Consider the following 57450-nt stretch of genomic DNA (forward strand, 5'->3'; position numbering starts at 1 on the left):
AATGCGAATCATATTGCCGTCGCTCGTTGGCGTTAAGCCTAAATCCGCTTTTAAAATTGCTTTTTCGATATCACCGATTGCTGACTTGTCGTATGGTGTTATGACCAGCATACGAGCTTCAGGCACGTTAATAGAAGACAGCTGATTTAAAGGTGTCTGCGCTCCGTAATATTCAACTGTTACTTTATCTAATAAAGATGGGTTCGCACGGCCTGCGCGTACAGTAGCCAATTCACGCTGATAAGCAGCAATTGCTTTTTCCATTTTTTCCTTCGTTTGTGTTAATACTTCTTTTGACACGTTATTTCCCCCTCACGATCGTTCCGATTGATTCGCCTGTCACGGCGCGTTTAATATTTCCTTCTTCCATAATAGAAAAGACGATTAGCGGAATGTCATTATCCATGCATAAAGATGATGCTGTTGAATCCATCACTTCCAAGCCGTCTTTTAGAACGTCAAGGTAAGAAAGCGATTCATATTTTACAGCTGATTCATCTTTTCTAGGATCAGCATTATACACGCCGTCAACATTGTTTTTAGCCATTAAAATAACGTCTGCTTCAATTTCAGCAGCGCGCAGTGCAGCTGTCGTATCAGTTGAAAAATATGGGTTTCCTGTACCCGCAGCAAAAATAACGACACGTTTTTTCTCTAAGTGGCGTATCGCTTTTCTTCTGATATACGGTTCAGCAACTTGTCTCATTTCAATGGATGTTTGCACTCTGGACTGGATTCCGAGTGTTTCCAAGCTGTCTTGAAGAGCAAGCGAGTTCATCACTGTCGCCAGCATCCCCATATAGTCTGCAGTTGCGCGGTCCATGCCCAGGTCACTTCCTGTTTTTCCGCGCCATAAGTTGCCGCCGCCTACTACAACAGCCACTTCGACTTCAAGCTCAGCGATTTCTTTCACTTGCTTTGCAATGGATTGAATGACAGTAGGGTTAATTCCGTTACCCTGTTCCCCTGCCAATGCTTCCCCGCTAAGCTTTAATACGATACGTTTGTATTTTGGTTTTTCCATAATAACCTCCAAGTGTAAACATTGCCGTTTTCTATTATGCAAGAGAAAAAAAGGTTTGTAAATATAGTTTTAAAAATAGGGAACACAAAGTGTGTCCCCTATACTGCCTGAAAAGACGCGACTTGATCGCGACATCTTTTCACCATTATTTTTTCACTTGGTTCATTACTTCTTCAGCAAAGTTTTCTTGACGTTTTTCGATACCTTCGCCAACTTCATAGCGAACGAAAGTTTCAACAGTTGCGTTTTTCGCTGCAACAACTTGTTTCACTTTTTCATCTGGGTTTTTAACGAATGCTTGGTCTAAAAGACAAATTTCTTCGAAGAATTTGTTCAGACGGCCTTCAACCATTTTCGCTACGATGTTTTCAGGTTTTCCTTCTTGAAGAGCTTGCTGAGTTAAGATTTGACGCTCATGGTCTGTTTCTTCTTCTGATACTTGGTCACGAGAAATGTAACGAGGGTTAACCGCAGCAACATGCATTGCGATATCTTTCGCAGTTTCTTCGTCAGTTGTACCGTTAAGAACAGTTAATACGCCGATGCGTCCGCCCATGTGAAGGTAAGCACCGAATGCAGAGCTGTCATCTTTTGTAAGAACAGCAAAGCGGCGCAGCGTGATTTTCTCACCGATTTTAGCAACTGCACTTGTAATGTACTCTTCTACAGTAGAGCCGTTGTCCATTTTTTGGCCCATTGCTTCTTCAACATCTGCAGGAGTGTTTGCAAGAAGGTGGTCAGCTAATGTGTTAAGAAGCTCTACGAAGCCTTCGTTTTTCGCAACGAAATCAGTTTCAGAGTTTACTTCTAAAATAACACCTTTGTTGCCGTCAGTTTTAATAAGAGTTGAACCTTCTGCTGCGATACGGTCAGCTTTTTTCGCTGCTTTTGCAATTCCTTTTTCTCTAAGAAGGTCAATTGCTTTGTCCATATCTCCATCAGTTTCAGTTAACGCTTTCTTACAATCCATCATACCCGCGCCAGTTTTTTGACGCAGTTCTTTTACTTGCTGTGCAGTAATAGCCATTTGTATTCCTCCTTATATGTTTAAACAAGATATGTATCATGACATTTTTCTTGAAAAAAGGTGATAAAAGGCAGTCCCTCTTATCACCTTTTGAATAGGTTACGCAGTTGTTGTTTCAGTTTCTGGTGCAGTTTCTTCAGCAACTTCCGCTTCTTCTTCGCCTTGCTTCGCTTCTAAGATTGCATCTGCCATTTTAGAAGTTAGAAGTTTAACAGCGCGGATAGCGTCATCGTTCGCAGGAATAACAACATCGATTTCATCAGGATCACAGTTAGTATCTACAATTCCGATGATAGGGATGTTTAATTTGCGAGCTTCCGCAACAGCGATGCGTTCTTTGCGAGGATCGATGATGAACAATGCATCAGGAAGATCCTTCATTTCTTTAATTCCGCCTAGGAATTTTTCAAGACGCTCTAATTCTTTTTTCAATTGAACGACTTCTTTTTTAGGAAGTACTTCAAACGTACCGTTTTCTTGCATTTTTTCAATGTCTTTAAGACGTTTAATACGTTTTTGGATTGTTTCAAAGTTTGTTAATGTACCGCCCAACCAGCGTTGGTTGACATAGTACATGCCAGAGCGTTGAGCTTCTTCTTTAACAGAATCTTGAGCTTGTTTTTTTGTGCCGACGAAAAGGATTCTTCCGCCTTCAGCAGCAAGATTTTTAGTGAAGTTGTAAGCTTCCTCTACTTTTTTGACTGTTTTTTGAAGGTCAATGATGTAGATTCCGTTACGCTCCGTGAAAATGTAACGCTTCATTTTTGGGTTCCAACGGCGTGTTTGGTGACCGAAGTGAACACCAGCTTCAAGCAATTGCTTCATAGAAATGACTGACATGTTATTTCCTCCTAATATAATGGTTTTTTTCCTCCGCTTAGGTCATTTTTGTGCAGAACTGCCGCCTGCAGCACCCTCTGCATAAATCGTTAAGCGTGTGTATTTAACACCAAGAAATAATATAACACAGCTTTATGCGACAATCAAGAATGCTTTACAGCTTTGGAGCGAAATTTTAGAAATAGCTCGATTTCTGTCTTTCCGCTCTTCAATTTCTGAGCAATTTCACCAGCTGAATATCCCTGTTCATATAATGCCATAACTTCATCTTCAAATGAACGGGCATCGCTGTTTACGTTCTCTTCCGCCCTCTCAACCTCGTTGATCAGACCTTCGATATGCTCGGGAAGAGCGTTGTTTTCTTCCTGAACAGCACCTCGCTCTGAATGTTGTTCAGCCTGCTGATGCTCTTCCTTCTGTTTTTCTTCAGTTTGAACAGAAGGTACATCCAAGTTGTCTATCAACTTCTCATTTTCTTCTTTTAGTTCAAGAAGAAATGCCGCAAGTGTGTTCTCCGTCTCTTCCAGCAGCTTCTTTTGCTGTTTTTCTGTTTCTTTCACAGCTGCGAGCCTCATATACAGGATAATGACAGCGTACAGAAGAACGCCGTGAAGCGTGAAGCTTAAAAGCCATAATAGTGTTGACATGTTTTTCACTCGCTAATCATGAGAATTCTTTATTGAATTACTTTTTCAAGCAGATTCTTTAATTTAAATAGTGCCTTTGAATGTATTTGTGATATACGGGACGTAGAAAGATTCAATACCTGTCCGATTTCTGTCAATGTCAATTCCTCTTTATAGAACAAACTGACCACAAGCTGTTCTTTTTCAGAGAGTTCGTGAATTTTGTCCGCAAGCTGCGCAATCAGCTCATCTTTCATGATCTTTTCTTCCGGCGGGACATTTTTGTCATCTCTGATCATGACCTGGATGTTTTCCCCGTCATCCTGATCATGAAGCTTTTCGTCAATTGACAGCAGATTTGCAAAAAAAACCTTCATTCATTGTTGACACTACATCCTGTTCCGTCATTCCGAGTTCCTCTGCAATTTCTGCGGGCGATACATTCCGAAGATAGCGCTGTTCAAGCTTTTCAATCGCCGCTTCAACCTTCTTTGTTTTTTCACGCGAGGTTCTGGGCAGCCAATCCTCTTTACGAAGCCCGTCAATAATTGCACCGCGAATTCTAAACGAGGCGTAGGTATCAAATTTTAAGTCCCGGCTGGGGTCAAATTTTTCAAGGGCATCGTATAAACCAAGCATACCAAGGCTCATAAGATCGTCTTTATGCACTGATTTTGGCAGTCCGACAGAAATTCTGCCTACATGATATGTGACAAGCGGCATGTAACGGCGCATTAAATCATCACCGGCCTTAGGATCTTTCCACTCTTTCCAGCGCGACCAAAGCACCTGATCTTCATAATTCAAGGATTGCATTGTTATCCCCCTAATACCTTAATTAAATCGTTTTTTCACCTTGTTTAACAGTTCGAATATGCAGCATACAGGACTTCGGTTCAAATTCTATCGTCCGGCCGCTTGAGCCTCCCGTATCTTCACTGATAATCGGAATATTATATAATGACAGCTGTTCCTTTATCGCTAAGACATTTCTCGGTCCGATCTTCATCAAATCATTCGTCATTTTAAATTTAAACATCTCTGATCCGCCGGCAAGCTTTGCTTTTAACGCAAACTTTCGGCAGCCCGCTTCTACCAGCATATCAATCGTAGCTTTTACAGCGGTATCGGCATATTTTGCCCGATTGAGTTCAGCTGTTTTTGATAACGTCGAATCCGGCAGCATGACATGGACAAGCCCCGCCGTTTGCTTTTCTTTATCGTAAAGCACCAGCCCTACACACGACCCTAAACCAGACGTCCGGATTGAATCCGGGAAGCGGGCGATCTTCACGTCCGCAATTCCAACCTTTACAACAGCAGCCTCAGTTGTACTCATAATGAAGCACCCAAGGCGACAAAGAGCTTTTCAAATGAATCATAGTCCGGCAGCATAAACATATGCGCTTTTAGCTCCTGCTGATGGCTTTGGTCAAAAATTGACGTATCAACAACAATTGCATGTTCCCCAACCTGACTGAGCTCCATCAGACCTTCACTGATGACAGCACCGAACATGTCCAGTGAAACTTCTGGAACACTCGGGTAAAGCTGGAGTTTCGTCAAATCAGCCAATGCCGTTAAATATGATCCTGCTAAAATATTGCCCAGTTCATGCAAAGCGGAAGAACTCATATGATCTTCACCCAGGTTTTCTATATCAAAATCCGGGTTGCCGATCAGCTCTCTGATAAACTGCTCCGCCTGATAAAAAGGCATTATAAAGAACATTGAGCCCGTCAAATCGCCTTCCATTCTTAAAAAGATGCTGGCGACCGGCATTTCTGCTCCGCCGAAAAAGTCTACAAGTTCATCAAACGATAGTAACTTTGCAAACGGGACTTCCATATCAATCTTTCTATTTAACAGCTGGGCCATTGCAGAAGCAGAGTGGCCGGCTCCGATATTGCCGACTTCCCGCAAAATGTCCATCTGCTCTTCTTTGATTCCATTAAAAATACTCATGTCATAACCCCTTTAAGATTAAGCTTGATCGGGCACAGCGGACTGAGATGATTCTTTATCCAAAACCGCATTTGCATCAATAATATTTAAGAGCCTGTTCTCTTGTTTTACAATCTGTTTGATCGACACATACGTGTCTTTTTGAACACTTTCCGGAGCGGATTCTATTTCACTTTCATGTACTGTTATGACATCATTTGCTTCATCCACAATCCAGCCCACTTCAATATCACGATAAGCAATAATGATAATTCGTGTTTCATCGGTAATTTCATACTCAGGCAAGCTGAGACGCTTTCTTAAATCAATAACCGGAGTCACCACGCCGCGCAAATTGATCACTCCGCAAATATAAGGTTCAACGCCTGGCACTCTCGTTGGCTTTTGCCATTTCTCAATTGATTTCACCTGAGTGACAGAAATGGCATATTCTTTGCCATTTACCATAAAGACAATCATTTTTTCGCCTGTTTTAATTTCTGCAGTCATGTGAGACACCTCCTCGTATGGTTAAATAATCAGTGCATTACAATCGATAATGAGCGCTACTTCTCCGTCTCCTAAAATAGTAGCTCCGGAAATTGCAAAGACGTTTGTTAAATAATCTCCGAGTGATTTCAGCACAACTTCCTGCTGGCCAATAAAGGAGTCCACCACAAATGCAGTAGGTTTGTCGCCTTTTTTCACGACAATGATATGGAGCTGTTCCGCATCTTGTCTTGTATCTTCTATTTTAAACTCTTCTTTTAAATAAACGACAGGGACAATATGCCCTCTAAAATCGATTACTTCACGGTCATGCGTTTGCAGAATATCTTTTCTGTCTATAACTGCCGTTTCAATTATAGAAGAAATCGGAATCGCAAATGTCTCTTCTTCCAATTTGATCAGCAGAACTGAAATAATGGACAGTGTAAGCGGAAGCTGAATGCTGAATAGTGATCCTTGTCCTTCTGCAGATTTCACACTGACTGAACCGCCGAGTGACTCGAGTTTATTTTTCACAACATCAAGCCCGACACCCCGCCCGGAAATATCCGAAATTTGATCAGCAGTAGAGAACCCCGGAGCAAATATCAATTCATAAATTTCATTGTCTTCTAAGGTTTCAGCTTCTCTTTCTGTAATGACACCGCGCTCAAGCGCTTTTTCAAGGATTTTTTTTGCGATTAAGGCCTGCCCCGTCATCCTCTACTTCAATAAAGACGTGATTTCCGCTGTGATAAGCTTTCAGCACAACTTTTCCAGACTCAGGTTTTCCTTTTTGCAAACGTGTTTCCGGAGACTCAATTCCATGGTCAATACTGTTTCTGATTAAGTGAACGAGCGGATCTCCAATTTCATCAATTACTGTTCGATCGAGTTCTGTTTCCGCACCGATGATGGAGAGTTCGATTTTTTTATTCAGCTCTTTTTGAAGCTGGCGAATCATTCTTGGGAAACGGTTAAAAACAGTTTCAACCGGAACCATTCTCATATTGAGAATAATAGACTGCAAATCGCCGGAAATTCTCGTCATTCGCTCGACTGTTTCAGTCAATTCATTGTGCTCAAGCTCTTTTGCAATCTGCTCAAGACGCCCGCGGTCAATGACAAGCTCTTCAAATAAGTTCATTAAAGAATCAAGCCTGTCGATATTGACACGAATTGTTTTAGACCCGCCTGATGTATGCTTCGACTGTTCATCGTTTTTAGCAGGCTGCTTTGGTTTGTCCTGCTTAACAGGTGCAGCAGCTGGTGTATCCGCCTGAGGCTCTTCCGGTTTTTCAGCTGGTTGTAAAGGCGAGCCCTGAATAATTTCAACATGCTCGACCTCTGAAACTCCGTTGATGATCTGTTCAACGTCTTCAGCCGTTTGATTCGTTAAGAAGCAAACCTGGAAGTCAGTGCCGAAATCTTCCGTCTCAAGCACTTCCGCACTCGGTATTGTTTTGGCTACTTCTCCGATCTCATTGAGCTTCTCAAAAACCATATATACACGAACCGCTTTTAACATACAGTCTTCTTTCAGAGAAATTGTGATTTCATACCGTTTGAAACCTTGCTCCTCCGCTTCTTCTATCACTGTTCGTTCAAACTCATCATATCCCCAATCAGATGCTGAACCCTTCGCTTCAGCAGGTTCCGCTGAAGCAGCAGTCTCAGCATGCGCACCGTTCACGTCAAGCTTTGCGCTCACTTCAGAGATATCTCTTTTACCATCCCCGCCGTCAATAATAGACTGAACCATTGCTTCCAGATGATCCAGCGCTTCAAACAAGATATCCATCCAGTCTGATGTAACTGCCATATCTCCGTTTCGAAAAGCATCCAATACGTTTTCAAGCAGATGGGTTAAATGGGCTAAATCCGTATACCCCATCGTTGCGCTCATACCTTTTAGTGTATGAGCAGCCCTGAATATATCGTGGACGAGCTGAAGATCTGTCGGGTCTTTCTCTAAAAGGAGAAGCTTTTCATTACATGTTTGTAAATGTTCTTTACTTTCATCAATAAAGACATCTAAATATTGATTCATATCCATTTGAATCACACCCTCTCTTTTTTCACACAGCTTGTGATGGATGCTGCGATATCTTCCACATGTTTAATTTCATGAATAAGGCCCGCCTTAACGGCTGCTTTCGGCATCCCAAATACAACACAAGATTCTTCAGACTCTGCGAGGGTTTTCACATTGCCGGACGCAAGCATGTCCTTAAGACCGGCAGTACCGTCACTGCCCATTCCGGTCATAATGACCGCTACTTTTTCATAGTCTGCAAGTTTGCCGACAGAACGGAACAAGTAGTCTGCTGATGGTTTATGACGGCTTGGCGTATCGTGATTATCAAGAACGATTTTAAGGCCGCCGCTGTTTTTGATAACGGATATGTTTTTTCCCCCCGGAGCTATGTACACACAGCCGTTAAGAGCTGCTTCGCCATCTTTTGCTTCCTTTACACGAATGTCAGACAGATGGTTCAGCCGATCAGCCAGAGAAGCAGTAAAGCCTTCAGGCATGTGCTGTACAACGACTACAGGCGCGTTTAAATCCTTAGGAAGCTTTGGTATCACCTTTTGAAGCGCCCTTGGTCCGCCTGTTGACGTGCCGATACAAACAATATGTCTGCCTGTTCCAGATTTTGACTGACTCAATGCAGGCTTAGCGATGCGTTTAGGCTCAGGCCGATTGACCGCCGGAGCCGCAGCTTTTTGCTGACCGGAAAGTCCGGCCGCGATGACCCGCTCAACTAATTGTTCTTTAATTTTGTATAAATCTAAAGATATAGAACCAGATGGCTTTGTGATAAAATCAAAGGCGCCTATCTCTAAACAGTTAATCGTACACTCTTTTCCTTGCTGGGTCTGGCTTGAAACCATAATGACCGGCAGCTGATAAAGCTCAATAATTTTCCGCAGTGTGTCTGTTCCATTCATCACCGGCATTTCGATATCAAGTGTGATAACATCCGGTTTCAGCAATTCTATCTTTTTAAGTGCCTCTTCTCCGTTTCTCGCAGTTCCGATTACTTCTATCTGCTTTTCCTCGGTTAGAAAATCACTTATCATTTTTCTCATAAAAGCCGAATCATCAACTACAAGCACACGAATCAAATTAAGCCCTCCTCATTAAAAAAGAAGATAATTTCTCAATAAATGTCTGTTTTTCTTCTTTGTGTCTAGTTTCTTCTCTTTCAAACAAGGCGTCCGCTAGGAGACGGACTGACCGGCTGGCTTTTGCCTGAGGACTTTTTAATAAAAAAGGAACCTGTTCGACAACTGCTTTGCTCACGATCCCGTCGTCAGGGACTGAACCGGCAAACTGAACCGCTTCGCCTAAAAACATGTGAATGGTCCGGGAAAGGCGGGTAAAAGCGTCAAGCCCTTCCTTTTGATCACGGCACCGATTGACAGCTACTTTCATTGAAAGCTGATTTCCTGTCAAAGCTAAATGTTTGACAGCGCTGTATGCATCCATAATGGCTGTAGGCTCCGGGGTTGTTATGATCAAAATGTCTTCTGCTGATAAAATAAAAGGCAGCTGGTCTTTTGATAGGCCCGCCCCCATGTCAAACAGTACATAATCAAACTGACTTAACGCATGAGAAAGCTCATTAGCAAAAAAGGTCCATTTTTTCTGGTCCAGCTGAAACATCACATCCAGCCCAGTTCCGCCAGATATATACCGAAGACCCTTTGGCCCAGTAGATATGGATTGCATAAAAGGCTTGCGCTCAGTTAGAACGTCAATAATAGTCGCGGAAGACGAGTTTCCCATTAATATATCAATGTTCCCCATTCCGATATCAAGATCAATAAGCAGTACCTTCTTGCCTTTATCCTGCAGCGCAAGAGCCATATTTAAAGTGATGTTGGATTTTCCGACACCGCCCTTGCCGCTGATGACTGCAAGTGTTTTAGCTTTCTGTGCAAAAACAATCGGCAGATCGCGCTCACGCTTCTTCATTTTCGCCCGTAAAGTTGCTGCTTGGTCAAATCTGTTCATCTGCACAGCATCCCTACAAACTCCCGCGGCGAGACTGTCTGTATATCCTCCGGCACATTCTGGCCGTTTGTGATAAACCCGGCGCCTATCTTTGATTCTGCCAGTATACTGAATACAGAGCCTAAGGAAGCAGTCTCATCTATTTTCGTAAAAATAAACTGATTGACAGGAACAGATGAAAAACGTCTGACAATTTGTTTCATATCTTCATATTTTGCAGTCGCTGACAAAACGAGAAATGACTGAATGCTGCTTTCAAAAGGAATCGTCTCTTTCAGTTCATCGATATATTGCTGTTCTCTGAAGTTTCTTCCTGCTGTATCGATAAATACATGATCATATTCAGCAAATAATTCTTTCGCCCGCTGAAATTCCTCTTTTGTATAACAGACTTCCAGAGGAGCCTGCAGCAGCTCGGCATATGTTTTCAACTGTTCAACTGCTGCAATCCGGTAAGTATCTGTTGTAATAAAAGCAATTTTTTTCTGTTTTTCAAGCAGAGAAGACGCTGCTAGTTTTGCAAGCGTTGTTGTTTTACCCGCGCCCGTCGTACCAAACAGCACGATATACTTCGAACGAATAGGCTCCTGCCACTTGTCTGCTGGAGGTAGTGCCGCGCACAGTATATCCTGAAGTTTACCGACCACGTTTTCTTCCGTAAGTCCGCCCGATTCAACAGAGAATCGCAGTATTTTTTTCATAGTACGGGTCTTAATTGATTCATTAACGCCGGTTTCTCCCAAAAGCTGTTCGGCTATTCTGAGCGGTTCAGGAAGTACGGATTGATATGCTGAAAAATCACCTGGCTCAGATTGAGCCGGAATTTGAGGGATTATCCTCTCCTCTATTTTCGGACTGCTGACAGGAGGTTTTGACGTTTGTTTCGGCTCTGCTGCCTTTTCAGCTGTTTTTTTCTCAAGAAAATCTTGATCCAATACGGCAATCACTTCAACAGCCGGTTTTTTTAAAAGTCCGAACCATTTACGCTTATTGATTTTTTTGGAATTCAGTATAACCGCTTCATTGCCTAGTTCTTTTCTGATAAGCTGTGCCGCTTCTTGCATTGAAGCAGCAGTAAATTTTTTGATTTTCATTAAATATCCACCACTCCAATGCTTTGAACTTCGACATTAGCCTCAAGCTCGTTATAAGAAAGAACAGGAAGATCCGGAAAATATCGTTCCAGAAGCTGTTTCACATACATCCTTACAGGAGGCGAGCAAAGAAGAATCGCAGTCTCTTGCCGTATTGAGAGCTGTTCGGCTTCTTTTGCAACAGAGCGCACAATGCTTTCCGACACATCTGGTTCAAGCGACAAATAGTTCCCATGTTCTGTCTGCTGTACACCGTCAGCAATTGCCTTTTCTACACGGCCGGAACAAGTGATCACTTTTAACACTTCATTTTCTTTGGCAAACTGGGCAGTAATTTGCTTAGCAAGTGCCTGTCTTGTGTACTCTGTTAAAAGATCAGAGTCCGTTGTCAGTTTTCCATAATCGGCAAGTGTTTCAAAAATGGTTACCAAATTGCGGATTGAAACTTTTTCTTTTAACAGTTTAGCCAGCACTTTCTGAATATCTCCGACAGATAATGGATTTGGCGTAACCTCTTCCACCAGGACCGGATACGTTTCTTTCAAATGATCAATAAGCTGTTTCGTCTCCTGTCTGCCGATTAATTCATGAGCATGCTGCTTAATTTTCTCTGTAATATGTGTTGAGACAACTGAAGCCGGATCTACAACTGTATAGCCCAGCATGTCAGCTTCATCCTTCACCGATTCGCCAATCCATTTGGCTGGAAGCCCAAACGACGGTTCTACTGTTTCGATCCCTTCAATCAGGTCGTCTTCAGGCGTAGGCGACATTGCTAGATAATGATCTAGTAATAGCTCGCCTTTTGCTACTTCATTTCCTTTAATTTTCAATCGGTATTCATTAGGCTGCAAAGCGATATTGTCTCTGATACGCACGACAGGAATGACAAGCCCAAGTTCCAGCGCCAGCTGACGGCGAATCATCACAATTCGGTCTAATAAATCCCCGCCCTGATTAGCATCCGCCAGCGGAATCAGACCATAGCCAAACTCGAATTCTATCGGATCTATATGCAGAAGCTGCACAACACTTTCGGGGCTTTTGAGCTCGTCAACTTCAGCCTCTTCCTCAAGAATCTCTTCCACTTCTTCTTTTTCCTTACCTGTTTTAGATAGCGTATAACCGCCAAAAGCAAGCAGCCCTGCAAGCGGCCCTGTTAGGAGAATACCAATTGGAGTAAACAAGCCAAGAAGCAGAATAGTTGCTGCTGTAACATATAAGAGCTTTGGATAAGCGAACAGCTGGCCTGTGATGTCATGACCTAAGTTTCCTTCGGAGGCTGCTCTTGTCACGACAATACCTGTAGCTGTAGAAATTAACAGCGCCGGAATTTGCGATACAATTCCATCTCCTACAGTCAGCATCGTAAAATGAGAGGCTGCCTCTTGTATCGCCATGCCTTGCTGCAGCATACCGATAATGATTCCGAAAATGATATTGATCATCACAATAATAATTCCAGCAATTGCATCACCTTTCACAAATTTGCTGGCACCGTCCATCGCACCGTAAAAGTCTGCTTCTCGAGCTACTTTTTCACGGCGGTGTTTCGCTTCCTGTTCGTTAATCATGCCTGCATTTAAATCAGCATCAATACTCATCTGCTTCCCTGGCATTGCATCAAGCGTAAATCTTGCCGCAACCTCGGAAACACGTTCCGCGCCCTTTGTGATGACGATAAACTGAATAATAATTAAGATAATAAATACAACAAGTCCGACTAAAACATTTCCGCCGACAACGAAGTTACCGAAGGTCTCAACAACCTTCCCTCCTTCGCCGTGCGAAAGGATCGAACGCGTCGTTGACACATTCAAGCCCAGACGAAATAAGGTCAAAAGCAGCAGCAGTGACGGAAAAATCGAAAACTGCAGCGGTTCTTGCATATTCATTGTGGTGAGAAGCACGATCAACGCAAGAGAAATATTAATAATGATCAAAATACTTAACAGCCATGGAGGAAATGGTATCACCAGCATTGCCACAATGAGGACAACACTTATTAAAACGGATAAATCTCTTGTTGACATGCTGTTTTTTCTCTCCTTTTGAATCGTAAAATTCAATTTACTTTTTGTTTCGTTTTAAATACGTAAGCCAGGATTTCTGCCAAGACTTTAAAAAACTCTTCCGGCACTGCCTGGTCAATTTCAACCTGATCATATAACGCACGGGCAAGCGGCCTGTTTTCTACCATCATGACATCATGCTCTTTAGCAATCTTCCTAATTTTTAATGCAAGGTGGTCAACACCTTTTGCAACAATGTATGGTGCATCCATTTTTTCTTCGTCATATTTAAGTGCGATCGCATAGTGGGTCGGGTTTGTGATGATGACATCAGCTTTCGGCACTTCCTGCATCATCCGCCTCATCGCCATTTCCCGCTGTCGTTGCTTAATTTTAGACTTAATAATCGGATCTCCCTCAGATTTTTTGTACTCATCTTTTATATCCTGCTTTGACATTTTGATATTTTTATCATAGTCAAATCTCTGATACAAATAATCGAGTCCGGCAAGAATCAACAAAGCCCCTGCTCCGCTCAGCCCCATCCACAGGGTGAGTTTTGAAACAAAGGAAAGTGCTTCTTCAGGTGTCAGAAGCGGAAGGCGGAGAATTTCTCCATAGTGCATCCAAAGCACAACAAACGCCGCAAACCCTACAACAGCAATTTTCAGTATCGATTTAAGCAGCTCTACAATCGCCCTCATGCTGTATATCCGTTTAAAGCCTTTTATCGGATCCAATTTTTCAAGCTTAGGCTGGATCACTTCCGTAGAAAATAAAAATCCCACCTGCATATAGTTGCTTACAACTCCTGCAACAAGGGCAACAAGCAGAATCGGAGCAAGTACAATGCCAGTATCCTTTAATAAGCTGATAAACAGGATATGCACATTTGATTCTGAGAGCTTCATTGTGAGTGACTCCGTGTAAAATGTCTCTATAAATGACAGCAGCCTGTCTCTCATATACGGGCCGATCGCAATAAACGAAAGGAAGATGACTAATAATGAAACGGCGGTATTCACATCAGAGCTTTTTGCAACCTGCCCTTTTTTTCTAGTATCCTTCCGTTTTTTCGGAGTGGCTTTCTCTGTTTTTTCTCCCGCAAAAAATTGGAGGTCAATTCTTAGCTTCATTAAGAAACACCGACCAATGCTAAAAGATTCCGCATCGTTTCAATCGTTAAGCCGAAAACATTCCGAACAACGACGAAGATAACGGACATACATACGATGAGCATGATAAAACTGACGGCAATCTTTAAAGGCAGACCGACGACAAATACATTTAATTGGGGAACTGTCCGGGCCACGATGCCTAATGCAAGATCCACAAGAAACAAACTGGCCACAACCGGCGCCGACATTTGAAATGCGATAATAAACATTGCATTAAAGCTTTTGGCGATAAGATAGGCAAACTTTTCATCGCCAAAATTCGGAAATGCCTGATCAACCGAAATATACTGAAAGCTGTAGTAAATACCGTCCAGCAGCAAATGATGCGCATTGACACTCAGCATAAACAAAAGAGCCATCGTATAGATAAACTGGCCGATCAATGGACTCTGTGCGCCCGTTTGCGGATCGATAACGTTCGCAATTGAAAAACCCATCTGAAAATCAATAAACGAACCGGCTATCTGAACAGCAGCAATCATCATATAAGCAATCAAACCAAGACACAGACCCACCAGAGCTTCTTTAAATGCCAGCAGCATATATTGCTCGTCAACCTCCAAAGACGGAGGTTTATCAATCGTGCTGAAGCAAATGACTGCAAGAAAAAAAGCAAATCCGATACGATGAACAGCCGGAACGTTTCTGTGGCCGTATAGCGGAACCGTTACAAAAAAAGCAGAGATTCTAATAAAAACCAATAAAAAAGCAGGAAATAAATCAATAATCGAATTCATCACTGTATTACCCTGCAAAACGATTTAAATTAGAAAACAGCTCTGTTGTGAACGAAAGGATGGTCGACAGCATCCATGGCCCGAAAAAAATCAGTGCCAAGAGGACTGCCACGATTTTGGGAATAAACGCCAAAGTCTGTTCCTGGATTTGAGTTGTCGCCTGAAAGATGCTGACGATTAATCCGACCAATAAAGCGATCGCAAGCAGAGGCGCGCTGATCATCAGCGTTACATATACGGCTTTTTCCGCCATAGAAATTACAAATTCTGAATTCACGTTTAGCACCTACCCTAAAAGCTCTGAAGCAAAGATTTCACAATTAAATACCAGCCGTCTACTAAAACAAAAAGTAAAATTTTAAAGGGCAGAGAAATCATAACTGGAGGGAGCATCATCATCCCCATTGACATCAGAACGCTCGCCACTACCATATCAATAATTAAAAAGGGGATAAAAATCATAAAGCCTATTTGAAACGCTGTTTTGAGCTCCGAAATGGCAAAAGCGGGAACCATCGTTGTAAGAGGAATATCTTTTAATGATTCGGGTTTATCCATTTTCGCGTAATTCATAAACAGTGCCAAATCCTTCTGCCTTGTGTGCTTACTCATAAATTCTTTAATCGGTTCCTCAGCTTTTGTATACGCTTCGTCCAAACTGATTTTATTGTCCATCAATGGTGTCAGCGCTTCTTTATTAATCTCTGAAAAAGTAGGAGCCATAATAAAAAATGTTAAAAATAGCGCAAGGCCGATAAGGACCTGGTTGGGCGGCATTGATTGCGTCGCCAGTGAAGTTCTGACAAACGACAGAACGATGACGATGCGGGTAAAACAAGTCATAAGAATCAATATTCCAGGCGCCACTGAAAATACAGTTAACAATAATAGTAATTTAACAGTTGAACTGACGTTACCCGGATCGCTAGAACTGAAAATATTTATAAACTCATTCATGATGACGTGGGCCTTTCTTTTTTCCTTCTGAACGGTTTTGTTTTAGCTCTTCAAGCTGCTCTTTTAATGCTTTTGAAAATGAAGGCAGCTTTTGCTGCGGCTGATTCTCAGAACCCTTTAGGGGTTTGACAAGCTTTTGCCACTCTATTTTGCTTGACATCGCCTCTTCATGCTGGCTGAGTATGACTTCGATTTCCTTTTCATCCTCAATTTCTTTAAGGAGCTGGATCGTCTCTCCTACCCCAACGACGAGAACACTGTTGCCGACTTTAATCAATTGGATTGATCGGTTTTGGCCAACCGATGTTCCGCCAATATTTTCAACATATTGAAAAGGCTTTAGCAGCCGGTTTCTTTTGTTCATAAGCTTAACAAGCCCGTAAATCAGCGCGATGACAAACAATAAAGCGAAAATCATCTTCACAAAATCAAAAGCTGAAACAGAAGGAGTAGCAGCTCCCTCCGTCTCATCAGCAGTTTGTGTCGTTTTTTCTTTCTTTTGCTCTGGCTTATCTGCGGTCTTTTCCTCTTTCTTTTGAAACCATTCGTTTACAGTTGAATCATCAGATGCCGCCGCATCAGCAGCAAGCGGATGCACACTGAATAAAATGAAAAAACATATAAAAGCAATGAAACATTGACTCTTTTTCAACAGTCGTACACCCTTTAGCTTAATGTTTTGTTGATTGCTTCAAGTACACGGTCCGCCTGGAAAGGTTTCACGATAAAATCCTTAGCGCCGGCTTGAATAGCATCGATAACCATTGATTGCTGTCCCATGGCAGAACACATAATGATTTTAGCTTGAGCATCAATTTGTTTAATTTCTTTTAGTGCAGTAATACCGTCCATTTCTGGCATTGTGATATCCATTGTAACTAAGTCAGGAGAATGCTCTTTAAATTTTTCTACAGCCTGAGCGCCATTTTCGGCTTCTGCTACTACGTCAAAACCGTTTTTTACCAAAATATCTTTGATCATCATTCTCATAAATGCTGCGTCATCTACAATTAAAATTCTATGTGCCATAATTTTTTTCTCTCTCCTCGTGTTTCTTTATTTTAAATTATTAATGCGTTCTGCCTGGCTTAATATGTCAGTGACCCTTACTCCGAAGTTTTCCTCAATGACCACGACTTCGCCTTTGGCGACGATACGCTGATTCACTAAAATATCTACCGGCTCACCGGCTAATTTATCCAGCTCAATAATACTTCCGGCTGAAAGTTCTAAAATTTCTTTTACGCTTCTTTTCGTTCTGCCGAGTTCAACAGTGATCGAAAGCGGGATATCCAAAAGCATATCCAGATTGTTTATAGGAGCTTGTGTGCTCTCATTTGGATCAAATGATGAAAATTCCACTGGTGAAACTTGAACAGGCGCGGCTTTCTTCGGTTTCCCCTGCCTTTTAGCCGGCACTTGCTGCTGCGGTTCGTTCCGTGGCTCGGGCATCACAGGCTCTTTCGGCTGTTCATATGTAACCTCAGGCTCCGGCGTTGTTTCTTCAGCTGGACTTTCCTCCGTGTTCATAAGGCTCGAGATCAAATCTTTAGCAAATGTCAGCGGATATAGCTGCATGATGTTAGAGTCTATTAACTCGCCCACCTTCAAGCGGAAAGAAACTTTAACCAGCATTTCATCAGCAGGAATACGGTCTGTTCCTTTTTCTTCATTTACATCAAGCAGTTCTACACGCGGGGGTGAAATATCAATTTTTTTACTGAATACAGTAGACATTGACGTTGCTGCCGACCCCATCATTTGGTTCATCGCTTCTTGAACCGCGCTCAAATGGATCTCTCCAAGTGAAGGATCTGCACCTTTCCCGTCTCCCCCGATCATTAGGTCCGCAATAATCGCCGCGTCACTTTGTTCGACGACTAGCAGGTTGCTGCCGCTGAAACCTTCCGTATAATTCACTTCAATTGCAACATACGGTTCAGGAAACGCATCACTGATTTTGCTTCTTGGGATGACAGTTACGTTTGGAGTCGTAATATCAACTTTTTGATTTAAAAGCGTGGATAAAGCTGTCGCTGAACTGCCGAATGAAATATTTCCGATTTCACCGATCGCATCACGCTCCATGTCCGATAAGTCATGCACTTCCGGAGCCTCAGGCTCATCAGGTGTGCTGCTCGTGCCGTTAAGAAGCGCGTCAATCTCATCTTGAGATAATCTGTTATTCTCCATCTTGTTCACCTCTTATGTCGTGGTCTAAAATTTGCACTGCCTGTTTTCGATTCACCCGGCCGGCTTGTCCTAAAAATTTCGGCTTATCTCCGACCAATACAGTAAGAGGATCTGTTACTGATTTGTCCAAAGTTATGCAGTCTCCGACTTCTAAACTTAAAAACTCTTCTATTGTCAGTTCAGATGTGCCGAGTTCGGCCACGACAGGTATTTGTGCTGTCATGATACGTTTTTCAAGCGACTTTGTTTCCTCAGGTTTCGGTTCATTTCTTTCTGATTGCATCCAATAATGGACCGAAAGCTTTGGTATGAGCGGCTCGAGGACGATATGCGGGATACAAAGATTGATGACACCGCTGATTTCGCCGATTTGTGTGTTGAGTGAAATAACAACAACCGTTTCATTAGGAGATACCATCTGAACAAATTGCGGATTCACTTCAAACTCAGTCATTTCGGGCTCAATATCAGCAATGGACTGCCAAGCTTCTTTATAATTTCCCAGTGCATTTTCAAATAAATTAGAAATAATTTTTGTTTCAATTTCTGTTAAACTATCAACCTTATTATGACTGATCCCGATGCCCCCCATCACACGATCCATCATCGTATAGGCAATTGTCGGGTTAACCTCCATCATAATTCTGCCTTCCATCGGATGGACATCGAATAAATTCAGGATCGTCATATTCGGTATGGATCGGATAAATTCCTCGTATGGAACCTGATCAACAGAGCTGACCGATATATGGATATACGTTCTGAGCTGAGCAGAAAAGTGAGTTGTAAGAAGTCTTGCAAAATTGTCATGAATTCTTGTTAAACTGCGGATTTGGTCTTTAGAAAACCGCAGCGCGCGTTTGAAATCATAAACCTTTACTTTTTTCTCTTTTTCTTCTTTTTTCAGCTCTTCAGCATCCATTTCACCCGTTGATATTGCAGAAAGCAGTGCATCTATTTCATTTTGGGAGAGAACTTCTCCTGACATTTTCCTCACCTCCGTATTCTGTCAAATTATGCTTTATTGCAGATTAAAAGAGGTAATATACACTTTTTCTACTTTTCCTTCTTGGAGGTAGCTATTCACTTTATCTTTTAGTTCCTTCTTAAAGGTTTCTTTTCCCTTGTCTCCCTCAATCTCATCAGCATTCGTATCAGCCAGCAGTGATATAACAGCATCTTTCACTTGAAAATCACGTTTTTCAAGCTCTTCTTTTGATTTATCAGAGTCAGTTTCAAGTTTAATCGCTAAGCGAATAATGTTATCGGATTTTAAATTCGTTGTGATTTCTGCTACATCAACAGAAGATGCAACGATTTCATCAATACTTCGTTTTGCCTCACTTTTTTCGGACTTTCCGCCTAAAACAAAATAAGCCGCCGCCCCGAGAGCACCAATTACGATAAGAATAATTAGTAAAATGATCAATAATTTTTTCTTCATTCCGGTTCCTCTATTCCATGGTCCATTGAAAATATTTGTATTTTTTGATAGAAAGACACAATCTTCTCCAGAACAGCTTCTTCATCTTCTTTTACTACAAACTTCTTACCGTTCGACAGTGTGATTGTAGTATCCGGAAAGCATTCAATCTGTTCAATAAATAACGCATTCAGCGTAAAGGGCTGCCCATTTAAACGGGTTACTTTAATCATAAAACAGCGGAGAAGCGATTACTCGCCTCCCCTCCCTCCTTAACGTTTAAGGTTAACCAGCTCTTGAAGGATTTCATCCGATGTTGTAATAATCTTAGAGTTTGATTGGAACCCGCGCTGAGCAACAATCATTTCAGTAAACTCGTCTGTTAAATCAACGTTAGACATTTCTATAAATCCTGACTTCAAGGCACCTGTACCGCCATCACCAGGCTGATTAGCTGCACTAGCAGTTCCAGAGTTCAAAGATTCACGATACAAGTTGCTTCCGATTTTATCTAAACCGTCACTGTTTGCAAAAGTAACAATCCCGATCTGACCGCCATCTTGTGGTTTACCGCCAGCATCAACAATTGACACTTTTCCATCAGATCCGATACTAAAGCTTTGAGCATCTAGAGGAATTTTTATTGTTCCTCCTGTCATATTTAACACATGGTAGCCGTCACCAGTCACCAATGTTCCGGTATTATCTAAATAGAAGTTTCCAGCTCTTGTGTAAGCCGTTCCATCACCTGTATCGATTTGAAAATAACCGTCGCCGTCAATCGCTAAATCAAGCGTTCTTCCTGTGCTTTGTGTCGCGCTTGTTGAATGGATGGTATCAATTGTGCCAGATGATGAACCTAAACCGATCTGCTTAGAGTTTGTTCCGCCGATTGTTGCACCAGCAGCAGAACCGCCGGCAATCGTTTGACTTACCATATCTTTAAAGGTAACCCGGCTCTTTTTGAATCCCACTGTATTTACGTTGGCAATATTATTGCCGATAACATCAAGTTTTGTTTGAAAGTTTTTCATACCGCTGATTCCAGAATAAAGTGAACGTAACATAATATATTCCCCCAGATGTTTTTATTTAGATGATTGTCCCACAGACATGACATTCGCCGGACTGATCTCGGTCCCATCATCAAGAACAAGATAATAATTACCTTTAGAATGTTTAACAGAGCTTACGGTGCCTGTTTTATCTGTTGCACTTTTACCATCAGTCCAAGATACTTCTTTTCCCATCCAATCAACATACGTTGTAAACGGATCTTGGTTTTCAACGAATTTAGTCATCGTCGTATTCAGATTCATCATCTGTTCCAGGCTTGAAAAAGTCGCCATCTGGCTGATAAATTCTTTGTCATCAACCGGATTAAGCGGATCTTGGTTTTGGACTTGAGTCATTAATATTTTTAAGAACTCGTCTTTTCCCAGGCTGCTGTTGCTTGCAGCGGCAGTGCTGCTTGTTTTTTCAGGCAATTTATATTCTGAGCTTATTGATGTCATTCTTCTTCCTCCAATTCAACCATTGACACTTCATCAAGCAAGTCTCCAAACTCGTTTGATTGCTTTTTCTGTCTTTGCTGCTTCTGTCCCTCTTGCTGCTGTTTCTGTTCATCAGCAAGCTGGCCATATATCGGCTGGTCTCCGCTTTGAATCGGCAATGTAAAACGGTCAACTTGGACAGCCATATTCGGCAGTGATTGCTTCAGCTGAGGCAGATGTTGTTCGAGCAGCTCTTTTGCAGATTGGCTGGATGCAATGATTTTACTCTGGAACATTCCATTTTCATTGGTCAGCTTAATTGTGACAAATCCTAAATGTTCAGGGTTCAGCCGAATTGTAAAACTGCCGGTTGACCTCCCAAAGGGTGTATATTTCATCTGCTTCCATGCACTGATCACTTGATCAGCAGCCGTTTTCGTATCGGCTGCATGCAAATCAGATGAGAGCTGCAAATCGAGTGTCTGAACTCCTCCGGTGCTCCGGTAGCCTGAAAACATCATTTGAATTCCTGACTTACTATCAATAGGCTGAATACTTACAGAGGAATCTGCCGTACTTTTATTACCTGACGTCAGAGTGTCCGGCGAAAGGGCACGTTTTCCGACCTCTAGTGACGATTCGGATGATTTCGATAACAAAAAAGCTTTCAGCTGACTTTCAGCTATATTCCATTCCTTCGTCCCTTTTTGAGGAAGCACTGACATCTGTTCCATTAAGCTTTGAAAACTTTTCAGCTCTGACTTTGACATCTTATAAAGCTTTGAATTTGACTCGTCTTTTGTAAATATCTGCTGTTTAAGATCCTGAATAAGCTGTTCAGATATGCCTTTTTTTTCTAATGCCGAAAGAAATTCATCTCCATTTTTGTAGACAGTATGAGCTTGATGATCACGGTCAGTCATTTTATTTCCTTCTAAAAGCTGACTGATAAGCATTTGGATATGAATAAGCGTTTTATCATCTTCTGCTGATGCCTCATTTTCCTGAACTTCTTGCTCTCTGTCAGACTTGAGTTCATCAGTAGCGGCATCACCAGCTGAATACTTTGCAGTCAGAGCAGTTTTCTCTTCAGAAATGGTTTTGTCTGCAAGTATTTGCCCCATGTGCAGTTGATCAGTTCCGTCAGCCAATTTTAATTCAACTGCTTGCAGCAGATTCTGTAACATTTGCTGAGCGGATTCATCCAGCTGCTTTCCTGTTAGTTTACTTAACGTTTGCAGAAGATCGGCTTTTTCCTTGTCTTGATTTTCAGGAGTTGCATTTAGCCAATCACTGATCTTTTTACATGCATCTTTTAAAAGCTGATCGTCAGTCAGAGTCCCATTTCCTTGTGATGAAGGTTCTTTCGAGCCGGCTTCAGACATAAGCCAATTTTGAAAAACTCCCTGGCTATTTTTGATTGTTTTAGCAGCTGTCCCTGCTGTAGTTTGCAGCCGAGGTCCGGCTAATTCAAGCAGCTTCACCTTTATTCCCCCTATTCTTGGCTGGCAGCAATTTTTTCTGTATATGTTGCCGCTTGCTCAGGAGTCATTTTTGCCAAAATTTCAGCAAGCTGCTTTTTGCTCAGTCCATTCAATATTTTCAGCGCTTCTTTCTCTTTTAATTGGGCAATGATTTTGGCAGCCTTTCCGCTGTCCATGCTTTTATAAACACTGATGACTTTATCATCAGAAGCTTTATCAGAACTTGATGAATCTTCTGTGTTATCCTTCGGTGTCTTTTTTTGGTCTTCCGCTGTTTTTTCAAGAGAACGAATCTTTTGATTCAGCCTGTCTATTTCAGATTTGCTTGTATCCAAATCCTTATTCAATATACTGATCTCACTTTTTTGATCCTTAATGGTTTTTTCCAGAGCCGCCGTATTACTGTTATTCTTAGCTGTTGATGATGTATCTTTTTTATCTTCGGTCTCAGGAACCAATTCTTTAAGAACTGGCGTTTTGGCTGCAGCTTCCTGTATCGGCTTTAAGACATTGACACCAGCCGCCCAGAGAACAATCCCCCCTGCTATAAGCAGAAATATCAGCGGAAGGATAATGATCAGCAAAACCGATCGGAACTTACCTGATTCTTTCTTTTTGCCGGACATTACATTCGCTCCTAATGGCCTTGAATCATAAACTGCTTGATCGAAATATCGTCCATTTCTTTCATCTCTGCAGCTTTGTCTTCAAGAGCAAACATTTTAAACTGTTTTTCACGCATCTTTTCAAACTTCTTCACTTCAATATTTTTTTCTGTTAACACTTCTTGCTTTTGGTTCATTTGATTCCTTTTCATAATGACGAGCTTTTGGTAGTGATAAATGGTGTTTTCAAGATTTGAGACAAATTGCTGATAATGCCTCATCTCTTGAACGCTCATCCCGCTTTTCAGTTTGTTTTCTTTATTTTGCTCAAGCAATTCCTTTTTGCTCATATTCTCATATAGTTTCTCCGCTACAGTTTCAAATTCAGAAACTGATTGCTGATACTCAGACAAAGACTGGTCTTTTTCGTTCTCTTTTAGTTCCAGCAGCTTTTGGAATCTAAATTGATAGGCCACGTTCTATTCCTCATTTCCTGTCAAACTAGTTAATGCAGCAATGCTTTCTTCCAATGATGCTGATTCTTCTGTTCCCTGCTTCAGAAATTGAATAAGCTGCGGATAAAATTGTATCGCCTCATCAATTTCTCTTGAGGACCCTCTTTTGTAAGCTCCAATATTAATGAGATCTTCAGAATTTTGATACGTTGATAAAAGTTCACGGAATTTATTCGCTGCGTCTAAGTGCTGTTTTGTCGAGATGTTTGACATCACCCTGCTGATGCTTTTTAACACATTGACGGCAGGAAACTGGCCTTTATTAGCAAGAGCCCTGTCTAACACAATGTGTCCGTCTAAGATTCCGCGAACAGTATCAGCAATAGGCTCATTCATGTCATCTCCGTCGACTAACACTGTATAAAACGCTGTGATTGTTCCGTGTTCATTTGCACCTGTTCTCTCTAGTAAACGAGGTAAAATAGCGAACACAGAGGGTGTATATCCTTTTGTCGTCGGGGGCTCTCCAGCGGCAAGTCCGATCTCCCTCTGAGCCATCGCCACCCTTGTGACAGAATCCATCATAAACATGACATTTTGCCCTTTATCACGAAAGTACTCAGCAATGGCTGTCGCCGTATATGCGGCTTTCAACCTCGTTAATGCAGGCTGGTCTGAGGTAGCAACAACTACAATTGACCGCTTCAGACCCTCTGCTCCCAAGTCTTTTTCAATAAACTCCCGAACCTCTCGACCGCGTTCTCCGACGAGTGCAATTACGTTTAAATCAGCTTCGGTCTGTTTAGCGATCATTCCCATTAACGTGCTTTTTCCGACGCCGCTTCCTGCGAAAATACCAATCCGCTGGCCTTTTCCGACAGTCAGCAGACTGTCAATAGACCTGACTCCAACACCCATTTTTTCCCGGATAGGCGGGCGTTTCATCGGGTTAGGAGGTGATTGCTCCGTCGATACAGGCGAAAGTCCTTTCGGCAAAAGTTTTCCGTCGAGCGGTTCGCCAAACGCATCAATGACTTGTCCGATCAGACCGGCTCCTACCTTTACACGAAGAGATTCACCGGTGGCTTCAACAATGCTCCCGGGGGCAATGCTAGCGGCCTCTAAATAGGGCATTAACAAAATATTTTCTTCCTGAAATCCAACAACTTCAGCTTTGATGACTTTTCCTGATTGACCTTTTGCATAAATCAGGCACAGGTCGCCTATTGAGCTTGCCGGCCCCTTTGATTCGATCATCAGGCCGATCACCCGTTTCACTTTTCCATAACGCTTATACGAGTCTGTCATTTCTATGCAATCTATCAGACTCTGTGTCTTCATTGATCCGCACCTGCTTCCAGTGCTGTAAGGAGCTTATGCTTCAGTTGCACCAGCTGGGTATCAATGCTTGCATCCACTCTTCCAAAAGGAGTTTCTATATAGCATGATCCTTTTTCAGCTTTTTCATCGGCGTATAAACCCAGCCGGCATTCTTTGTAAAGAAGCTGCTGGATTTCGTCTTTATGCTGAAAAACTGTTTCATAGTAATAAGGGTCCACATATATTGATATATCGTCATATTCCTTTACTTCGTTTACCACCTGTTTCACAAGCAGGATAAAGGCCTCTTTATCATCAGATTTTTGCTGCCATACTTTTTTAGCTAACGCAACGGCAAGCTCAACGATTTCTCCGGAGGCATCTTCAAGCTTATCCTCTACAGCTCTTCTGGACATCTCTGTTATGCTGTTTGCCTGATTGAGCAGCTCAGCATACTGTTGTAAGGCTTCAGCTCTCCCTAATGCAACACCTTGTTCGAAACCTTCTGTTTTCGCTTCTTCAATAAGCTGCTGTTTTTCAGCCGCCCAATCATTTTTTTCCTGCTCAATTTGACGGCGGATGTCTTCCATCTGGCTGTTCGCTTGCTCGGAAATCCGATCAGCTTCTTCTTTGATCCGGGCCATTAAAGCTTCCGGATTTTCTTCAGTCTGTAAAAGATGTGAATGATCGATCCGAACCTCTTGTAAAGAAAGCTTTCTTCTTTCCTGCTGTGGGGAAAAAGATGATTCTTGTTTAATGATATTAGACAATAATATCGTCTCCTCCGCCTCTTGCTATAACAATTTCACCGGCTTCTTCAAGCTTTCTGACGATGCTTACAATTCTTGATTGAGCCTCTTCTACATCCTTCAAACGTACAGGGCCCATAAATTCCATTTCTTCTTTGAATGTTTCAACCATACGCTGTGACATATTGTTGAATACAATTTCTTTGACTTCCTCGCTTGCCACCTTTAATGAAAGGAGCAGATCGTCGTTTTCAACATCGCGTATAACCCGCTGAATTGCTCGGTTATCAAGGGTAACAATATCCTCAAAGACAAACATCCGCTTCTTGATTTCTTCAGCAAGATCAGGATCCTGAATTTCCAAAGAATCCAATATCGTCTTTTCTGTTCCTCTGTCTACACCGTTTAACACTTCAACAACAGCTTCGATTCCGCCGGTTTGTGTATAATCCTGAGTAAATGCGGAGGATAATTTCTGTTCCAGAATCCGTTCTACTTCATTAATAATTTCAGGTGACGTTCTGTCCATTACCGCAATCCTTCTTGCGACTTCTGCCTGTACCTCAGGATTCAGCTCGGATAAAATTTGTCCGGCCTGCACAGGGTCAAGGTAAGACAAGATTAAAGCCATCGTTTGCGGATGCTCTTGTTGGATGAAATTTAAAATTTGTTCAGGCTCTGCTTTTCTGGCAAAGTCAAATGGTTTAACTTGCAGAGAAGAAGTCAGCCTGTTTAGTATGTTTTCAGCCTTATCTTCTCCGAGCGCCTTCTCAAGAACTTGTCTGGCATAGCTTAAACCGCCCTGAGAAATATAATCCTGGGCAATCGCTATATTATGAAATTCCTCTATAATTTCATCCTTTTTTTGATGATCGACACTTCTAACTCCTGATATTTCAAGGGTAAGCCTTTCAATTTCTTCATCGGTTAAATGCTTATATACAGAAGCTGACACATCTAAACCTAAGGAAATCATGAGAATGGCTGCTTTTTGTTTTCCTGTAAGCTTGTCTTGATCACGTCTCGCCATTTCTAATCCCTCCTAATCCTCGGCCAGCCAGCTTCTCAGCAGTTTTGCAAAGTCTTCAGGCTTATCTTTCGCCATCTTTTCAAGCTGTTTTCGTCTGACTGTTTCCTCTGTTTCATTTTCCTCTTCATTAATATCAGGCAAATTGATAGGCTCCTGAGGCACTTCGTACGTGTATTCCTCAAATTCATCCTCTTGAACGCGTTTCTTTCTGATAAACATAATGATCAGAATGATGATAACTGCGATCAATACGCCCCCTACGATATATACCCACATTGGGATACCGGAGGATTTTTCCGTATCAGTATCCAGACTTACTTTTCCGTCAAAAGGCTGAACGGAGACAACAATTTTATTATTGATATCTTCATCAGAAAGGTTCTGGTTCTGTGTTTCATCCTTATCCAATGATGTTCTGACAACAGTTGAAAGGATTTTTTGTATATCATCCTGTCTTTCAGTTGATAGCGACGCTGTGTTTTTGGCATCAGGCGGCTCTACCATTACTTGAATCCCTAAATCCCTTACCTTATAAGGGCTTTCAGCTATTTCTTTATGGATTCGATTAACCTCGTAATTGATTTTATTACTGCTTTTTTCGTAGTTCCCACTTTCGGTATTTTCACCGTCAGCTTGATAGTTTGTTACATCTTCATCACCGGTTCCGGCAGTTCCGCCATTAGCTGCGCCGTCTCCCTGATATGTTTCCGATACTTTTTCAGCACTGACCGCGATGCCTTCCATGTTTTCTTTGTCAACAGGCTCGACGATGTCTTCTGTGCGATTTTCTTTTGTAAAGTCAATATCAGCCGTGACAGAAACAACAACTTTGTCCTGCCCCATCATCGTTCCAAGCAATGACTGAACATGTTTTTGAATGTCTTTTTCAACTTGGGATTTAACTCCCTGCTGCGAAGAATAACTATCAGCGTAGGACCCTGAACCGCTGTCTGTTTTGTCATAGTATGTAGAGTTCTGGTCCATGATGACGATGTTATCTTCTTTTAAGTTCGGCACACTTTTTGATACCAGATGATATAATCCGTTGATCTGGCTTTGATCCAGAGTGTATCCAGGCTGAGTCTGCAGGACGATTGAAGCAGATGCTGCTGATTGCTCTTCACCGACAAAGACAGCGTCTTTCGGAAGGTTAATCATTACTTTTGAATTTTTGATACCGTCCATTTCATTAATCAGATTGGATAGTTCCGTTTGTGTGGCTTTGACTTTCACCATATCAAATTCATTATCTGTTAAACCAAAGCCGGCGTTCTGTCCAAAAAATGAGTAATCAATTGATCCGGTTTTAGGAAGCCCTTCTGCCGCCAGCTGAACTTTCAGTGAATCAACCTGATCTTCCGGAACCTTAATGACCGTACCGCCATTTGAAAGTTCGCTAGGCACTTTTTTTGCATCCAATTCCTCTTTGATCTGTCCGGCTTCTTCAGCTGACAAATCTTTGTACAGCGGCGCCATTTTCTGATTAGAAGAAAAAATACTGATAATAATGGCAAGAATGATAATTGCCGCTAAAGCACTAATCATTAAAACCTTTTGTAATTTAGATCTATTTTTCCAAAACTCACTCGTTTTGTTTTTCATTTGCATTAGAGTACGATTCATGTTAACCCCCGGTCATTCCACTCTTTCTCTTTCTCGTCAGACCCCCTACATTTGCATTCTCATAATCTCCTGGTATGCTTCCACAGCTTTGTTGCGGAACTCAGTTGCAGCAGTCAGAGAGATGCTTGCTTTTTGAGCGGCGATCATGACCTCATCAAGATTCACATCTTTTCCTGCAGCCAAGGCATTAGTCATATTGTCAGAAGCTACTTGGGACTCATTTAACGAACTTATAGAGTTTTTTAAAAGCTCCGAAAAGCTTGTTTGATTTGAAGAGTCTGTTTTTTGGCTATTGTTTAATTGATTTGTTGCATTTTGAGTGTTTTGAGTATTTTGAACCTGAAAAGGAGAAATTGCATTGATCACATTCATCACCTTACTTTCCGATTTCTAGAGCCTTCATCAGCATTCCCTTTGAAGCATTCATCGCTGTGACATTGGCCTCATATGATCTCGTACTGCTGACAAGGTCTACCATTTCTTTTAATGGATCAACATTCGGCTTTTGCACATATCCTTCAGCGTTTGCATCAGGGTCACTCGGATCATAGACCAGATTAAAATCAGAGTTATCTTCAGTGATTTTTGTAACCTTTACCCCATTTCCGACATTGCCGCTTCCGCTCATTTTAGAATTCAAAATCGACGAGAACGATTCACCTTTTGACTGAAGCGAAACCATTTTCCTTCTGTAAGGCACCCACTCACCGTTTACCTGCTTGGCTCTTGTCGTATCCATATTCGCCAAGTTAGACGATACAACATCCATTCTGAGGCGCTGAGCTGTTAAAGCTGATGCTGAAACATTTAAGCTTTGAAAAGCTGTCATTATTTTCCTCCTGTTAGCACGGTCTTCAGAGAATTGAATTTGCCGTTCATTCTTTCAACTAAAGCTTGATAGTTAATCTGATTTTCAGCTAGTTCTGTCATCTCTTTGTCAACGTCAACGTTATTTCCGTTTTGCTGATAAGATGTATCTCCGCTCGTTACAATTGAATAATTTGAATCAGCATCAGAAAAATCAACATGCCGATAGTCCGTTTTTATAGATTCGAGACGAGAGGATTCTTGATCTAATAAATTTTGGAAAGAGACTTTTTTTGCCTTATAGTTCGGTGTATCTATATTAGCAATATTATTAGTTATGACTTTTTGCTTAATATTCGCTCTGCCCAAGGCATTTTCAAGATTTTGTATCGTTCCAGAAAATAAGCTCAAATCCACTTACCTCCATTTCAGTTTTTTTCACCCTCAATATCCTTGTCGAGATTTGTAAAACCATATGCTTATTGTAAGAAATAACAGGCATAAAGTCTATGAAGTTCGTGTAAAAAAATGTCCTCATATATATCTATTTTACAACTAGGTACATAGTCCTAGATTATTTGAACTACGTTTTTTACATTGATATAAGGCTGAAAATAGTTGAATTTCTGTATTTTCCCCATTTATTTCGTCATTTTTCTGTTTTTATGAAGAAAATAATAAACTTTATTAAAATTATTACAAAGAAAGACTTTTCGCCCAGGAAATAAAGCTTATTGATTTCCTTTATTTGAATAAAAAAAACCCCTTAAAAAGGGGTTCTTTTTTTATTAATGGGATTTCAGATTTTCTAATTCAATCAGGAATTTGTTGTTGAGCACTTTAATATAAGTACCCTTCATTCCTAATGATCTTGACTCAATTACACCGGCGCTTTCAAGCTTTCTGAGTGCGTTAACAATAACTGAGCGGGTAATGCCGACACGGTCTGCAATCTTACTTGCAACAAGGAGACCTTCGTTTCCGTCAAGCTCTTCAAAGATGTGTTCAATTGCTTCAAGCTCACTATAAGAAAGAGAGCTGATTGCCATTTGTACTACTGCTTTGCTTCTTGCTTCTTCTTCAATTTCTTCTGCTTTTTCTCTCAGAATTTCCATTCCGACAACTGTAGCGCCGTATTCAGCAAGTATTAAATCATCATCATTAAATTGATCCTGTAAACGTGAAAGAATGAGTGTACCTAATCTTTCTCCGCCTCCGATGATCGGCACAATTGTTGTTAAACCAGCTTGGAACAAGTCTCTGTTTTCAACAGGGAAAGCAGTATACTCACTGTTGATATCCAGGTTAGAAGATGTTTCAGGGACGTTGAACAGATTCTTCGTATATTCCTCTGGGAATTGGCGATCTTCAAGCATTTTTTTCATACGGTCATTTTCAATTTGCTGGTTGATAGAGTAGCCGAGCAGTTTTCCTCTGCGGCTCACAACGAAAATATTGGAATCAATTACATCCCGAAGCGTTTCCGCCATTTCTTTAAAGTTAACCGGTTTCCCTGCCGCAGCTTGCAGCATGGAGTTAATAATTCTTGTTTTTTGTAATAAAGCCATGATAAATGATCCTCCTAAACATTCCTCTTATTAAATTTTCACAATATAAATTGACTTAAATCTTTGTTTTTAGCTATCGTTCCGAGCTTTTCTTCCACATACTGCGGTGTAATCGTTATGTTCTCCATTGTTACATCCGGAGCTTCAAAAGAGAGATCTTCTAACAGACGTTCGAGTATTGTATGAAGGCGTCTCGCACCGATATTATCTGTTTCCTGGTTCACATGATAGGCGACTTCAGCAATCTTATGAATAGCTTCGTCAGAAAATTCAAGAGATATACCCTCTGTCTGCAATAATGCCTGATATTGTTTCAAGAGCGCGTTATCGGGTTCAACTAAAATTCTCACGAAATCGTCAACCGTCAGTTTGCTCAGTTCTACACGAATTGGAAAACGCCCTTGCAGTTCAGGAATCAGATCAGACGGTTTGGCCATATGAAATGCTCCCGCTGCAATAAACAATACATGGTCTGTTTTAACTGAACCGTATTTAGTGACAACGGTAGAACCCTCAACGATTGGGAGAATATCACGCTGAACACCTTCTCTTGATACATCAGCTGAAGATGACGCGCCACCGTTTTTTGCAATCTTATCAATCTCGTCGATAAAGATAATTCCGCTCTCTTCTGCCCGATGGACAGCTTCCTGGCTGACTTCATCCATATCGATGAGTTTGCTTGCCTCTTCATTCGTCAGGACTTTTCTGGCTTCTCTGACTGTCATTTTACGGCGTTTCTTTTTCTTGGGCATCAATCCGCTCAGTGCATCCTGCATATTCATGCCCATCTGCTCCATACCCGAGCCCTGCAGCATGTCAAACATAGAAGGCTGCTGCTCTTCAACTTCTACAGTAACATAGTGGTCTTCGAGCTCTCCTAATGCCAGCTGATGAGCCATGCGTTTTCTTTTTTCTTCAATGTTTGCTTCTTCCTGGCTTTCCGTTTCGTCCTCGCCGTTTGGCTGGCTGCCGCCGAAAAACATTTCAAACGGGTTTTTAACGCCTGATTGTTTTTTCTTCCCTGGAACTAACAGGCGAACAATGCGTTTGTTTGCATTTTCTTCTGCCTGTTCCTTCACTTCGTTGATTTTTTCTTCCTTTATAAGACGAACAGAAGTTTCCACAAGGTCTCTGACCATTGATTCAACGTCTCTGCCTACATAGCCGACTTCTGTAAATTTTGTTGCTTCAATTTTGATAAATGGCGCACCTGAAAGCTTAGCGATTCGTCTGGCAATTTCAGTTTTCCCTACCCCGGTAGGCCCCATCATTAAAATATTTTTCGGAACGACCTCGTCTTTCAGCTTTTCATCCAGGAGACTTCTTCTATAGCGGTTTCTTAATGCCACGGCGACAGCTTTTTTCGCGTTTTGCTGACCGACGATGTATTGGTCTAACCGATCTACAATCTGTCTTGGTGTTAACGGTTTTTTTTTCCATGCGCCTCAAGTCCTTTCTATTCAAGCTCTTCCAGTATGATTTGATCGTTCGTGTATACACAAATTTCGCCCGCTGTTTCCAGCGCAGCTCTAGCAATCTCACTTGCAGTCATGCTCTCCCCGGCATGCTTTTTCAGCGCTCTTCCGGCTGCCAAAGCGTAATTGCCGCCTGATCCAATTGCCAGAATGCCGTCATCCGGCTCGATAACCTCACCAGTTCCCGATACGAGAAGCAAGGTATCTTGATTCATAACGATCAGCATGGCTTCAAGCTTTCTAAGCACTTTGTCGCTTCGCCATTCCTTTGCAAGCTCAACAGCAGCCCGTTTTAAGTTGCCATTATATTCTTCAAGTTTCGCTTCGAACTTTTCGAATAGAGTGAAAGCGTCTGCAACAGATCCCGCAAATCCTGCGAGAACCTTGCCGTTAAACAGTTTTCTTACTTTTCTCGCAGTATGTTTCATTACAACAGCCTGACCAAATGTAACTTGACCGTCTCCGGACATTGCGCTTCGTCCCTTATGCTGTACTGCAAAGATTGTGGTCGCATGAAAAGATGACATAAAGGGCCTCCTTTAATTTTTCTTAAAAGCTCTTGGATGGTGAGACATATATGTGTTTCTCAACATTTCCTTCGAAACGTGCGTGTATATCTGTGTCGAAGACAGATTGGAATGCCCGAGCAGTTCTTGAACGCTCCTCAAATCTGCTCCTTCGTTTAATAGATGAGTGGCGAACGTATGTCGAAGCATATGCGGATGGATATGTAAAGTGCCGGACGCTTTTTTGACAAGCCCGCTTAAAATGTGCCTAATGCCTCGAGCTGTAAGCGGTCCGCCTCTTTGATTCACGAATAATAGATCATGAGGTTCTTTTGCTTTTTTCAGCAAGCACTGTCTTCCGCTATTCATATATAACTTCAACGCTTCGCGGGCGTAAGACCCAAAAGGGATATAACGCTGCTTCTTGCCTTTCCCGTGAACAAGCACTGTATCCATAAATAAATCAAGATCATGAACACTTATGGAAGAGCATTCACTGACCCTCATTCCGGTGGCATAGAGAAGCTCTAATAGCGCTTGATCCCTCATGCCGGTCGGCTGGCTTATATCTGAAACTTCAAACAGTTCCTCAAGCTCTTTTTGATATAGAAACTTCGGTATCCGTTTCTCTTGTTTCGGCAGATGAACAAGCTGGAACGGATTATCATCAATTAGCTTTTCTCGCATCAGAAATTTGTAAAAGCTTCTCAATGCAGAAATTTTTTTGCTGATTGTTCTTCTCGATAAACCCTTTTCATAGGCTTCCGTCAAAAAAATTCTAGTATCTTGATATGCAACTTCTTCAAATCCATTTATACCTTGAACGCGCAGGAAAGTCTCGAATTCTTCAATTGAATCCACATAATTCACAATAGTATATTGTGAATAATTTTTTTCAATTTGTAAATATTCAACGAATAACTTTACGAAATTCTTAACATTCTCCATGCCAAATACCTCCCCAGGAAGGGCTTTTAAATGGTATCACAAATCGCGATCAAGTTGCAATCAATACCTATATTGTTTTCGAAATTGTTTGAATTGTCTCGATCGCCCGATTTGCGTACTGTTCATTACGCTCTTTTTTATTTTTAATTTTAACAGGCAAATCTTTCAAAAGCCCAAAGTTTGCATTCATCGGCTGGAAGTTCTTCTGGTTTGTTGTTGTAATATAGTGAGCCATACTGCCTATTGCTGTTTCCTGAGGAAAAGTGACAAGCTCTTCTCCTAAAACAAGTTTAGCCGCATTAATACCTGCTACAAGCCCAGAAGCAGCCGATTCCACATATCCTTCTACTCCCGTCATTTGTCCTGCGAAGAACAAATCGTTCCGTTTTTTAAATTGGTAAGTCGGCTTTAACAAGCTTGGAGAATTAATGAATGTATTTCTGTGCATAACACCGTATCTGACGATTTCCACATTTTCAAGTCCGGGAATCAATTTGAGGACTTCCTTTTGGTCTCCCCATTTTAAATGAGTTTGGAATCCTACAATATTATAGAGAGTTCCCGCCGCATCATCCTGTCTGAGCTGAACGACTGCATATGGACGTTTTCCGGTAACAGGATGCTCTAATCCCACTGGCTTCATCGGTCCGAAAAGCATTGTTTTCTTTCCTCGTTTTGCCATTACTTCAATCGGCATGCACCCCTCAAAGAAAATCTCTTTTTCAAACTCTTTTAACGGCACAGTTTCCGCTGATGTCAAAGCTTCATGAAAACGGTCAAACTCTTCTTCTGTCATCGGACAGTTTAGATAAGCCGCTTCTCCTTTGTCATAACGGGATTTCAAATACACTTTATCCATATCAAGGCTGTCTTTCTCTACGATAGGCGCAGCTGCATCATAGAAGTATAAATAGTCCTCTCCAGTAAGCTCTTTTAACTGTGCAGACAATGATTCTGAAGTTAACGGACCAGTTGCGATAATCGTTGGTCCTTCAGGTATTTCTGTTACTTCTTCATTAACGACGGTAACATTGGGATGGTTTTTCACCCGGTTTGTCACACTTGCCGCAAATTCATGCCGGTCTACCGCGAGTGCGCCGCCGGCAGGCACTGAGCATTCGTCAGCCGCAGCAATAATTGCCGAATCAAGCGCACGCATTTCTTCTTTTAGTACACCTACAGCGTTAGCAAGTGTATTGGAGCGTAAAGAGTTGCTGCATACCAGTTCTGCAAATTTATCAGTATGATGGGCAGGCGTCTGTTTGACTGGGCGCATTTCATATAATCTGACTTGAATTCCCCGTTTGGCAAGCTGCCACGCCGCTTCACTGCCTGCGAGTCCGGCTCCGATTACATTCACTGTTTGTTGGTTCATCTTTCACATCTCCTAGTTTATTATTCATTGTCTTCTTTTAACACACAAAGAAGGTGAGCAAGACCCTGCTCACCGCTACTTCTGTGGTTCTTCCTTATAATCGCATTCCACGCATTGGACTTGTATGCCTTTTTTGAGCTTTTTCTCAACAAGCATTTTTCCGCATTTCGGACATTTTCGTTCAATTGGTTTGTCCCAGGAAACGAATTCACAGTCCGGATAACGATCACAGCCGTAAAAAACCCGTTTCTTTTTCGATTTTCGCTCAACAATATTTCCTTCTCCGCAGCTCGGACACTTCACACCGATTTGTTTGACAATCGGCTTTGTATTCCGGCAATCGGGGAAATTGGAGCAAGCTAAGAATTTACCGTATCGGCCCATTTTATACACCATAGGAGAACTGCACAATTCACAATCTTCTCCGGCATATTCCGGTTCAATTTCTACTTCCTTCATTTCTGATTCGGCTTTTTTCACGCGCTTTTCAAAATCGGTATAGAAGTTATCAATAATCTGTACCCATTCTATATTGCCTTCCTCAACATTATCAAGGTCTTTTTCCATTTTTGCCGTAAACTCAACGTTAATGATTTCAGGGAAAAATTCCATGATCAGCTCAAGCACGATCTGCCCTAATTCTGTGGGAACAAACCGTTTATTATCCAAACCAACGTACCCGCGCCGCTGAATCGTATCAAGCGTCGGAGCATAAGTGGAAGGACGGCCGATCCCGAGTTCTTCAAGCGTTTTAACCAAACGGGCCTCAGTATAGCGCGGAGGCGGCTGGGTAAAATGCTGTTCCGGTTCTATGTCCTTAGATAAAACAGTGTCTCCCTCTTGCAAGTCAGGCAGCATCCGGTCTTTTTCTTCCAATTGATCGTCTTTGCCTTCAACATACACTTTCATAAAGCCGAAAAACTTGACTTTACTTCCGTTTGCACGAAAAGTCAAACCGTTGTTTGTCAAATCAACACTCATTGTATCTAAGACAGCAGATGCCATTTGGCTGGCAACAAAACGTTCCCAAATTAATTTATACAGTCTCAGCTGATCTCTGCCAAGGACTGCTTTTAATTCGCTTGGTTTTCTGAGAACCGACGTCGGGCGGATCGCTTCGTGGGCATCCTGAGCATTTTCATTCTTTTTAGCGGGCTTTCTTTTGCCGCCTAAGTACTCTTTTCCGTACGTTTGATCAATAAACGCTGCCGCTTCATCAACTGCTGTATTGGAAATGCGGGTTGAATCCGTTCTCATATATGTGATCAGACCGACAGTTCCTTCTTTTCCAAGATCAATTCCTTCATATAATTGCTGCGCAATCATCATCGTTTTCTTCGCTCTGAAATTGAGCTTACGCGCTGCTTCCTGCTGAAGGGTGGAAGTTGTAAATGGCAAGGCCGGATTACGTTTACGTTCCTTTTTAGTTACTTTTTCAACTGTATACTTATTGCCTTTGAGCTGAGAAAGTATGTCCTTTACATCCGCTTCACTCTTTAAAGGGAGTTTTTTGCCGTTTTTACCGAAAAAGCCCGCTTCAAACGTCTCCTGTCCTTTTAAGAACGTGCCGTCTATTGTCCAATATTCCTCTGGCTTAAAGTCGTTAATTTCCTTTTCACGATCAATAATTAAACGGAGGGCAACAGATTGAACACGGCCAGCGCTGAGTCCTTTTTTGACTTTTTTCCAAAGGATTGGGCTGATTTTATATCCGACGAGCCTGTCTAATATACGTCTCGCCTGCTGTGCATCCACCAAATCCATATTGATCATGCGGGGATGCTTAAATGATTCTTTAATTGCATCTTTCGTAATTTCGTTAAACACAACACGGCAGTCTGAATGAAGATCTAAATCAAGGCTGTGGGCCAAGTGCCATGCAATCGCTTCCCCTTCTCTGTCGGGGTCGGCTGCGAGATAAACTTTTTTAGCTTTTTTGGCAGCCGTTTTCAGCTCTTTTAGTACCGGACCTTTACCTCGAATGGTTATATATTTCGGTTCGAAATTTTGTTCTATGTCAACTCCCATTTGACTTTTTGGAAGATCCCGGACATGTCCCATTGATGCTTTCACTTTATATTTTTTACCTAAGTAACGTTCAATCGTTTTCGCCTTAGCGGGCGATTCCACGATGACTAGATAATCAGACATTTTCATCCCCCTCAAGAGGTGTTCTCTCTCTTCAAGTATTTCAAATTTTATTTTATATTTGCAGCTGTCTTTATTTGGCTTTCAACATTTCATTCTTTATGATGAACGTCATTATTTAAATACAAAACAATATGCAACTTTAAATCCTCACTATTATTAAATATTACAACGCTGTTTGTCAAACGATAATTCAAAAGGGTTCCGTATATTGAACGTTTTTCTCCGGAAGCTCTGCATAAATATCCTCTGCTGACCATATGGCTTTAGCCCCCTCTTGAATCAATTTTATAGGACCTCCGGCGTAAGGATCAAATACAGAACCGGGTACGGCAAATACTTCTCTCCCTTGTTCTAGCGCTTGGTATGCGGTAATCAAAGAACCGCTTTTTTCTTTGCCCTGCACAACAATAATGCCCTCACTTAACCCGCTGATGATACGGTTTCTCATAGGGAAATGCCATTTTTGGGGTTTGGTTTCAGGTGGATGCTCTGACAGAAGAAGATGGTGTTTAGCCATGTGTTCTGCTAATTGAAGATTTTCTCGAGGATAAATGTTCTGAAATCCGCCTGCGATGACTCCGATTGTCCGCCCCTTCGCCTTAATACTTGCAGCATGGGACAATCCGTCAATCCCAGACGCCAGCCCGCTGACAATCACCCACTTTTTATGGCAAAGCTCTATTGTAAGATGATTGACAACCTGGATTCCATAGGCTGTCGGATGTCTCGTACCTACAATTCCTATTTTTCTCCCTAGAGAAAGAAGGGATATATCACCTTTTGCAAACAGCACGGGAGGCGGATCATAAATGTTTTTCAGCCAGAATGGATATTGATCTGAGGATATTGGGATGACTTTAATGCCTTGCTGATGATATACAGAGAGTAAATGCTGAAATTTTGGATATTGTTCTTCTATTTTATTTTTTAGTGCCGCAGCCCTTACTTTGCCGCGTGAAGCTGTTTCTAATGCACATGAAGGATTTGACAGTGACAATGACGGATCAGCTTTCCACCATTTTAATAGAAGAGACGGGGATAATAATTGGTTGATTCTGCAAGTGATTAAACAGGCAGCGGCCTGATCCAATATGAGAACCTCCTTTTAACAGCAAAAGCAGGAACAGCCAAGATGGCTGTCCCTTCTCTATTAATGAGTTTTGCACGTTTCAAATAAATTCTTTTCTTTCAACACTTTAATTAATGTTTCTCCCATGACAGAAGGTGTCTCTGCAACTTCGATTCCGCATTCATTAAGTGTTTTGATTTTTTCATCAGCCGTGCCTTTTCCGCCGGAAATGATGGCGCCTGCATGCCCCATGCGCTTCCCTGGAGGTGCTGTTTTACCGCCAATGAATCCGACTACCGGTTTTGTCATGTTGGCTTTTACCCACTCAGCAGCTTCCTCTTCAGCTGTGCCGCCGATTTCGCCGATCATGATGACAGCGTGTGTTTCAGGATCTTCGTTAAACGCTTTTAAAACGTCAATGAAGTTGGTTCCATTTACAGGATCGCCGCCGATTCCAACAGCTGTAGACTGTCCTACACCCGCTTCTGACAGCTGATGCACTGCTTCGTATGTTAATGTCCCTGAACGCGATACAACGCCTACATGACCCTTTTTATGGATATATCCGGGCATAATGCCGATTTTACATTCATCAGGCGTGATGACGCCTGGACAGTTCGGTCCTATTAATCTCGTTTTCTTGCCTTCCATGAAGCGTTTCACTTTTACCATATCTAAAACCGGGATATGCTCTGTAATGCAAATGACCAGATCAAGCTCCGCATCTACCGCTTCCATAATTGCATCAGCTGCAAACGGTGCCGGAACATAGATAACAGACGCATTTGCGCCAGTCGTATGAACTGCATCAGCCACTGTATTAAATACAGGTACCCCTTCCACTTCAGTTCCGCCTTTTCCAGGTGTCACACCGCCCACGATATTTGTGCCGTATTCAAGCATCTGCTTCGTATGGAATAAAGCGGTAGAACCTGTAATCCCTTGTACAATAACTCTTGTATCTTTATTGATAAAAACACTCATTATTTGGTCCCCTGCCTTTCATTCTTTCCTATACTAAAGATACGATTTTCTGCGCGCCGTCAGCCATGGATTCCGCAGATGTAATATTTAATCCTGATTCACTAAGGATTTTCTTCCCTAGATCCACGTTTGTTCCTTCAAGACGGACGACAAGCGGCAATGTTAAACCGACTTGTCTTGTCGCTTCAACAACCCCTTCTGCGATGACATCACATTTCATAATGCCTCCGAAAATGTTGACGAAAATCCCTTTAACATTTTGATCAGAAAGAATGATTTTAAATGCTTCCGTGACTTTTTCTGCGGTTGCGCCGCCCCCGACATCAAGGAAGTTGGCCGGTTCTCCTCCATAATGTTTAATGATATCCATCGTGGACATTGCTAGTCCAGCGCCGTTTACCATGCATCCGATATTTCCATCAAGGGAAATGTAGCTCAGATCGTATTTAGACGCTTCAATTTCTTTTGGATCTTCTTCGTCCAAATCTCTGTATTCCATAATATCTTTTTGTCTGTATAATGCGTTGCTGTCAAAATTTAATTTCGCATCAAGCGCCATCACATTCCCGTCTCCAGTTACAACGAGAGGATTGATTTCGGCGATTGAGCAGTCTTTCTCAACAAACGCTTTGTATAGTCCAAGCATAAATTTAGCAGCTTTCCCCACAAGCTCTTTTGGAATATTGATAGCGAATGCAATTTCTCTAGCTTGATAGCCTTGGAGGCCAACAGCCGGATCAATGACAGCCTTTTTGATTTTTTCCGGTGTTTTCTCTGCTACTTCTTCAATTTCTGTTCCGCCTTCTTCGGAGGCCATCAGAACAATTCTTGAAGTGGCACGGTCAAGCACTAACCCCACATAGTATTCCTTTTTAATATCGCAGCCTTCTTCAATAAGTAAGCGTTTTATTACTTGCCCGTCCGGACCTGTCTGATGCGTAACGAGGGTCTTACCTAAAAGTTCTTCGGCATACGCTTTTACTTCGTCTAATGATTTTGCTATTTTTACCCCACCAGCTTTGCCTCGACCGCCAGCATGAATTTGAGCCTTTACGACATAAACCGAGCTGGATAAGCTCTTTGCTTTTTCAACTGCTTCTTCTGCTGTAAAAGCCACTTTACCTTCAGGAACAGATACCCCATATTTTCTGAGGACTTCTTTTCCCTGGTACTCATGGATATTCATTTCCCATCCTCCTAACTTATGTAACAAAACTAAAAATAGACTGCGCTTTCATTCTATATAATACTGGAAGAATTGTCTAGAGTTCGATGCAAAATCTTAAAATCCTTCTAAACATTCAAACTTTTATTTTATTAAAAACATAAATTTCAAGCGGAGAATGGGGAATATTTTAGCTATTTTTTATTTTTTACACTTTCGTCCAATCTGTAAATGAAAGAAAAAATCTCGGCTACTGTTTCATAAAGTGCTTCCGGGATCTGGTCATCTACAGTCAAATGGCGCATTAATTCGACAAGGGTCCGATCTTCTTGGATCGGGACCCCCGCCTTTTTAGCTTCTTTGATAATGTTGTCAGCAATATGGCCCTTCCCGGTTGCAATTACTCTTGGCGCCTTGTCTATTTTTTCGTCATAATGGAGAGCTATGGCTTTTCTTAAAGGCGTTTGCTCGTTCATATTTTCACATCCACTCCCTGATCACTGATGCTTGTTATGTATTGATCAATTGTAGCCTTTTCATCAGATTGAAGGCGTTTTTTAGCGTTAACTCCTGAAAGACTGTAGCCCATTTCTTTGAGCGATTGCTTGAGGGCGGGCACCATTGGATCGATTGCCGGCTGAAGTTCAAAGTCCGTCTCAATTGTAATCGTCATGACTTGCTGCTGTATCAGGCAGTCAACAACTGTTTCTTTTAACGTATCTAATTGCAGTAAAAACAAGAGCCGGCAATGGAAAGGATCGAGCTTTCCATCCGCTTCTTTTTGTCCTTTAAACAGAACAGTCATGTCCTGAACCCCCGATTTTGAAAACATCGGAAATGACATCACAATTTGGCTGTAGGAAGGATGATCCTGCTGCATGAGAAGCTGACCGTTTAATTTATGGAAGAGCTGATCCGCTTCCTGTTTGACAGGTTCCGCTAACTCATGTGACGCTCTGGCAGCATGAAGAGCCATCTTAACTGATTGAATATCATCGGGCAGCACTGCGGCACCTTGTTCAAACGCTTTAATAAAAGCAAGCTCATCTCGAGCGCCTATTGCCATTTTCACTTTGGATAAGAAGGAAAGAACATCTGCCTTATCCGTCAAATTAGGAGCTGTCTGCTGAACAGCCTTTAAAAACACTTCTGCTTCTTGATCCGTGACTTGCGCGGCCTGCAAAGCAGATGCTGCTGACTCAGGCTTATTTTGACTAGAGGAAACAACAGCCTTTATCCAATTCGCTGCTTCTTTTACGATTGGATTGCCGTTTTTATCCGCAGCTTCCGTCAGTGTGGCCAGCAGCCTTCCTGCCTCTTTCATTGGAATGTCTGAGACAGTTTTAGCGGCACCGTCTCGTGTGTTTCGCTGCTGCTCCTGCGGGTTTGCAGGCGCCCAGTCTGCCTTTCCTGCGGAGCCGTCTGCTGCGCTAAGCTCTCGGTTTCCAGCTGTACTGACTGAAGAGGCAGATCTGTTATGATCCGTTAACGAGATAAGCTTCTCGATAAGACGTTCTGCATGGACATCTGTTTCGCTATTAAAAAGTGCCGTAACGGCTTCTTTTAGCTTTGTCAGCGCCTGACTCGGCTGAGGATTTTGATGAATAGCCTGAATCAGCTGAGATAAGTGCTGATGGAGCGGTACAGGCGATTTGACAGCATGAACTCCGCTCAAAACATCGGGGTGAACGGGGAGATCCCGCTTTAAGGCAAATAAAACTGTTTCGATGGCTTTTTTTGTGTCTGTCGCAGGCAGCGTGTCCATCCAGCGGACGGCTGTTTTGATATCATTTTCTGTGATGGGTGTTTTGTTTTTCAGCATTGCGCCTGCCAGCATAAGGGATGCGTTTGACGGCTTCACTGAAATAGCGTTCAGAAGCTTGCCCGCTGCATCCTGAATGGTTTTGGGATTTTGGTCAAAGCTTTGAACAACCTGGAGACGGCCTGTCTGTTCCGCTGGTTTTTTTTCGTAGGAAAACCAATAATACGCCTGAGGGCGAAGCTGGGTTTCAAGTTTGCCTTGAATCGTTTGATTCCCTACTTGGATCAGTGCATGCTGGTCCCCTAATAAACGAAGCACTTTTCCTAAAAGGAGACGCTTTACGGTATTTGATTCGTCGGTTGTATTTGATGTTTCCTGCGGAGCTGCAGTGTTTCCAAAAAGGTTTTTGAGCGCCTGCTGTACATCATTTCGTATGTTCATTTCAAAAGGTGCCTCCTTGTCCATTAGATTATCTGTAAGATTGAACAGGAGCGAAAGTTTTCCGGTGCAAGTCGGTCGGTCCATAAGCTGCGAGCGCTTCAAGATGCTCTTTTGTCCCATAGCCTTTATTTTTTTCAAAGCCGTACTGCGGATATTTTTCGGCATATGCGCTCATCATCCGGTCTCTCGTTACTTTCGCAATACACGCACCTGCTGCGATAGACACGCTTTTGGCATCACCTTTTATAATTGAAGACTGAGACGTATCGAGCGGCAGTGTCATCGCGTCAACGAGCAAATAATCGGGTGTATCGGACAAATCGCGGATTGCTTCGACCATTGCCAATTTTGAGGCTTCATAAATATTGATCTCGTCAATAACAGCTGCTTCTACAATTCCTATGCCGACTGCCACAGCTTCTTTCATAATGAGATCGTAATATTCCTCACGCTTTTTTTCTGTAAGCTTTTTTGAGTCTGTGAGCCCAAGTATTTCGCATTCCTCAGGAAGGATGACTGCGCTGGCGACAACCGGCCCTGCCAATGGCCCCCGGCCTACTTCGTCTACTCCTGCAATCAAACGAAACCCCTTGTTTCTCGCAAGCCTTTCATAGGAGGTCATATTCACCCACTGTTCTTTTAGCGCTTTTTCCTTTGCGTGCTTTTTCAGCCATTGCTCTACAAGCGCTTGTACGCTTTTTCTCGAATCATTTTCACACTGGGCAAGAAATGGGTCCTGTTCATCTCTTACCTCTTGCAGACGGTCTCTAATGTCTTTTACGGTTAATGTATTCACTTTCTCTTCTCCCTTACTGTATGTATCGGTCCTTTCAGGAAAAAATAAAGACCCGCATTTCTGCGCGTCTTTACATCGTCGGCTGTTCGAATGACAGCCTCCCGAACTTTTCTGTGCGGATATCACGAATGATTACTTCAGTCGTTTTATCGTAGTTAATAAGCCCACCGCTCATGAGGCAGCCGCGTTTTTCACCTATTGCATCAAACAGCTCCGCGATGTCTTCGGGTATCTCATCGAGCCCGTAGCGTTCTTTAAGCCGTTCAGGATAATGTTCTTCGAGAAAACGGAGGCCAAACACGGCAACATCCTGAAGATTGATAATCGAGTCTTTAATAGCCCCTGTGACTGCCAGCCTCAATCCGACAAGCTCGTCCTCAAATTTAGGCCATAAAATCCCCGGAGTGTCTAAAAGCTCTAATTCTTTTCCGACTTTGACCCATTGCTGAGATGTTGTGATACCCGGTCTGTCTCCGGTTTTCGCAATGTTTTTCTTTGCCAGCCGGTTGATAAGCGTTGATTTTCCGACGTTCGGAATGCCGATGATCAGCGCCCGGATCGCTCTTGGCTTTACACCTTTTGCTCTCATCCGGTCAAATTTCTCCTGCAGGATATCTTTTGAAGCCGGAACGATTTGATTTAATCCTTGGCCATTTACAGAATTAATAGACAGAGAGCGGATTCCTTGGTTCTCAAAGTGCTCTTTCCACTGCTGTGTGACTGCCGCATCTGCTTTGTCAGCTTTATTTAACAGCATAATTCTCGGCTTATTTTTCAAGATGTCTTCAATCATTGGGTTTCTTGATGACATCGGGATTCTGGCATCTACCAGTTCATATACAATATCGATTAATTTTAATTTTTCGGTTACTTCCCGTCTTGCCTTTGCCATATGGCCAGGGAACCATTGGATTGTCATGTGACACGAACACCGCCTTTATCTTCTAAGTGTGCAAGATTCTTAGTTGTTCTTTATGTATTTTACGATGCCTGACCGGCATTTTCAAATTCTGTATAAAAAAAGAGCTTGTTACTGGTAACAAGCTCTTTTCGTTCGTTATCATTATCGTCTGATTTCTTTAATACGAGCCGCTTTTCCGCGAAGTTCACGCAGGTAGTAAAGCTTAGCACGGCGTACTTTACCGTAACGTACAACTTCGATTTTCGCGATTTTTGGTGTGTGTACAGGGAAAGTACGTTCAACGCCAACACCGTAAGAAATCTTACGAACTGTGAACGTTTCGCTGATTCCACCACCACGACGCTTAATCACAACACCTTCAAAGATCTGGATACGCTCACGGTTACCCTCAACAACTTTTACGTGTACACGTAAAGTGTCACCAGGACGGAACGTAGGAAGATCAGTACGAAGCTGTTCTTTTGTGATATCTTCAATTAGTTTTTGCATCGTTTTCAACTCCTTCCAACAGATGCTCTTGGCCTCAAAACCCGGCACAGCGGAACATCGTTTTCAAGCTTTCAACGGATAAGCCCGTTCAAGCCACAAGTAGTATCTTATCACAATTTCATAGCCTATGCAATAAAATCTATTCTTTTTCCCATTCAGAAATCCATTTTCTTTCTTGCTCTGTAAGCGGATAGTCTTTCAGAAGATCCGGGCGTCTTAAATAGGTTCTTCTGATCGATTCTTTATTCCGCCATTCTTTGATTTTAGCATGGTTTCCTGATAGAAGTGTTTCAGGCACTTTTAAACCTTTATAATCTGCCGGTCTTGTATAATGCGGATGCTCCAAGAGCCCCGTACTGAACGAATCCTCTATGTGGGAAGCCTCTTTGCCAAGCACACCCGGAAGCAGCCTGACGACACTGTCAGCAATCATCATCGCAGGCAGCTCACCGCCTGTCAGAACGAAGTCGCCAATTGATATTTCATCTGTCACCAAATGCTCGCGGATTCGCTCATCATAGCCTTCATAATGACCGCAGATAAACAGCAAATGCTCTTCCTTTGCCAATTCCTCGGCTTTTTTTTGTGTGAAACGCTCACCTTGCGGGCAGACGAGGATAACGCGCGGCGGACTGTCGGCTTTTGAGGCCAGATCCTCAACCGCGTCAAAAACAGGCTGAGGCTTCAGAACCATACCTGCTCCGCCACCGTAAGGATAATCATCCACTGTATTATGCTTGTTATCAGAATACTCCCGGAAATTGACGATCTGGAACTGCACTGCTTCTTTTTCTTGGGCTTTTTGAAGAATGGATGAACCGAGCACCCCTTCAAACATTTCAGGAAACAGCGTCAAAAAATCGATTTTCATTCGTCTATTAATCCTTCCATGAGTTGAATCTCAATTTTCTTTTCGCTGACATCAATCTGTTTGACGACTGATTCAATGTAAGGGATCAGCGCGTCTTTTTTACCTTTACGCCCGATTACCCATACATCATTGGCTCCCGGTGTTAAAATTTCTTTCACCTTTCCGATCAGTTCGCCTTCTTCGGTAAAAACTTCACAGCCGATAATTTCGTGGAAATAAAATTCTCCTTCATTCAGCTCACCCAAATCCTCTTCAGGAACTTTGATGATGGCGTTTTTCAGTTCCTCTACTTCATTTAGGCTTTGTCTTTCTTTAAACTGCAGCAGATGAAATTGCTTATGCAGCCTGTACGTGTTTACCGTTACCTCTATCGGTTCTTGGCGTCCGTCCATAAACAAATACAGCGTGTTGCCCGGCTTGTACCGTTCTTCGGCAAAATCCGTTTTTGAAATGACCCGCACCTCGCCTTTAATTCCGTGGGTATTTACAATTTTACCGACATTAAACCATCGCTTTGTCATATGATCACCTCTGGCGAATTTCAATTACTGTTCCGTCTTTTATGACGATGGTGTTTGCTGCTGTTTTCTCATGCCAGTCATCTCCGACTTCAATGGTCAGCAGCGCATCGATTTCCTTTTCTTTCATTTCACTGCCAAGCGGTAATGTATGTACTTGGGTAATTTGAAAATCGATCATTTTCATATTATCTTTTCGTTTTTCTATCGCCTTTTTAAATTGTTCAATTACATCTGGGTTCTGCTGTTCTTTTTCATGTTTTCTAAGCTGAAAATAGAGCTGGCTGCATTCTCGTTCAAGCATTTGCTTCTTTTCTGTGAAAGTAGATAAAAGCTTTTCTTTGCTGCGCTCGGTTAAGACTTGCATAACGGCTACACGGTGAATAATTTGCATCGCACCAAGCTCCCTGCTTTTAAAACTTTTTCAAGACCAGACTTTTCTATCTTGTCTTATCTTCTATCAGTTTACCCGTTTTTTGCGTGTAAAAAAAGGGGAGGTGCCGGCCCTCTCCCTTTTAGTCAAATATTTCAAATTGAACTTTCTTAGAAGACTGTGCGCCAGCTGCAAATACAGCTGTTCGAATCGCTTTTGCAGTCCGGCCTTGCTTCCCGATAACTTTACCGGTATCTGACTTATGAACAGATAAGCGCAGCGCAATCTTTTGATCGGTTTCTTCTCTTATGACCCGAATGTCATCTGGATGATCAACAAGCGGCGTCACAATCGTGACAATCAAATCTTCCAAGTGTTGATCAGTCATTACTTGCCTTGTTTAGCGTTGTGGAATTTTTCCATGATTCCTTGGCTAGAGAACAAGTTGCGAACTGTATCAGATGGTTTCGCTCCAGTTTGAAGCCATTTAAGAGCAAGCTCTTCATCGATTTTTACTTCCGCTGGTTTTGCAACCGGGTTGTAAGTGCCGACTGTTTCGATGAAACGGCCGTCACGCGGTGAACGAGAATCTGCTACAACAATACGATAGAAAGGAGATTTTTTTGCTCCCATACGTTTTAAACGAATTTTTACTGCCATTTTACTAGCACCTCCGAAAATATTTCAACAAGATAGTATATTAACAATGATAAAAGTGTTTGTAAAGTGTTTTTTCTTAACAACGGTTTTATCATGTATAACCGATTACATAAAAGGTAACTTAAATCCTTTTTTCTTTCCTTTTGACATGTTTGTCATCTGCTTCATCATTTTTTTCATTTCGTCAAACTGCTTAAGCAGACGGTTGACTTCCTGTACGGACGTCCCGCTTCCTTTCGCAATCCGCTTGCGCCGGCTGGCATTAATGATATCCGGCTGTTCTTTTTCAAGAACAGTCATCGATTTAATGATCGCTTCCACATGATTCAGCTGCTTTTCATCAACTTGAATATTTTTCAAGCCTTTCATCTTACCTGCACCCGGCATCATTTGCAGAAGCTCATCCAGAGGCCCCATGTTTCTGACCTGTCCGAGCTGCTCCAGAAAATCATCCAATGTGAAGCTCATTGTTCTCATTTTTTGTTCCAGCTCTTTGGCCTTGTCTTCATCGACGGTTGCCTGAGCTTTTTCAATCAATGTTAACACGTCACCCATGCCGAGAATCCTTGATGCCATGCGTTCAGGATGGAATGCTTCTAATGCATCAAGTTTTTCGCCTAAACCGGCGAATTTAATCGGCGTGTTTGTCACCGCACGAATGGAAAGTGCAGCACCCCCGCGCGTGTCTCCATCAAGCTTCGTTAACACAACACCGGTTAAACCGAGCTGTTCGTTAAAGCTTTTGGCTACATTCACGGCATCCTGCCCGGTCATTGAATCGACAACCAGAAAGATTTCTTCCGGATTCGCGATTTCTTTCACTTGGGTCAGTTCATCCATAAGCTCATGGTCGATATGCAAACGGCCTGCTGTATCCAAAATGACATAATCATAGTGTTCTTCCTTGGCTTTTTCGATAGCCTGCTTGGCTATTTCTACAGGGCTGACCTGATCACCAAGGGAAAAAACAGGCATGTCGAGCTGCTTGCCTAGCGTTTCCAGCTGCTTGATTGCAGCAGGACGGTAAATATCGGCAGCAACCAGCATCGGTTTGCGATTATGCTTTTTGCGCAGCAGATTTGCAAGCTTACCGCTCGTTGTCGTTTTACCGGCACCCTGGAGACCAACCATCATAATAACAGTCGGCGGCCGCTTCGCGACGGCAATTTTGCTTTCTTCGCCGCCCATCAGCTCTGTCAGTTCCTCTTTAACGACTTTAATGACCTGCTGGCCGGGCGTCAGGCTTTTCATGACGTCTTGGCCTACAGCCCGTTCACTTACTTTTTTCACAAAATCCTTTACTACTTTAAAGTTAACGTCAGCCTCAAGCAGCGCAAGACGAACTTCACGCATCATTTCTTTTACATCTTGTTCGCTGACTTTCCCTTTTCCGCGGATTTTAGAAATCGTCTGCTGCAGTCGGTCGGCTAATCCTTCAAATGCCATAGTTTGCCGCCTCCTAATCTAATTTCTCAAGCGCTTCAATCAGAGCTGTAATTTCTTCCTCTTCTTTAGTACCGGAAGCAAGCTCCTTCAGCTTATTAAACATCTCTTTACGCTCCTGAAACTTTTTCAAAAGGAGCAGCTTTTCTTCATATTGTTCAAGCATCGCTTCTGTTCGTTTGATGTTATCATAAACAGCTTGTCTTGAAACCTCATACTCTTCGGCTATTTCGCCAAGGGAGAAATCGTCCAAATAATAAAGCGACATATAGCTCTTCTGTTTAGACGTCAACAACGACTGATAAAAATCAAACAGATAATTCATTCTCGTTGTCTTTTCGAGCGACATATGAGCTCTCCCCTTTGTTAAGTCAAATCCCTTTACGATAACTTAGTTTACATGGTTTTAATGTGAGTGTCAAGTTTTTATCTTGTCAAAGCAATGATCACTTTTTTCCAATATTAACTAAACATCTTCTAATTTATTCCGATATTGTATATGAACCCCACTTTAAAGGAGGATTCTCATGAAAAAAATCGGTTTGTTGGTTATGTTATGCTTGGCTGCCGTGTTACCATTTATTTTTCCCGCCCAGCAAGCAGCTGCGGCCGGAGCCCCTTATAGGGCCTCCATCTCAAATATTAGCACGGACGGAGGCGTGTACGGCAAAATCAATTACGGACAGGGCCAATTTTGGCGAGTCAAGTACAATATTACGATAAGCGGTACATTGCTCGACGAAAATGGAGCGCCAGTGCCAAACACACCAGTCAGCTTCGAAGCAGATACAAAAGTCGGGAATACAACACAGACAGCTGCGGGAACAACTGATGAAAACGGAAAGTTTAACGTTCCAATGTATTTAGGACCTGCTGCTGGATACTACACGTATTACACATCTGTTTCCGTTCATTACTATGACATTATTCCATTCAGGGTTTATTCAGGTGATGCGAGATTGCTATCCACTGATAACAGCCTTTATCATTTCGCCTATCAAGTGAGACGATAACAAAACAGCCCCCCAATGCTTTTGGGGGCTGTCTGTCTTTTTAATCCTCCGCTTTTTCCACTAAATCTGAAAAGAGCCCGTATACGTAAGATTCAGCGTCAAACTCCTGAAGATCATCAACTTTTTCTCCTAAGCCGACTAATTTAACCGGAATATGAAGCTCGTTGCGAATCGCAAGGACAATGCCGCCTTTTGCAGTGCCGTCAAGCTTTGTTAAAGCAATTCCTGTAACGTTTGTTGCTTTAGAGAACTCCTTCGCCTGTGCCATTGCGTTTTGTCCAGTCGTGGCATCAAGGGCGAGCAGCACCTCATGAGGCGCTTCGGGCACTTCTCTTTCGATAACGCGCTTCACCTTTTCGAGCTCCTTCATCAGGTTTACCTTATTTTGAAGACGCCCTGCCGTATCACAAATCAATACATCTGCTTCTCTCGCTTTGGCAGCGTGAACAGCATCATAGATGACAGCCGCAGGATCGCTGCCGGCCGCCTGCTTAATGACAGGCACACCCGTACGTTCTCCCCATACTTCAAGCTGTTCAATCGCTCCTGCTCTGAAAGTGTCTCCGGCAGCGAGTACAACAGACTTTCCTTCTTGCTTTAGTTTATGAGCAAGCTTTCCGATCGTTGTCGTTTTGCCGACTCCATTTACGCCGACCAGGAGAATGACATTTAAACGCCCTTCCTGAATGTTCAGCTCAGAAATTTGTTCGTCTCCGCTGTTATAAATCTCCACCAGCTTTTCAGAAATAACAGACTGCACTTCCTGCGGATCTTGAATATTTCTGCGCTTCACTTCTTTCTTGAGCTCGTCTATCAGCTCCATAACCGTTGTAAAACCGACATCAGCACTGATCAGAACCTCTTCAAGCTCTTCGAAGAAGTCCTCATCAATTTTACGGTAACGGGACACGAGATCATTCACTTTGTTTTGAAAGGAGTTTCTCGTCTTTTCAAGGCCGTCCTTAAACTTTTCAGATACGGAATCTGTCTGCTTTGTGATTTTCTCTTTTAATTTTTTAAAAAAACTCATCTTATAACCTCTTTCCTCGTTACTGAACGAATTCTTTTGTCTCTTCCAGCTTCACTGAGATGACCTTAGAAACACCTGATTCCGGCATTGTCACGCCGTAAAGCACATCGGCTTCCTCCATAGTGCCTTTTCTGTGGGTAATCACAATAAACTGGGTATCGGCACTGTATTTTTTCAAATACTGCGCAAACCGGAACACATTTGCTTCGTCAAGCGCGGCTTCTACCTCGTCTAGAACACAAAACGGCACAGGGCGCACCTTTAAAATTGAGAATAAGAGCGCAATAGCAGTAAGCGCACGCTCTCCGCCAGACAAAAGGTTTAAGTTTTGCAGTTTTTTTCCCGGCGGCTGCGCGATAATTTCTACCCCGGAATGCAGCAGATCATTCGGATCGGTAAGCCTTAATTCCGCTCGTCCTCCTCCGAATAAGGAGCGGAAGACTTGATCAAAGTGTGAGCGGATTTGGACGAATGTGTCGTTAAAGCGTTTCGTCATCTCTTCGTCCATTTCCTCAATCACTTGGAACAGGGTATTTTTTGCTTCTGTTAAATCTTCTTTTTGCTCTGACAAGAATTGATAGCGTTCGTTAACCCTCTCAAACTCATCTATGCTTCCGAGGTTTACCGTCCCAAGCTCTTCTATTGCGAGTTTAATCAGCTTCACGCGCTTTCGTGCTTCCTCAGGATCTGTTTCAAGCTGGTATTTCTCTTTAGCTCCCTCAAAGGACAAGCTGTATTCTTCCCGCAAGTATTGCAGCAAATTATCAAGCTCGACTTCCATTCGGCCTAGTTTTACTTCTTCGTCTTTTAAGAGCGTTGTTTTTTGTTTATACAGGCGCTTCATTTCTTTCAGCTCGCGCTCATACGTATCAAGCCCCTGCTGAAGTTTGATCCTCTGGTCACGCCTTAACGCAATCAATTCAATTGTTTTTGTTTTGTCATTCAATTTATGTTTCGCGGCCTCTTCCAGTTTTTCTTCGCCGCTTGTGCTTGATGACATTTCTGACGTTAAGAAGCTTAGGTCCTCTTTCGTCTCTTTTAAAGCAAGCTCTGTTTCTTGGAGCTCTTTCTTTAATCTAGCGAGGTTGTCCTCTTCGCTCTTACATGCTTGCTCTTTTTTCGCTGCTGCGATCTTCAGCTCAGTCAGCTCATTGGAGAGAGACTCTTTTGTAGAGGACTGTGTCTGTTTTTGTTTTGTCAGTCTATCAATATTCTCTTCAAGCTGTTTCATCTTTTCGGATACGGAAGAAAGCTTTTCTTCCAGCTCGCGTTTGCGCGCTTTCTTCTCTTGATCGCTTTCTGACAGAGCTGATTTTTCTTGATCATAGAGCTCTAAGTGAGTATTGATATTCTTCTCAGCGACTTGAAGCTCATACAGCTGGCCTTTCACATCCTGCTGCTTTACTCTTAAGCCTTCCCCGGCCTCTCTTAATTCAGCCAGTTTTTTCTCCATCTCCTGAATGGATTGCTTAAGGGTTTTGACCTCTTGTTCAAGCTGCACTGTTTTTTCTTCCATCTCAGCGAGCCGCTGGGTGACATCCTCTAGTTCCCGGCTTCTTCCTAGCAGGGAGTTGTTTTTCTTTTTAACGGCGCCCCCCGTCATTGAACCTCCAGGATTCACGACATCGCCCTCGAGAGTAACAATACGGTAACGGTGTCCAAGCAGCTTCGCAAGCTCATTTGCACCTTTTAAATGCTCTGTAATCAGAACGGTGCCAAGCAGGTTTTGAATGATACGGCGATACGCCGGATCAAATGTGACAAGATCACTGGCAACCCCGAGAAATGACGGGTGCTGCTCCGCAGTTGCCGCGTCTCTGCTTTGAAGCTGACGGTCTTTGATGACAGAAAGCGGCAGAAATGTCGCCCGGCCGAACGAATTTTGTTTCAAATATTGAATCGCTTTACGTGCGGACTGTTCATCATCGGTCACGACATGCTGTGCTGAAGCTCCGAGTGCGATTTCAATGGCCGTTTCATACTTTTGTTCTGTTGAAATCAGCTCAAGGACTGCCCCGCGAATACCGCCAAGCCGCTCTTTCGCTTTCAGCACCTCTTTAACACCTTGATAAAAGCCGGAGAAATCTCCCTGCATCGTCTCAAGCATGTCTTTTTTCGATCTCGCCTGCTGGACGTATTGGTATGCTTGGTAAAGAGCAGATTCATTTTTCTCATATTGACGCTTTTTCTGCTCGTATTTGACCTGCATTTCACGATACGCGCCGACTTGGCTGTGAATCTCCTGCTCTATGCGCGCAAACTCGGTTTCACATGCAGCTTTTTGGGCGGAAATATCGCGCCGTTCCTGCAGATGCTTTTCATTATTATCAGCTAGCCTCTGCTGGGTAACGGCTGATTGGGACATCTGGTCATCAAGCAGCTGGAGCTCATTGCGAATCGACGCCTGGCTGTTTAACAGCTCAAAGTAATCGCTTTTCAGCTGTTCAATTTTCTCTTCGACATTTTCATTATGAAGACTGAGAGCCTGCTGCTTTTCCTTCACCTGTGCTTTTAAATCTTTCACTTCTGTCTGAAGCGTTTCGAAAACAGCTTCCTGCTTCGCAAGATCTTCTTTCAGCACAGCTTCTTTTTGCTGAAACTGTACGATGGCTTCTTCAAGCTGCTCTCGGTTTTGCACAGCGTTTTTTTTTGCGTTCTTTCAGTACTTCTTTGCGCCCTTCCAGCTTTTCAAGCTCCTCACTTGTCACAAGCAAGACTTGCTGGAGCTCGTCCACTGATTCATCGAGCGCTTGAATTTTATCCCGCGCATCTTCAATTTTCGCTTCTTTTGCTGAAATAGCAGACGATTCAGCAAGCTCTTCTTCCTTAGCGGCTTGCACTTTCTCCTGAAGGCTTGACCATTTGGCGTGCAGCTCTTCAATATCGTAAGCGGTCAGCGCAATTTCAACGTGCTCAAGCTCTTTCTTTTTCTCCAGGTAGTCTTTCGCGATTGAGGCCTGTATTTTAAGAGGTTCAACCTGGCCTTCCAGCTCATGTAATATATCTTCTACCCGGTTTAAATTATCCTGGGTTTCAAACAGCTTGTTTTCTGCTTTTTTCTTTCTCGTTTTGTACTTGAGCACCCCTGCTGCTTCTTCAAAGATACTGCGGCGATCCTCCGCTTTGCTGCTCAGGATTTCTTCCACTTTCCCTTGGCTGATAATCGAAAATGCTTCTTTTCCAAGTCCTGAGTCCATAAATAAATCAATAATATCTTTTAAGCGGCACGGCTGATTGTTAATTAAAAATTCACTCTCGCCAGATCTGTACACACGTCTTGTGACACTGACCTCATGGAAGTCAATCGGCAAAAAATGATCGTCATTATCAAGCGTAAGTGTAACTTCGGCAAGATTTAACCGTTTTCTCGAATCACTGCCGGCAAAAATAATATCTTCCATTTTCCCGCCGCGAAGGGAACGTGCTGATTGTTCTCCAAGAACCCAGCGAATAGCGTCTGTGATATTGCTTTTTCCGCTTCCGTTCGGGCCGACAACCGCAGTGACGCCTTTTACAAAATCAACGGAAATCCGTTCTGCAAATGATTTAAATCCTATAACGTCTAAACGTTTGAGGAACATAGCGATCCTCCTTATGTAATAAGTATTTCAATTTTATCATAAACATGGATGAAATAAGACGGCAAACATACTGAAATCCCCCTTATAACTTAGGGGGATTTTATTGTTTCGTATGGTGTTTTTGCAATTTAGCTAGAGCTTCCTGAGCAGCGTGCTGTTCGGCTTCTTTCTTTGAACGGCCGTTTCCGACTCCGAGTGGTTCACCTTTTAGAGATACGATGGCTTCGAATTCACGGTTATGGGCAGGTCCTTTTTCGTTGGATATTTTATACTCCAGCGAGCCCTTGCCGTCCCGCTGCACGTATTCCTGCAGCTGGCTTTTAAAATCCATCACATGAGAAAAAGCACCATCGTTTATTTTAGGGAACACATAGACTTTTAAGAAACTTTCGACCGGCTCTAATCCCTGGTCAAGATACAAGGCTCCGATAAATGCTTCGAAGACATCCGCCAAAAGTGCAGGGCGTTTTCTGCCGCCCGTCATTTCCTCGCCTTTCCCTAATAGGACAAGATCGCCGAATGACAGTTCGTGAGCCAATGAAACGAGAGACGGTTCGCATACAATCGCGGCTCTCAATTTCGTCAAATCTCCTTCACTCATAGCCGGATACTTGGCAAATAAGAATCTGGAGATCGTCAGTTCCAAAACAGCGTCACCTAAAAATTCAAGCCTTTCATTATCTTCATACGGCTTTTTCCGATGCTCATTCACATAAGATGAATGTGTAAATGCTTGATACAAAAGCTTTTCATTTTGAAAGTGAACCGAGATCCGTTCTTGAAACTCTTTAAATTGTTCTATTTTTTTATAGAACTTTTTCTTATCTTTATAATGTGAGTGTTTTGACATAGTAACCTCCATAGGCACATCAGGTTCACCGCGCTTCTCTGACTAAACCGGATACAGCGCGCGTAAAAGCGGCATGCTGTAATAACTGCACGAATAAAGGGCTAAAGCCCCGCGTTTCGGCGGGACTTTTAGCATCAGCTTATTGCTGGTTTTGTATGTAGTTCACAGCGTCGCCGACTGTTGCAATCTTTTCAGCATCTTCGTCAGAAATTTCCATATCAAACTCGTCTTCAAGTTCCATAACAAGCTCAACTACATCCAGGGAATCAGCACCTAAGTCTTCCTTGAAAGAAGCTTCAAGTTTGACGTCTGCTTCATCAACGCCAAGGCGATCTACGATGATTTTCGTTACACGCTCTAATGTATCTGCCATAGCAATTCACCTCCCCTCAAGTATTATAGTGGATTCGTTTTTAAAAAACTAGAGTAACTATGATGAAATTTTCGAGAAAAAACTTACATTACCATTCCGCCGTCAATATGAAGCGTCTGGCCTGTCATGTAACGCGCTCCCTCTGAAGCAAGAAACGTGACGACGCTGCTGACATCGCCGGGATCGCCAAAGCGAGCGAGCGGAATTTGTTTCAGCATTTCATCTTGAACGTCTTTAGCAAGTTTATCTGTCATATCAGTTGAGATAAATCCAGGCGCAATCGCATTAACTGTGATGTTGCGGCTTGCGAGCTCTTTAGCTGAAGATTTTGTTAAGCCGATCACACCTGCTTTTGCAGCCACGTAGTTGGCTTGTCCAGGATTTCCGCTGACGCCGACGATAGACGATACGTTAATAATCCGGCCTGATCGCTGCTTCATCATTTGTCTTGTCACAGCTTTCGTGCAGTTGAAAACACCCTTCAGGTTAATGTTAATAACATCATCCCACTCATCTTCTTTCATCCTCATGATGAGATTGTCTTTTGTAATTCCGGCGTTGTTCACTAGAATGTCAATCGTAGAGAAAACAGAAATCGCTTCTTTTATCATGTTTTGTACATCTTCAGGATTTGATACATCGGCTTTGACAGCAATCGCTTTTCTGCCCATTGATTTGATTTCATCTACGACTTCATTTGCTTTCGCTTCGCTGCCTGAGTAGTTAACGACAACGTTTGCACCGTTTTTGGCCAAGTCAAGGGCGATTGAACGGCCGATTCCGCGGGATGCGCCAGTGACAACAGCTGTTTTTTCATTAAGCATTCTCATTCTCCTCCTTAAGCGTTTGAATTGCCAGTTCAATCGTTTCCGGGTCTGATACGGCAATGGTTTTTAAGCGTCTGTTTACTTTTTTCACAAGGCCTGAAAGCACTTTGCCGGGACCGATTTCAATAAACGTCGTAACACCCTCTGCGATCAGCTTGTTAACAGTTTCCTCAAAACGAACCGGGGAGTACAGCTGCTCAATGAGTTTCTCTTTAATGTCTGCCTTATCTGTCATCACATCTGCAGAAACATTTGAGATCACCGGCACGTCTGCGTCTTTCAGTTCACAGGAGTCCAAGACTTCCTTCAGCTTATCAGCAGCAGGCTTCATCAGTTCAGAATGGAACGGACCGCTTACGTCAAGCGGAATCGCACGTTTAGCGCCGTTCTCTTTTGCCTGTTCAGATGCAAGCTCTACTCCTTTTGCCGTTCCGGAAATAACGATTTGTCCGGGACAGTTGAGGTTGGCAAGCTGCACAAGGTGGCCATCCTCAGTGACTTTATCGGTTACTTGTTTCAATGCGTCGGCATCCATGCCGAGAATGGCAGCCATCGCTCCTTCTCCGGCCGGCACCGCTTCGTTCATGAACTCACCGCGTTTTCTGACAGTATAAACAGCGTCTTTAAAGCTCATTGCGCCAGCCGCCACCAGTGCAGAATATTCTCCAAGGCTGTGTCCGGCTGTGAAATCAGGTGTAATGCCTGATTCTTTAAATTTTTCAAGCACAGCCATGCTAGTCGTCAGCAAAGCAGGCTGCGCATTGTATGTAAGGGTTAATTCTTTGGCATCACCTTCAAAAATCAGTGAGCTGAGCTTTGTTTCCAATGTTTCGTCCGCTTCATCGAACAGACGTTTTGCAGCTGGAACCTGATCATAAAGCTCTTTCCCCATGCCGATAAATTGAGATCCCTGACCAGGGAATAAAAATGCAATCTTACTCATGATGTAAAAACCTCCAGACTATTCATCTGTTTTTTCTTCTTTTACTTCTTCCTGAATGAGCGCAGCCATGTTTTGGCTGACCATCTCTCTGGCTTGGCGGATCGCATGGTAAACCGCACGGGCATCAGAAGAGCCGTGTGCCTTGATTACCGGCGCTTTCAAACCGAAAAGACTTGCTCCGCC

General features: G+C 42.6%; 62 protein-coding genes and 3 pseudogenes (2 of these 65 cut by a window edge). 1 reads left to right on the top strand and 64 read right to left on the bottom strand.

Going from position 1 to position 57450, the window contains the following annotated elements:
• The 57 genes and pseudogenes from frr to H7F27_RS12385 all read right to left on the bottom strand — a co-directional run.
• Positions 1-300: the 5' portion of a ribosome recycling factor gene (frr, locus tag H7F27_RS12105; protein ID WP_024121420.1), read on the bottom strand. It extends 258 nt beyond the left edge of the window; only the first 300 of its 558 coding nucleotides appear in the window; it begins with the start codon at positions 298-300; its stop codon lies off the left edge, out of view.
• Between the two features lies 1 nt (position 301).
• On the bottom strand, positions 302-1024 hold the full coding sequence (gene pyrH / locus H7F27_RS12110) for a UMP kinase (protein ID WP_010334275.1): 723 nt from the start codon (positions 1022-1024) through the stop codon (positions 302-304).
• A gap of 145 nt (positions 1025-1169) precedes the next feature.
• Complete coding sequence (gene tsf, locus H7F27_RS12115; protein ID WP_024121419.1) at positions 1170-2051, bottom strand: translation elongation factor Ts; 882 nt, start codon at positions 2049-2051, stop codon at positions 1170-1172.
• A 99-nt stretch (positions 2052-2150) separates the two neighbouring features.
• On the bottom strand, positions 2151-2891 hold the full coding sequence (rpsB, locus tag H7F27_RS12120) for a 30S ribosomal protein S2 (protein WP_024121418.1): 741 nt from the start codon (positions 2889-2891) through the stop codon (positions 2151-2153).
• A 143-nt stretch (positions 2892-3034) separates the two neighbouring features.
• Positions 3035-3538 (bottom strand): hypothetical protein, encoded by a 504-nt coding sequence (locus H7F27_RS12125; protein WP_024121417.1) that lies wholly within the window; start codon positions 3536-3538, stop codon positions 3035-3037.
• A gap of 29 nt (positions 3539-3567) precedes the next feature.
• Positions 3568-4333, bottom strand: a pseudogene (sigD, locus tag H7F27_RS12130) (RNA polymerase sigma-28 factor SigD).
• Between the two features lie 22 nt (positions 4334-4355).
• Positions 4356-4856 (bottom strand): chemoreceptor glutamine deamidase CheD, encoded by a 501-nt coding sequence (gene cheD, locus H7F27_RS12135; protein WP_024121416.1) that lies wholly within the window; start codon positions 4854-4856, stop codon positions 4356-4358.
• Positions 4853-5482: a CheY-P phosphatase CheC gene (gene cheC / locus H7F27_RS12140; protein WP_024121415.1), complete on the bottom strand. Its 630-nt coding sequence runs from the start codon at positions 5480-5482 to the stop codon at positions 4853-4855. Before cheC ends, cheD begins: the two co-directional genes overlap by 4 nt.
• Positions 5483-5500: 18 nt before the next feature.
• Positions 5501-5971: a chemotaxis protein CheW gene (cheW, locus tag H7F27_RS12145; RefSeq protein WP_024121414.1), complete on the bottom strand. Its 471-nt coding sequence runs from the start codon at positions 5969-5971 to the stop codon at positions 5501-5503.
• Positions 5972-5992: 21 nt separating this feature from the next.
• Positions 5993-8006: pseudogene (gene cheA, locus H7F27_RS12150) on the bottom strand (chemotaxis protein CheA).
• A gap of 5 nt (positions 8007-8011) precedes the next feature.
• The gene (gene cheB, locus H7F27_RS12155) at positions 8012-9079 is read right to left on the bottom strand and encodes a protein-glutamate O-methylesterase CheB (protein WP_024121412.1); all 1068 of its coding nucleotides are present in this window, start codon (positions 9077-9079) and stop codon (positions 8012-8014) included.
• Between the two features lies 1 nt (position 9080).
• Positions 9081-9977 (bottom strand): MinD/ParA family protein, encoded by an 897-nt coding sequence (locus H7F27_RS12160; RefSeq protein WP_081638301.1) that lies wholly within the window; start codon positions 9975-9977, stop codon positions 9081-9083.
• A complete protein-coding gene (gene flhF / locus H7F27_RS12165; RefSeq protein ID WP_185847971.1) occupies positions 9968-11065 on the bottom strand; it encodes a flagellar biosynthesis GTPase FlhF in 1098 nt (365 codons plus the stop codon). Before flhF ends, H7F27_RS12160 begins: the two co-directional genes overlap by 10 nt.
• Positions 11065-13098, bottom strand: coding sequence for a flagellar biosynthesis protein FlhA (flhA, locus tag H7F27_RS12170; protein ID WP_024121409.1), 2034 nt, complete (start codon positions 13096-13098; stop codon positions 11065-11067). The genes flhF and flhA overlap by 1 nt, the downstream gene beginning before the upstream one ends.
• Positions 13099-13130: 32 nt before the next feature.
• A complete protein-coding gene (gene flhB, locus H7F27_RS12175; protein WP_185847972.1) occupies positions 13131-14213 on the bottom strand; it encodes a flagellar biosynthesis protein FlhB in 1083 nt (360 codons plus the stop codon).
• Positions 14213-14992 (bottom strand): flagellar biosynthetic protein FliR, encoded by a 780-nt coding sequence (gene fliR / locus H7F27_RS12180; RefSeq protein ID WP_024121407.1) that lies wholly within the window; start codon positions 14990-14992, stop codon positions 14213-14215. Before fliR ends, flhB begins: the two co-directional genes overlap by 1 nt.
• A 7-nt stretch (positions 14993-14999) precedes the next feature.
• Positions 15000-15269: a flagellar biosynthesis protein FliQ gene (gene fliQ / locus H7F27_RS12185; RefSeq protein WP_010334259.1), complete on the bottom strand. Its 270-nt coding sequence runs from the start codon at positions 15267-15269 to the stop codon at positions 15000-15002.
• Positions 15270-15283: 14 nt separating this feature from the next.
• The gene (gene fliP, locus H7F27_RS12190; protein ID WP_024121406.1) at positions 15284-15949 is read right to left on the bottom strand and encodes a flagellar type III secretion system pore protein FliP; all 666 of its coding nucleotides are present in this window, start codon (positions 15947-15949) and stop codon (positions 15284-15286) included.
• The gene (gene fliZ / locus H7F27_RS12195) at positions 15942-16601 is read right to left on the bottom strand and encodes a flagella biosynthesis regulatory protein FliZ (protein ID WP_024121405.1); all 660 of its coding nucleotides are present in this window, start codon (positions 16599-16601) and stop codon (positions 15942-15944) included. The genes fliP and fliZ overlap by 8 nt, the downstream gene beginning before the upstream one ends.
• A gap of 14 nt (positions 16602-16615) precedes the next feature.
• A complete protein-coding gene (gene cheY / locus H7F27_RS12200) occupies positions 16616-16978 on the bottom strand; it encodes a chemotaxis protein CheY (protein WP_010334256.1) in 363 nt (120 codons plus the stop codon).
• A gap of 27 nt (positions 16979-17005) precedes the next feature.
• A complete protein-coding gene (gene fliY, locus H7F27_RS12205) occupies positions 17006-18142 on the bottom strand; it encodes a flagellar motor switch phosphatase FliY (protein WP_024121404.1) in 1137 nt (378 codons plus the stop codon).
• Positions 18132-19130 carry a flagellar motor switch protein FliM gene (fliM, locus tag H7F27_RS12210; protein WP_010334255.1) on the bottom strand — a complete coding sequence of 333 codons (999 nt, stop codon included), beginning with the start codon at positions 19128-19130 and terminating at the stop codon, positions 18132-18134. Before fliM ends, fliY begins: the two co-directional genes overlap by 11 nt.
• A 33-nt stretch (positions 19131-19163) precedes the next feature.
• Complete coding sequence (gene fliL / locus H7F27_RS12215) at positions 19164-19586, bottom strand: flagellar basal body-associated protein FliL (protein ID WP_024121403.1); 423 nt, start codon at positions 19584-19586, stop codon at positions 19164-19166.
• Positions 19583-19798 carry a swarming motility protein SwrD gene (locus H7F27_RS12220; protein ID WP_010334253.1) on the bottom strand — a complete coding sequence of 72 codons (216 nt, stop codon included), beginning with the start codon at positions 19796-19798 and terminating at the stop codon, positions 19583-19585. The genes fliL and H7F27_RS12220 overlap by 4 nt, the downstream gene beginning before the upstream one ends.
• Before the next feature lie 39 nt (positions 19799-19837).
• Positions 19838-20632: a flagellar basal body rod protein FlgG gene (flgG, locus tag H7F27_RS12225; RefSeq protein ID WP_024121402.1), complete on the bottom strand. Its 795-nt coding sequence runs from the start codon at positions 20630-20632 to the stop codon at positions 19838-19840.
• Between the two features lie 21 nt (positions 20633-20653).
• Positions 20654-21079 (bottom strand): flagellar hook assembly protein FlgD, encoded by a 426-nt coding sequence (gene flgD / locus H7F27_RS12230; RefSeq protein WP_024121401.1) that lies wholly within the window; start codon positions 21077-21079, stop codon positions 20654-20656.
• Complete coding sequence (locus tag H7F27_RS12235) at positions 21076-22542, bottom strand: flagellar hook-length control protein FliK (RefSeq protein WP_185847973.1); 1467 nt, start codon at positions 22540-22542, stop codon at positions 21076-21078. Before H7F27_RS12235 ends, flgD begins: the two co-directional genes overlap by 4 nt.
• Before the next feature lie 11 nt (positions 22543-22553).
• Entirely contained in the window at positions 22554-23168 is a 615-nt protein-coding gene (locus H7F27_RS12240; protein WP_024121399.1) for a MotE family protein, read from the bottom strand.
• Positions 23169-23179: 11 nt separating this feature from the next.
• Positions 23180-23623, bottom strand: coding sequence for a flagellar export protein FliJ (gene fliJ, locus H7F27_RS12245; protein ID WP_010334249.1), 444 nt, complete (start codon positions 23621-23623; stop codon positions 23180-23182).
• A gap of 3 nt (positions 23624-23626) precedes the next feature.
• Positions 23627-24943, bottom strand: a complete 1317-nt coding sequence (gene fliI, locus H7F27_RS12250; RefSeq protein ID WP_095713837.1) for a flagellar protein export ATPase FliI — start codon at positions 24941-24943, stop codon at positions 23627-23629.
• Positions 24940-25692, bottom strand: a complete 753-nt coding sequence (gene fliH / locus H7F27_RS12255) for a flagellar assembly protein FliH (RefSeq protein ID WP_024121397.1) — start codon at positions 25690-25692, stop codon at positions 24940-24942. Before fliH ends, fliI begins: the two co-directional genes overlap by 4 nt.
• Entirely contained in the window at positions 25685-26701 is a 1017-nt protein-coding gene (fliG, locus tag H7F27_RS12260; RefSeq protein WP_003231981.1) for a flagellar motor switch protein FliG, read from the bottom strand. Before fliG ends, fliH begins: the two co-directional genes overlap by 8 nt.
• A 12-nt stretch (positions 26702-26713) precedes the next feature.
• Entirely contained in the window at positions 26714-28324 is a 1611-nt protein-coding gene (gene fliF, locus H7F27_RS12265) for a flagellar basal-body MS-ring/collar protein FliF (RefSeq protein WP_024121396.1), read from the bottom strand.
• 45 nt (positions 28325-28369) lie between these two features.
• Entirely contained in the window at positions 28370-28690 is a 321-nt protein-coding gene (gene fliE / locus H7F27_RS12270) for a flagellar hook-basal body complex protein FliE (RefSeq protein WP_024121395.1), read from the bottom strand.
• Positions 28691-28700: 10 nt separating this feature from the next.
• On the bottom strand, positions 28701-29153 hold the full coding sequence (flgC, locus tag H7F27_RS12275) for a flagellar basal body rod protein FlgC (RefSeq protein WP_024121394.1): 453 nt from the start codon (positions 29151-29153) through the stop codon (positions 28701-28703).
• The gene (flgB, locus tag H7F27_RS12280) at positions 29153-29542 is read right to left on the bottom strand and encodes a flagellar basal body rod protein FlgB (RefSeq protein WP_010334244.1); all 390 of its coding nucleotides are present in this window, start codon (positions 29540-29542) and stop codon (positions 29153-29155) included. The genes flgC and flgB overlap by 1 nt, the downstream gene beginning before the upstream one ends.
• Before the next feature lie 377 nt (positions 29543-29919).
• Positions 29920-30699: a GTP-sensing pleiotropic transcriptional regulator CodY gene (gene codY / locus H7F27_RS12285; protein WP_003220850.1), complete on the bottom strand. Its 780-nt coding sequence runs from the start codon at positions 30697-30699 to the stop codon at positions 29920-29922.
• 38 nt (positions 30700-30737) lie between these two features.
• Positions 30738-32111: an ATP-dependent protease ATPase subunit HslU gene (hslU, locus tag H7F27_RS12290; RefSeq protein WP_185848941.1), complete on the bottom strand. Its 1374-nt coding sequence runs from the start codon at positions 32109-32111 to the stop codon at positions 30738-30740.
• A 47-nt stretch (positions 32112-32158) separates the two neighbouring features.
• A complete protein-coding gene (clpQ, locus tag H7F27_RS12295; RefSeq protein ID WP_014663962.1) occupies positions 32159-32704 on the bottom strand; it encodes an ATP-dependent protease subunit ClpQ in 546 nt (181 codons plus the stop codon).
• A 12-nt stretch (positions 32705-32716) separates the two neighbouring features.
• The gene (gene xerC, locus H7F27_RS12300) at positions 32717-33631 is read right to left on the bottom strand and encodes a tyrosine recombinase XerC (RefSeq protein WP_024121392.1); all 915 of its coding nucleotides are present in this window, start codon (positions 33629-33631) and stop codon (positions 32717-32719) included.
• 67 nt (positions 33632-33698) lie between these two features.
• On the bottom strand, positions 33699-35006 hold the full coding sequence (gene trmFO / locus H7F27_RS12305; protein ID WP_024121391.1) for an FADH(2)-oxidizing methylenetetrahydrofolate--tRNA-(uracil(54)-C(5))-methyltransferase TrmFO: 1308 nt from the start codon (positions 35004-35006) through the stop codon (positions 33699-33701).
• Positions 35007-35081: 75 nt separating this feature from the next.
• A complete protein-coding gene (topA, locus tag H7F27_RS12310; RefSeq protein ID WP_024121390.1) occupies positions 35082-37157 on the bottom strand; it encodes a type I DNA topoisomerase in 2076 nt (691 codons plus the stop codon).
• A 190-nt stretch (positions 37158-37347) separates the two neighbouring features.
• Positions 37348-38247 carry a DNA-processing protein DprA gene (gene dprA, locus H7F27_RS12315; protein ID WP_024121389.1) on the bottom strand — a complete coding sequence of 300 codons (900 nt, stop codon included), beginning with the start codon at positions 38245-38247 and terminating at the stop codon, positions 37348-37350.
• Positions 38248-38307: 60 nt separating this feature from the next.
• A complete protein-coding gene (gene sucD / locus H7F27_RS12320) occupies positions 38308-39210 on the bottom strand; it encodes a succinate--CoA ligase subunit alpha (RefSeq protein WP_024121388.1) in 903 nt (300 codons plus the stop codon).
• Positions 39211-39238: 28 nt separating this feature from the next.
• A complete protein-coding gene (sucC, locus tag H7F27_RS12325) occupies positions 39239-40396 on the bottom strand; it encodes an ADP-forming succinate--CoA ligase subunit beta (protein WP_003238568.1) in 1158 nt (385 codons plus the stop codon).
• 173 nt (positions 40397-40569) lie between these two features.
• Positions 40570-40851, bottom strand: coding sequence for a FlhB-like flagellar biosynthesis protein (locus H7F27_RS12330; RefSeq protein ID WP_024121387.1), 282 nt, complete (start codon positions 40849-40851; stop codon positions 40570-40572).
• Positions 40848-42578: a hypothetical protein gene (locus H7F27_RS12335; RefSeq protein WP_185847974.1), complete on the bottom strand. Its 1731-nt coding sequence runs from the start codon at positions 42576-42578 to the stop codon at positions 40848-40850. The genes H7F27_RS12330 and H7F27_RS12335 overlap by 4 nt, the downstream gene beginning before the upstream one ends.
• A 28-nt stretch (positions 42579-42606) precedes the next feature.
• Positions 42607-43374 (bottom strand): ribonuclease HII, encoded by a 768-nt coding sequence (locus tag H7F27_RS12340; protein ID WP_024121385.1) that lies wholly within the window; start codon positions 43372-43374, stop codon positions 42607-42609.
• A gap of 70 nt (positions 43375-43444) precedes the next feature.
• A complete protein-coding gene (gene ylqF / locus H7F27_RS12345) occupies positions 43445-44293 on the bottom strand; it encodes a ribosome biogenesis GTPase YlqF (protein WP_010334231.1) in 849 nt (282 codons plus the stop codon).
• 144 nt (positions 44294-44437) lie between these two features.
• On the bottom strand, positions 44438-44785 hold the full coding sequence (gene rplS / locus H7F27_RS12350) for a 50S ribosomal protein L19 (protein ID WP_010334229.1): 348 nt from the start codon (positions 44783-44785) through the stop codon (positions 44438-44440).
• Positions 44786-44924: 139 nt separating this feature from the next.
• Entirely contained in the window at positions 44925-45656 is a 732-nt protein-coding gene (trmD, locus tag H7F27_RS12355; protein WP_024121384.1) for a tRNA (guanosine(37)-N1)-methyltransferase TrmD, read from the bottom strand.
• Positions 45653-46177 carry a ribosome maturation factor RimM gene (rimM, locus tag H7F27_RS12360; protein WP_044155911.1) on the bottom strand — a complete coding sequence of 175 codons (525 nt, stop codon included), beginning with the start codon at positions 46175-46177 and terminating at the stop codon, positions 45653-45655. Before rimM ends, trmD begins: the two co-directional genes overlap by 4 nt.
• Positions 46178-46181: 4 nt before the next feature.
• The gene (locus H7F27_RS12365; protein WP_024121382.1) at positions 46182-46568 is read right to left on the bottom strand and encodes a YlqD family protein; all 387 of its coding nucleotides are present in this window, start codon (positions 46566-46568) and stop codon (positions 46182-46184) included.
• A 121-nt stretch (positions 46569-46689) separates the two neighbouring features.
• Complete coding sequence (locus tag H7F27_RS12370) at positions 46690-46935, bottom strand: KH domain-containing protein (protein ID WP_024121381.1); 246 nt, start codon at positions 46933-46935, stop codon at positions 46690-46692.
• Entirely contained in the window at positions 46935-47207 is a 273-nt protein-coding gene (gene rpsP, locus H7F27_RS12375; protein ID WP_003220815.1) for a 30S ribosomal protein S16, read from the bottom strand. The genes H7F27_RS12370 and rpsP overlap by 1 nt, the downstream gene beginning before the upstream one ends.
• A 105-nt stretch (positions 47208-47312) precedes the next feature.
• Positions 47313-48653: a signal recognition particle protein gene (gene ffh, locus H7F27_RS12380; RefSeq protein WP_024121380.1), complete on the bottom strand. Its 1341-nt coding sequence runs from the start codon at positions 48651-48653 to the stop codon at positions 47313-47315.
• Positions 48654-48666: 13 nt separating this feature from the next.
• Entirely contained in the window at positions 48667-48999 is a 333-nt protein-coding gene (locus tag H7F27_RS12385; protein WP_024121379.1) for a putative DNA-binding protein, read from the bottom strand.
• Between the two features lie 178 nt (positions 49000-49177).
• Between H7F27_RS12385 and H7F27_RS12390 the strand changes: the two genes are divergently transcribed.
• The gene (locus tag H7F27_RS12390) at positions 49178-49663 is read left to right on the top strand and encodes an Ig-like domain-containing protein (RefSeq protein WP_101861207.1); all 486 of its coding nucleotides are present in this window, start codon (positions 49178-49180) and stop codon (positions 49661-49663) included.
• Positions 49664-49703: 40 nt separating this feature from the next.
• On the opposite strand, the gene ftsY is transcribed toward H7F27_RS12390, so the two are convergent.
• The 7 genes and pseudogenes from ftsY to plsX form a co-directional block, all read right to left on the bottom strand.
• Positions 49704-50693: a signal recognition particle-docking protein FtsY gene (gene ftsY, locus H7F27_RS12395; protein WP_044155917.1), complete on the bottom strand. Its 990-nt coding sequence runs from the start codon at positions 50691-50693 to the stop codon at positions 49704-49706.
• A 19-nt stretch (positions 50694-50712) separates the two neighbouring features.
• Positions 50713-54274 (bottom strand): annotated as a pseudogene (smc, locus tag H7F27_RS12400) (chromosome segregation protein SMC).
• 100 nt (positions 54275-54374) lie between these two features.
• Entirely contained in the window at positions 54375-55124 is a 750-nt protein-coding gene (gene rncS, locus H7F27_RS12405) for a ribonuclease III (protein ID WP_010334220.1), read from the bottom strand.
• A 139-nt stretch (positions 55125-55263) separates the two neighbouring features.
• On the bottom strand, positions 55264-55497 hold the full coding sequence (gene acpP, locus H7F27_RS12410) for an acyl carrier protein (RefSeq protein WP_003154310.1): 234 nt from the start codon (positions 55495-55497) through the stop codon (positions 55264-55266).
• Between the two features lie 83 nt (positions 55498-55580).
• Positions 55581-56321, bottom strand: a complete 741-nt coding sequence (gene fabG, locus H7F27_RS12415) for a 3-oxoacyl-[acyl-carrier-protein] reductase (protein WP_024121375.1) — start codon at positions 56319-56321, stop codon at positions 55581-55583.
• On the bottom strand, positions 56314-57267 hold the full coding sequence (gene fabD / locus H7F27_RS12420; protein WP_095713824.1) for an ACP S-malonyltransferase: 954 nt from the start codon (positions 57265-57267) through the stop codon (positions 56314-56316). The genes fabG and fabD overlap by 8 nt, the downstream gene beginning before the upstream one ends.
• Before the next feature lie 18 nt (positions 57268-57285).
• On the bottom strand, positions 57286-57450 hold the 3' portion of the coding sequence (gene plsX / locus H7F27_RS12425; RefSeq protein ID WP_024121373.1) for a phosphate acyltransferase PlsX. The gene runs 834 nt beyond the window's last position; the window shows 165 of its 999 coding nt (coding positions 835-999); the start codon falls outside the window, past its right edge; it ends in the stop codon at positions 57286-57288.

Source organism: Bacillus sp. PAMC26543 (assembly GCF_014250375.1).
In the GTDB taxonomy this organism is placed as follows: Bacteria; Bacillota; Bacilli; order Bacillales; family Bacillaceae; genus Bacillus; species Bacillus halotolerans.

Coding starts and splice junctions, on each gene's coding strand:
- pyrH (WP_010334275.1), bottom strand. CDS start 1,024: ATGGAAAAACCAAAATACAAACGTATCGTATTAAAGCTTAGCGGGGAA.
- tsf (WP_024121419.1), bottom strand. CDS start 2,051: ATGGCTATTACTGCACAGCAAGTAAAAGAACTGCGTCAAAAAACTGGC.
- rpsB (WP_024121418.1), bottom strand. CDS start 2,891: ATGTCAGTCATTTCTATGAAGCAATTGCTTGAAGCTGGTGTTCACTTC.
- H7F27_RS12125 (WP_024121417.1), bottom strand. CDS start 3,538: ATGTCAACACTATTATGGCTTTTAAGCTTCACGCTTCACGGCGTTCTT.
- cheD (WP_024121416.1), bottom strand. CDS start 4,856: ATGAGTACAACTGAGGCTGCTGTTGTAAAGGTTGGAATTGCGGACGTG.
- cheC (WP_024121415.1), bottom strand. CDS start 5,482: ATGAGTATTTTTAATGGAATCAAAGAAGAGCAGATGGACATTTTGCGG.
- cheW (WP_024121414.1), bottom strand. CDS start 5,971: ATGACTGCAGAAATTAAAACAGGCGAAAAAATGATTGTCTTTATGGTA.
- flhF (WP_185847971.1), bottom strand. CDS start 11,065: ATGAAAATCAAAAAATTTACTGCTGCTTCAATGCAAGAAGCGGCACAG.
- flhA (WP_024121409.1), bottom strand. CDS start 13,098: ATGTCAACAAGAGATTTATCCGTTTTAATAAGTGTTGTCCTCATTGTG.
- flhB (WP_185847972.1), bottom strand. CDS start 14,213: ATGAAGCTAAGAATTGACCTCCAATTTTTTGCGGGAGAAAAAACAGAG.
- fliR (WP_024121407.1), bottom strand. CDS start 14,992: ATGAATTCGATTATTGATTTATTTCCTGCTTTTTTATTGGTTTTTATT.
- fliP (WP_024121406.1), bottom strand. CDS start 15,949: ATGAATGAGTTTATAAATATTTTCAGTTCTAGCGATCCGGGTAACGTC.
- cheY (WP_010334256.1), bottom strand. CDS start 16,978: ATGGCACATAGAATTTTAATTGTAGATGACGCAGCATTTATGAGAATG.
- fliY (WP_024121404.1), bottom strand. CDS start 18,142: ATGGAGAATAACAGATTATCTCAAGATGAGATTGACGCGCTTCTTAAC.
- fliM (WP_010334255.1), bottom strand. CDS start 19,130: ATGTCAGGAGAAGTTCTCTCCCAAAATGAAATAGATGCACTGCTTTCT.
- fliL (WP_024121403.1), bottom strand. CDS start 19,586: ATGAAGAAAAAATTATTGATCATTTTACTAATTATTCTTATCGTAATT.
- H7F27_RS12220 (WP_010334253.1), bottom strand. CDS start 19,798: ATGATTAAAGTAACCCGTTTAAATGGGCAGCCCTTTACGCTGAATGCG.
- flgG (WP_024121402.1), bottom strand. CDS start 20,632: ATGTTACGTTCACTTTATTCTGGAATCAGCGGTATGAAAAACTTTCAA.
- flgD (WP_024121401.1), bottom strand. CDS start 21,079: ATGACATCAATAAGCTCAGAATATAAATTGCCTGAAAAAACAAGCAGC.
- H7F27_RS12240 (WP_024121399.1), bottom strand. CDS start 23,168: ATGTCCGGCAAAAAGAAAGAATCAGGTAAGTTCCGATCGGTTTTGCTG.
- fliI (WP_095713837.1), bottom strand. CDS start 24,943: ATGAAGACACAGAGTCTGATAGATTGCATAGAAATGACAGACTCGTAT.
- fliG (WP_003231981.1), bottom strand. CDS start 26,701: ATGGCGAGACGTGATCAAGACAAGCTTACAGGAAAACAAAAAGCAGCC.
- fliF (WP_024121396.1), bottom strand. CDS start 28,324: ATGAATCGTACTCTAATGCAAATGAAAAACAAAACGAGTGAGTTTTGG.
- flgC (WP_024121394.1), bottom strand. CDS start 29,153: ATGACAGCTTTTCAAAGCTTAAATGTTTCAGCATCAGCTTTAACAGCT.
- codY (WP_003220850.1), bottom strand. CDS start 30,699: ATGGCTTTATTACAAAAAACAAGAATTATTAACTCCATGCTGCAAGCT.
- clpQ (WP_014663962.1), bottom strand. CDS start 32,704: ATGTCATCTTTTCATGCGACCACAATCTTTGCAGTACAGCATAAGGGA.
- xerC (WP_024121392.1), bottom strand. CDS start 33,631: ATGGAGAATGTTAAGAATTTCGTAAAGTTATTCGTTGAATATTTACAA.
- trmFO (WP_024121391.1), bottom strand. CDS start 35,006: ATGAACCAACAAACAGTGAATGTAATCGGAGCCGGACTCGCAGGCAGT.
- topA (WP_024121390.1), bottom strand. CDS start 37,157: ATGTCTGATTATCTAGTCATCGTGGAATCGCCCGCTAAGGCGAAAACG.
- sucD (WP_024121388.1), bottom strand. CDS start 39,210: ATGAGTGTTTTTATCAATAAAGATACAAGAGTTATTGTACAAGGGATT.
- sucC (WP_003238568.1), bottom strand. CDS start 40,396: ATGAATATCCATGAGTACCAGGGAAAAGAAGTCCTCAGAAAATATGGG.
- H7F27_RS12330 (WP_024121387.1), bottom strand. CDS start 40,851: ATGAACGAGCAAACGCCTTTAAGAAAAGCCATAGCTCTCCATTATGAC.
- H7F27_RS12335 (WP_185847974.1), bottom strand. CDS start 42,578: ATGAACATACGAAATGATGTACAGCAGGCGCTCAAAAACCTTTTTGGA.
- ylqF (WP_010334231.1), bottom strand. CDS start 44,293: ATGACAATCCAATGGTTCCCTGGCCATATGGCAAAGGCAAGACGGGAA.
- rplS (WP_010334229.1), bottom strand. CDS start 44,785: ATGCAAAAACTAATTGAAGATATCACAAAAGAACAGCTTCGTACTGAT.
- trmD (WP_024121384.1), bottom strand. CDS start 45,656: ATGAAAATCGATTTTTTGACGCTGTTTCCTGAAATGTTTGAAGGGGTG.
- rimM (WP_044155911.1), bottom strand. CDS start 46,177: ATGACAAAGCGATGGTTTAATGTCGGTAAAATTGTAAATACCCACGGA.
- H7F27_RS12365 (WP_024121382.1), bottom strand. CDS start 46,568: ATGCAAATTATTCACCGTGTAGCCGTTATGCAAGTCTTAACCGAGCGC.
- H7F27_RS12370 (WP_024121381.1), bottom strand. CDS start 46,935: ATGACTGATCAACACTTGGAAGATTTGATTGTCACGATTGTGACGCCG.
- rpsP (WP_003220815.1), bottom strand. CDS start 47,207: ATGGCAGTAAAAATTCGTTTAAAACGTATGGGAGCAAAAAAATCTCCT.
- ffh (WP_024121380.1), bottom strand. CDS start 48,653: ATGGCATTTGAAGGATTAGCCGACCGACTGCAGCAGACGATTTCTAAA.
- H7F27_RS12385 (WP_024121379.1), bottom strand. CDS start 48,999: ATGTCGCTCGAAAAGACAACGAGAATGAATTATCTGTTTGATTTTTAT.
- H7F27_RS12390 (WP_101861207.1), top strand. CDS start 49,178: ATGAAAAAAATCGGTTTGTTGGTTATGTTATGCTTGGCTGCCGTGTTA.
- ftsY (WP_044155917.1), bottom strand. CDS start 50,693: ATGAGTTTTTTTAAAAAATTAAAAGAGAAAATCACAAAGCAGACAGAT.
- rncS (WP_010334220.1), bottom strand. CDS start 55,124: ATGTCAAAACACTCACATTATAAAGATAAGAAAAAGTTCTATAAAAAA.
- acpP (WP_003154310.1), bottom strand. CDS start 55,497: ATGGCAGATACATTAGAGCGTGTAACGAAAATCATCGTAGATCGCCTT.
- fabG (WP_024121375.1), bottom strand. CDS start 56,321: ATGCTTAATGAAAAAACAGCTGTTGTCACTGGCGCATCCCGCGGAATC.
- fabD (WP_095713824.1), bottom strand. CDS start 57,267: ATGAGTAAGATTGCATTTTTATTCCCTGGTCAGGGATCTCAATTTATC.